Origin of the sequence: Streptomyces pseudovenezuelae, assembly GCF_001513955.1 — a bacterium.
Lineage (GTDB): Bacteria > Actinomycetota > Actinomycetes > Streptomycetales > Streptomycetaceae > Streptomyces > Streptomyces pseudovenezuelae.
This window is the reverse complement of record NZ_KQ948150.1, coordinates 230,687-288,357: the sequence shown is the minus strand read 5'-3', so window position 1 is coordinate 288,357 and position 57,671 is coordinate 230,687. Positions and strand designations below refer to the sequence as shown.

Below are 57,671 nucleotides of genomic sequence, written 5' to 3'. Positions count from 1 at the left end.
CACCCTGTTCGGTCAGAAGGCCGGCGCCGCCGCCCATGTGAAGGATGCGCGGTCCGGCCGGGCCAAGGTTGCGGACGGCCGAGGCGGCGGTGGCGACGGCGTCGGTGTAGAGGGCGGCGTCCGGGCCGCCGACGGTCAGCACGAGTACGTCGGCGTCCTTGGCGAGCCGGGCGACGGATTCGAGGTCGGTGGCGTCTGCGGCGACCGCCTGTGCGCCGTCCGGGAGGGCGGTCAGTTTGTCGAGGGTGCGGGCGACAGCGGTGACCTGGTGACCGCGTGCGGCAGCCTCCGCGACGACGCGCGAGCCGGCCTTTCCGGCCGCGCCGAATACGGTGATCCTGCTCATGGTGAGATCCGTTCGCTGGAGGAAGGTGTCAGGCGCTCTCGGCGTTCTCGGAGTTCTCCGCATTCCCGGCACCGAAGAGGTACTGGTTGCCGATGTCGATCAGGAACGGACCGCCGAAGCCGGGGTAGCGCGCGGTGATCGCCTGCTTGTACGCCTCGCCGTCGTCGCCGAGCAGTTCGCCCGCGTCGGCCAGATAGGCGCGCAGTTGGTCGAAGACCTCCGGGGAGGCGGGCAGGCCGTGCCCGGCCAGGACGGTGTCGTAGCCGGGAGCGGCGGCGAGTTCGTCGACGGCCTTGACCCAGCCGGGGACATCGTTGTTGCCGAGGAACAGGTGCGTGGCGTGGTAGACGAGGTCCTGCGCGACCAGGACGCCCTGCTCGGGGAGCTTGATCACCAGTTCGTCGGCCGCCTCGCCTCCCCGGTGGGCCTCGAAGACGAACCGGACGCCGTCGACGACCTCGGTGCCCGGCGTGATCTCCACGGTCGGTGTCACGTCGGCGACCGGGATGACCGTCCCCGACGGGTCCTGGCCGTCGCCCTGGGCGGTGATCTGGTCGCGCACCGCGGCCAGCGCGTGCACGGGGACGCCGAAGCGGGCGGCGCCGTGGAAGTGGTCCGGGTGGGCGTGGGTGATGATCACCCGGTCCAGCGGCTTGCCCAGGGCGCGCGCGTAGGCGACGACCTCGTCGGCGTAGGCCAGGGCGTACTGGGCGTCCACGGCGATCACCCGGGCCGGGGTCTCGATCAGCTGAGTGGTGACGTTCAGGCTGTCGTCGGGTGCCATGTAGCTGTGGATGCGCACCGCGCTCTTGTCGATGACGGTGACCGTGCCGTTCATGATGCCTGCCTCCTGCTGGTGGGTCGAGGCGCTGGTCCGGCCTCACCTCCCACTGTCCGGGAAACAGCGCTGGCCAGCGAGGTACGGTGGAGACGTGTCATGGTCAAAAACGGACAGCCGCAGCCGCGTCGGCAGCCATGCCCCTGACGGAGCCGATGGCGAAGCCATCCCGGGATTCGGGTTCAACCCCCCGCACGCCCCGGTCCCCGGCATCGAGATCACCGATCTGGCCGCGCTGCAGGGCCGGGTCGCCGATGGCACCCTGCAACGGGTCCACCGGGCCGACTTCCACTCGCTCACCCTGATCACCCAGGGAAGCGGCGAGCACACCTGCGACTTCGTCACCTACCCCTGCCGCCCCGGCACCCTGCTGTGGGTCCGCCCCGGCCAGGTCCAGCGCTTCACCGCTCCCGGCCGGATGAACGGCACCCACCTGCTGTTCACGGCCGCCTTTCCCGAGACGGCCGCCGCGAGCGGCCTCGCCGACGACTGGTCCGCACCCAGCTGCTGGCAACTGGGCACCAGCGGCGACTACGCGGCCACGTCCGCCCTGCTCGCCCGCCTCCGGGCCGAGTACGACCGGGCCGGCGACCCGTCCCGCGGGATCCTGCGCCTGCTGCTGGCGGCCCTCCTGCTGCACATCGACCGCATCCCCCGGCACCGCGCACACCCCGACCAGCACGCGGGCGGTGAGGTCTACGCCCGGTTCCGCGCCGAGCTGGAGCGCTCCTTCGCCTCCACCCGGCGCGCCGAGGACTACGCCGACCGCCTCGGCTACACGGTCAAGACCCTCACCCGCGCCTGCCAGGCCGCCACCGGACAGTCCGTCAAACAGGTCATCGACGCCCGGGTCGCCCTCCAGGCCAGACGGCTCCTCGCCCATACCGAGGAACCGGTCGCCCTCGTCGCCCGCCGGCTCGGCTTCTCGGAACCCACCAACTTCGGCAAATTCTTCACTCGCCACACCGGTACCACTCCCGGTGACTTCCGCCGAGCCGAGCAGAGCACGGCCACCGCCACGCCTGCCGAGGGCAGTTGACCACATGTCAGGAGGCATCACTGGTCCTGCCCGCCACTGACACCCGCAGACGCTGACCTCAGCGGAAGGTCAGCGTCACCAGTGCCGCCCTGGGCCTCCGCGACCCGATCAGTCGGCCCCGGCATCCCAAAACCGTGGCCAGCAGGGGACGTTATGGGGAAAATGATCGTCATGACGTACGAAGGCTCTTCCATCGACCCGTCCAAGCCCAGCATTGCGCGCGTCTACGACTATCTCCTGGGCGGCAAGGACAACTACGCCGTGGACCGAGAGATCGGCGACGTGTTCAAGCGCGACCTGCCCGGCTCGGTGGCCATCGCCTTCGCCAACCGCGCGGCGCTGACCCGCGCGGTCGGGGAGATCGTGCGGACCACCGGCATTCGGCAGTTCATCGACCTGGGCAGCGGCCTGCCGACCGCGGACAACGTCCACCAGGTCGCGCAACGGCACGCCCCCGAGTCCCGGGTCATCTACGTCGACATCGACCCCCAAGTCCTGGTCCACGGACGTGCGCTGCTGGAGAAGGACGAGCGGACCCGGGTCGTCGCGGTGGATGTGCGCAACCCCGAGGGCGTCCGTACCCACCCCGACACCGCGCGCATGATCGACTTCACTCAGCCCGTCGCCGTCATGTTCAGCGCCATCCTTCACCACGTCAACGACGACGAGGACCCGGCCGGGATCGTCCGTTACTGGCGCGAGAACGTCCCCTCCGGAAGCTACTTCTTCGTCAGCCACTTCCGCTCCGGCGACAACCCGGAGACGCAGGAGGCCGAGAAGGTCCTCCAGCAGACGTTCGGGCGCGGCCGGTGGCGCACCGACGCGGAGATCGCCTCTCTCCTCGACGGCCTGGAGATCCTCGACCCCGGGATCGTCCCAGCGCCCCTGTGGCGCCCGGACCAGACCGCGACCCCATGGAACGACAGCGGCGAACGGCAACTCACGGTCTGGGAACACCTCATCGCGGCCGCCCTCGCCCGCAAGCCCTGACCGACCGCGGCCGAGGGGGTCCGGGCGGCGGGCTTCCGGCGTCGAAGCTCACCCCCAGCGGGGGATCGATCCCGTCACGCTGCGGCGCACCTTCACCGTCCATGCCGCCGACGTGGTCGGCGCGGCGCTGGCGCCGGGGCTGTGGGAGGCCGGCTCCGCACTGCGCGAAGGGCGGATCGACCTGGAGGCCTGCCGGGCCGGCTGCGGCGGTGCACGTGACGGTCAGCCGCCGGGGACGCCTCTCCGGCCCGTTTGACGCCGTGCTGCCCGACGAGCCCCCGTCACCGCTCACCCCACGCGGCGCACACGGCTGGGACTGCGCCTGCTGGACATCCCGCTGCCGCTGCCACCACTGACGATCGGCATGGCCCGGCACCCGCGCCACACCGCCGACGAGTCTTCGGGGCCGTACGGAGCTCCCGCCGTCAGGCCCCGGCAGACCGGCGTGTCGGACCGATGAGTTCGCCGGTTGCCCGAAGTCTTCCTTGTGACCGGACCAGCCCACGTCGTCGGCGGCTCCAGAAACCCCGAGAGGGAGAGGCCACAATGAACCATCCGATTCGGCTGTACATGTCGATGTCGCTCGACGGCTATGTCGCCGGCCCGGACGACCGGCCGGGGCAGGAGCTCGGGCGCGACGGTGGACGACTCTTCAACTGGCTCGACGACCGGAACTCCGACGGTCCCAGCGGTCAGGTCTACCGCGAAGCGCTGGCGACCGGCGCGTTGATCTCCGGCCGTCGCACCTTCGAACTCGCGGGGCGCTGGCAGGGCGATCACCACGACGGCGTGCCGATCTTCGTCCTCACCCACGAGGTCGACGACGGGGACGTGCCACCCGGCCACGCGCGTTTCGTCACCGATGTCGAGGACTGCGCCCGTCAGGCGCGCGCAGCCTCGGGTGACCGGCCGGTCATGGTCCACGGGGCGGGGGCGGCCCAAGCACTGCTCCGAGCCGGGCAGTTGGACGAGATGGAGATCCACCTGGTCCCGGTCCTCCTCGGAGAGGGGCGTCGGCTGTTCGATCACCTCGGTGGCGATCACATCGAACTCGACCTCGTCCGACGGCTTGAGGACCGGGACGTCACGCATCTCCGCTACCAGGTGCGTCGGCCCGGGGAGGCCGTGTGAAGACGCTCTTCGTCTCCTATCGCGTCACCGATCTGGCCCGCTCTCTCGGGTTCTACACCGCCTTGGGCTACACCGAGTTGGGCCGGGTCGAGGTCGGCGACGGGGCCGGCCTCGTGATCCTCAAGTTCCCCGACGAACCGGCGGCCTCTCTCGAACTGGTCCACCGCCCCGGCGCCCCGGCGGTCGACGTGGGCAGCGGTTTCGACCACCTCGCGATCCAGGTGGAGAGGCTCGCCGCCACCCTGGAGACGCTGACCGAAGCCGGCCTGCGGCCCGAACCTCTCCAGTACCCGGGGGGACCCGACGGCCCGAAGACGTCGTGGCTCACGGACCCTGACGGTTATCGGATCGAGTTGGTGGAGTGGCCGTCCGGACATCCCGGCGGCATCACCGAGGCCGACTTCGCCTGAGACCAGGTCAGCGGATGGGCTATCCCGTCGGGGGTACGGCGTTTCACCGGCAGCTGAGGCTGTTCACCACAGGGGGGCGTGCGCACTGCTGACCGCGGGCATGGCCGCCTGCCGGGGCCGGCGCCCCACTCGCACCCGCATCAGCATCCGGCGTGTCGCAGCCGGAACAGTGGGGGCCACGGTTGACGCTTCGGCTGTGCGGCGTGGGCCGTACGACCGATATCAGGAGGTTGAGACGCATGCTCGTTCTGGGCCGCTCGCAGGTCGAAGCCCTGCTCGACGTGGACTCCCTGATCGATGCCCTGGCCCTCGCGATGGCGGACCTCAGCGCGGGCCGCGCCTCGGTACCCGACCGCGTCGCCGCCCTGGTGCCCGAACACGATGGGTTCCTGGCGGCCATGCCGGGCTTCCTGCCGTCGGCGGGGGTGCTCATGACCAAGCTGGTGTCACTCTTCCCGCACAACGACGCGGCACGGCTGCCCACGCATCAGGCGCTGATCGTGGCGTTCGATCCGGACACCGGTGAGCCCACCGCCCTGTTGGACGGTACGGCCATCACCGCAGCGCGAACCGGCGCCTGCTCCGCGTTGTCGGCGCGGCTGCTGGCCCGCGAGGACGCGACGGTGCTGGCCGTGCTGGGCACCGGCGTGCAGGCCCGGTCCCACGCCCTCGCGATCTGCCGGGTCCGGCCCATCCGGCGGATCCGCGTCGCGGGCCGGGATCCCGCGAGAGCCGCAGCCCTGGCCGCCGAGCTCTCCGCCGTACTGGAGGCCGAAGTCCAGGCCGTGAACACGTACGCCGAGGCGCTGGACGGCGCGGACATCGCCGCCGCGACGACACACACGGCCGAACCCGTGATCCGCCGTTCCTGGCTGACACCCGGAGTGCACATCACGTCCGTGGGGTACAACCCGGCCGGCCGCGAGATCGACGACGCCACCGTGGCCGAGGCGCTGGTGTGCGTCGAATCGCGTCAGGCGGTGCTCGCCCCTCTTCCGGCCGGCAGCAACGACCTGCTCCTACCGATCCGCGACGGCGTCATCACCGCTGATCACGTGCACGCCGAACTGGGCGAGCTCATCGCCGGCAGCAGGCCGGGGCGTACCGCACCGGACCAGATCACCCTCTACAAGTCGGTCGGCGTGGCCGTGCAGGACGCCGCGGCCACGGCCCTGGTCGTCGCCGCCGCCCGCGCGCAGGCGATCGGCGAGGAGACCACGCTGCGGTGAGGCCGCGAACCTCGCCCGATGCCGGCACCGGCCGGGGAGAGCCGGAGCGTGGGCCTTCCGGCCCCCGCTCCGGCTCTCCTCTCAGTTGCCGCTCCAGGGATCCGCCCTGCGCGCCAGCCTCTTCGCCCGGCGCCGGACGTCCGGAGGGAGGCGGTGGAGCACCGTACGGGCTGCCCGGCGGATGGGCGGAACCGACGTGGTGCGCAGGTAGAGGCGGTGCGGGAGCGTGGCCTGGCCCGGTGGGCGTACGGAGAGGCGGAGTTGGCCGCTCGGTCCGCTCCAGGCCGGGATCACCAGATGGGGTGGGTTTCCCACCTTGACGGAGCCGAAGCCGAGACCGAGGCCCGCGCCGAGACCGAGGTCCGGAGCGGCACCGCGCGTCTCGCCGTCGCTGCGGGTCACCCTCGCCCTGCGGCCCACGCCGAGGAGTTGGGCGCTCGCCCACACCACGTGGCTGCCGGGTTCCATCGCCCGGCCGCCGGCCAGGGTGAGGGGGTCGATGGCCGTTTCGCCGGTGAGCACGACGCGGTGGCGGTGCCCGCCGAGCGGCTGGGTGCGGGGGGTCAGGTCGGCGTCCGGGTACCACCACAGGTCCCGGGCCGTGTCGTGGACCAGGAGTTCGCCGTAGGCATGGCCGAGCGGGTGCGGGGCCTCCCAGCCCTCGGCACCCTTGATGCCGGCCAGCAGCTCGGGGTCGAGGAGCATACGGCCGTAGCGTTCGACGAGGGTGAGGGGTTCACCGTCGGCGCGGCGCATGCCGATCGTCGTGGTGACGTGGAGCTTTCCGTCGCGCCAGCGGATGTCGTCGACGGTGACCTCGGGCCTGATGCGCTGGGTGCGGCGGGCGAGTTCGACGAGGGAGTCCAGATGGCCCTCCTCCAGCAGGTGTGCCCGGAGCCGGGTCAGGGCGGGCAGGCCGTCGCGGACACCGGCCGGGTAGGCCTCCAGGGCCATGCGGCGTACGACGTCGAAGTGGCGCTCCAGGTTCTTGCCGGTGCGCTGGAGGGCGCGGGGTTCGTTCACCGGGCGCAGGAGTTCGACGCGGTAGGAGCGGCGGAGCAAGTGGTTCTGCAGCGGGCCGGGGCGGGTGTCCTGCTTGATGGCCTCGACGACCGTGCGGAGATGACCGTAGTAGTCCTCCGGGGTGGTGCCGCGGCTGCTGGTGTTGCCGCCGTCGTCGCGGCGCTTCCATACGTAGCAGGGGTGGTCGGCGAGGATCGAGACCGTCTTGGCGCGCAAGTAGGCACGGACCATGAAGAGTTGGTCCTCCAGGCGCACGGGGCCCTCGGGGAACTCGATGTCGTGGGCTAGCAGGAAGTCGCGGCGGAACATCTTGTGCGGGGTGAGGCTCTCCATGAGGGGCGCGTCCTCGACCGTGCAGCGCTCCACGGTGCGTTTGAACACGTTGCTGGGTCCCTGCATGGTGCCGATGACCTTGCCCATGACGATGTCGGACCCGTTGCGGGCGGCCAGCCGGTGCAGGTGTTCCAGGGCCGCCGGGGTCAACTCGTCGTCCTGGTCGACGAATTGGATGTACTCGCCGCGCGCTTCCCGGATGCCGACGTTGCGTGGTTTGCCTGGCCAGCCGGAGTTCTCCTGGTGGATCACTCGTACATGTGCGTGCATGTCGGCCAACTCGTCGAGCCGCTGTGCGGAGTCGTCGGTCGAGCCGTCGTCGACGTAGATGATCTCGTACGCGTCCTCCCCCAAGGTCTGACGTAAGAGTGATGGCGCACATATGTCGATGTAGCGGCCCGCGTTGTAAACGGGCACCACGATGCTCACCTTGAGCATGAACGCTCCCCCTAAACGGAGACTGTGCGTCTCCTGTTGTTCCTTGGACGTTCAGACTCTGGCAAAGGTTGTCTAACCCGAAGCAATCAAACGAATGTCTCCAGAAAGCACCCTCCGGCCCAACTCGTGGGAAAGACCACGGTCGTGACCGGCGGCAACCGCGGCACAGGCGCGGCGATCGAGGCCGCCGACGGCCGGGCACTCGTGATCAGGGCCGACCGCAACGACCCTGACGCCGCGGTCGCGGCGACCGTCCGCACGCTCGGCGGCCTCGACATCCTGGTCAACAACGCGGGGATCTTCGCCGCCGATGTACGGGCGGTGTTCCTCCGGACGACACCGCCCCCGCCGTCTCGTGCGGCCGGCGGAGGCGGATCGCGGGTGGGAGTGGGATGCCGGCGCGTTCTCCGCCCGAGGGCGGGAGGCCGGTGGGAGATCGGCGTCGAGGCGCCGGCATCCCTGGTGGTGCGGGTCAGCTGGTCACGCGGAACGTGGCGTCGCCGCGTCCCGTCGCGTCGGTGATCGGGTCGAGCCGCAACTCGTAGGCGTAGTGGCGGATGTAGCGGTCGGGGTGGTTGACCGACTGGAACGACGACCAGGTCGGGTCGGCGAGTCCGGCCACCTGGCGGAAGCTCGCGTCCTGGGCGAACTGGCCGGTACCGTCGTTGTGGACCAGCTGGAAGTCGTAGTTGGAGTGCCGCAGGAAGTACCCGGGGAAGTTCACCGACTCGAAGGAGACGGTGCCCGATCCCGCGAGGCCGGTCCTGATCCGGAACTGGGAGTCCTGGAGGGGGCTGACGTTGGGGTCGATGCGCACGTCGAAGTTGGTGTGCCGCACGTACCGGTCCTGGTAGTTGAACGACTGCAGCCGGTTGACCGCGGTGTTGGGCCAGCGGGCGAGCACGCGGCTCTCCTCGGCGGCCGTCAGGTTCATGATCCAGCCGTGGCGCTTCTTGGTGCCGCCCATGTTGTAAGTGCTCGACGCCGGCTTCTGGTAGGCGGTGGGATCGGACGGGTCGGTCGTCACGACCGGCATGTAACCGCCACCGGAGGCGTACTGGTCGAGGTAGAGCGCCCACCTGTTGGTGCCGTTGAACTTCATCCACATCGGGCCCTCGACCTGCGCGCCGGTCAGCCCGATACCGGAGAGGTTGCCGAGGTCGGTCCATGTCCCCAGGATCGAGTTGCTGCCTTCGAGGGTGATCTGCCCGTCGCCGGAGGCCCGCACGTAACGGTAGTTCCCGACCCCTGACGGCACCTCGATGATCTGCGTGTCGATGATTTCCTGGGCGCCGGGGCGGTCGATGTAGATCCGCGGGGTGGTGATGGTGCGGAAGTCGCTGGTGCGGGCGTAGAAGATGCGGTGCTTCGTCGCGCCGTTGAGGGGCACGTTCGTCGCCCAGTACAGGACGAAGTCGTTCGTCGCGGGGTCCCAGATCGCCTCCGGCGCCCACGCGTTGCGCCCGTCGGGGATCGCGCCGGCGACGTTCAGCAGCCACGGCTTCGACCAGGTGACCAGGTCCGTCGACTCCCACACCACCAGGTTGCGGCTGCCGTCATTGATGGACTGACTCCATGACTGCCCGCAGCCGATGCACAGGTCCGTCGCGATGATCCAGTACTTGCTGCCGTCGGGTGACCTCACGAACGCGGGGTCACGCACCCCCTGCGTACCGATCGTCGAGCGCAGGACCATCCCTCCGCCGTTGAGGTCGTTCCAGTGCAGCCCGTCCGTGCTGTGAGAGAGGTACATCTGCTGACCGGTCGCGCCTTCCCCGGTGAAGTGCACCATCAGGTAACCGGGATCGGCTGCGGCGGCCAGCTGGGGTGTCGTCAGGGCTGGGGCAGTGAAGAGCAGGCATGCGGCGATCAGTACCGTCGCGAGCCGGGAGAAAATCGCGGACATACGCGTTTCCTGTCTTTCTACGGGTGCAAGCAGATACAGCCGGGACCGACGAACACACGACATATTCCTGAAGTGCCCATGACAGCAACATCCTTGGTCTTGTCGTCGAGCAAAAGGAGCGTGGAACGGGAAGGCATCGCCCCGGAGTGAAGGCAGTGGTCACGCCTCTCGTCCGATCGGGGTGGCGGACGACGAGGCCGTACATGGCGGCTTACGCAGGTCGGGTGCGCGCGTGGTGCGAGGACTGGCGGCTCTTTTGTTCGACATTTGGAACACTGTCCGGAAATTCGGCCAGACGCTATTAGCGCGTGCAAGAGGGTGTCAAGAGGTTCGTCAGGACCGAGCCGACACCTGTGTCGGCGGGGCCGACTGGGAGCCGTCGCGGAGACCTTCAAGAGGGTCCGTCCGAACTCGCTCCCGTCACGAAAATTTCGGTGCGGGCCGTTGACAGCCCCTCCGGGTTACTCCTAACTTCACTGCACGCGAACCGGTTCGACATGGGGGGCATGGCTCCCTCGCCCCCAAAGTCGAACCGATTCGATCCCTTACGGCAAGGAGCGCCCGTGAACATCGGTGAGACCGCCCGGCGCGCTGATGTCTCGCGGAACACGGTCTCGTACGCGCCCAGCGGTAGGCGCCCCATTGCGGAGGGCACCCGCCCGAGCAGCCTCCCCCGTGTTCGCGGAGGGGAATCGCGCCGAGGACCTCCACCTCGTCTCGCACCAGAACGGCATGCACGCCGCTCCACCCCTCCTCCCCGTCGCCCCCGCGACCGAACGGCGAGCCAAGGCACTCGTCAAGGCGGCATCTTGCCCGCTGAGTCGGGCCAGCGCGACCACCCTGCCGTCGGGCACGGTCACCGAGGTGTCCGGAGCGCAGACCCTGGCCGCCGCTGACCGCAGTACTCCTGTCCAAGCACTGGATGGACAAGGGGTGGTGCTGGGACCAGTGCGCCCTGGCCCCCGGACCCCGCAACCGACCGGGGACCAGTTCTCCCAGACCCACTACCGGCACGGCAACGACAGCGGCTCCGACAACGCCACCACCTTCGCCTTCGCCATCGCCTTCGCCCCCCCCGAACGCATCGTCGCCACCGCCGACCTGGCCGCCTTCCTCACCCGTCGACTGCGCCAACTCGCCGCCCCGGCAGGCGAGTCGGGGCAACCGGACGAGGCCGGCCGGTGGACGCGCACGGCCGACGCGACACAGGCCGCGCTGCCCGCCGCCCTGTGAACCGGCGACCGCCTCGTCGCAAGTCCGGCCCGAGGACATCAGCGCCGGCCTTGCCGACCGGACCGAAGCCCAGCTGACCCCCGCACCGACCGGCCACCGAACAGCCCACCTCAGCGCGTTACCTCGCCGACGGCGACAGGCGCGCCCCCAACCGGGGCCCCCACGATCCTCGTCGAGGACGGACTGCGCCACGCAGACCACCGGCGTCTCACCGACGACATCAGCCCCCCTCCGCGCCCTGCACGGGACCGCCGTGTGCGCCGAGAGCTCCGGCGCTCGCACCGGCACCCCCTGCGCGACCGCGCCTCCACCTGGACCGCCAGCAGCCACCTCCTCGCCGAGGCACACGCACACCGTCACTCATCCAGGAGCCGCACATGAACTCGCCCGAGACCCCCCAGACACCCCGGCCCCTTCCCGGAACCCGCTCCCGTACGGGACGCCGAGCGGCGTCCTGTCTCGCCGCCCTCGCGGCCGCGGTGGCCACCACCATGCTGCCCGCCACCCCGTCGCAGGCCGCCGACACCAGCGTCACCGTCGACTTCGCGACCGCCGGCGGCGCCCCCACGTACCACGCCTCCGGGATGATCTACGGGATGACGCCGAACGGCTCGCTCCCGCAGGACCACTTCTTCAAGGACATCAAGTGGCACTTCATGCGGGCCGGTGGCGCCCAGCTCAACAGCGGTGGCTACGCCACGAGCCTCGCCGACTACCAGACCCGCTGGAACTCCACGCTGGCCCAGTACAAGCGGACCGTCGCCCTCGGCGGCACCTTCGAGCTGCTCCCGCACGACCTGTGGGGCGCGGACGGAACCACCTCCCAGGGCTGGCCCGGCGACAACGGTGACTGGACGCAGTTCGACAACTTCGTCACCCAGCTCATCAGTGACGTCAAGGCCAACAACATGACGGTCCAGTGGGACCTGTGGAACGAACCCGACGGCTCGGGCTTCTGGCATCCGTCGCAGGCCCAGTACCTCCAGATGTGGTCGCGCTTCTACGCCCGGGTCCGGGCCGCTTTCCCCGGCCAGTTGATCGTCGGCCCCAGCATCGCGGGTCAGCCGAACTCCTCCAACACCTGGTGGACGACGTACCTGAACTACGTCAAGGCCAACAACGTCGCCCCGGACATCTACAGTTGGCACGACGAGCCCGGTGACCCGGTCCCCGATGTGAGCCGTGCCAACGCGACGCTCAGCGCGGCCGGCCTGACGAACACCCGGCCGTACGAGATCAACGAGTACGCCACGGCATCCATGCAGTCCCCTGGCGGCGGCGCCTGGTTCATCGGCCGCCTGGAGCGCGCCGGCGCAGACGGCCTGCGCGGCAACTGGGCGTCGGGGACGAACCTGCACGACTACGAGGCGGCCCTGCTCACCAAGAACGGCACCGGCCAGTACCTGCCGCTGGGCGAGTGGTTCATGTACCGCTACTACGGCTCGCAGACCGGCAACATCGTCAACCTGGTCCCGGGTACCGGCACCGACGGCCTGGCCACCAAGGACAACACCGCCAAGAACGCCAAGGTGCTGCTCGGCAGCAGCGGCAACACCGGCACGGTCACCGTCAACCTGACGGGCCTCAACACGACATCGGTGGTGGAGAGCGGCAAGGTCCGAGCCGTCGTGCAGCGCGTCCCGTACAACAACGGCGCCGCCGTCGCCGGACCGACGACCGTCTCCGACACCACGCTGACGGTCAGCAACAACGCGGCCTCGGTGTCCCTGCCGTGGACGAACGCCAAGGACGGCTACACCGTCACCCTGCTGCCGCCGTCCGACACCACCGTCTCCACGGTCGCCGTGAGCGAGAACAGCGGCCAGTGCCTGGACGACACCAACCTCTCCACCGCCAACGGCACGCAGTACCAGCAGTACCACTGCGAGGGCGGCTACCAGCAGATGCTCGATCTCAAGCCGGTGAGCGGCAAGACCAACACGTACACCGTCGTCAACGAGCTCAGCGGCAAGTGCCTGGACGTGTCCCAGGCTTCCACGGCGGACGACGCCCCGGTCATCCAGTACACCTGCAACGGCGGAACCAACCAGCAGTTCGCCCTCAACCCCGTCACCGCGCTCGGCAACAGCCAGGACTACCAGCTGGTCGCCGTGCACAGCGGCAAGTGCGTCGACGTCAGCAACGTCTCGACCGCGCCCGGCGCACTGATCCACCAGTGGACCTGCGACCCGGCGAGCGCGCTGGCCACCAAGAAGAACCAGATCTGGAGGCTCACCGGCAAGGGCTGACCCGACCACCCCCGGCGGACGGGGACCCGCACGACGTCCGCCGGGCAGGTCTGTCTCAGAGCACGGGCCGCTGGAACTGCTGGTTGGTGCCGGTTCCGCAGGGCCACTGGATGAGGCGGGCGCCGTTGACCGTCGAGGCGTTCGCCACGTCCAGGCACTTGCCGCTGTGCCGGGCCACCAGCCGGTAGGAGCCGCCTCCCTGGTCCTGGAACAGCCACTGCTGGTTGGTGCCGGTGGTGCAGCGGTACTGGTTCACGAAGGCACCGTCGGCCGTGGAGCCACCCGAGACGTCGAGGCACTTGCCGCTGTGCTGGGCGACCAGGCGGACGTAGCCGTCGCCCGCGTCCTGCAGCCGCCACTGCTGGTTGAGGCCGCCGTTGCAGGTGTACTGCAGGGCGACGGCGCCGTCGGCGGCGGAGTTGTCGGTGATGTCGAGGCACTTGCCGCTGTGCCGGGCGACCAGGTCGTAGTACGGGCCGCCGCCCACGCCGGTCACCGTGCCGGCCGCCGTGTCGAGCGCCGTCTGCGGGTACCAGGGCAGGTTCATGGTGGTCCGGGTGGGGAAGGTCAGCGGCAGCCAGACGTACTGGGAGTCATTGACCGTGCCGCCCATGGAGTTGCCCCAGCGGTCGCCCAGATAGAGGTAGGAGGTGCCCGAGGTGCCCTGGACCGGCAGCACGAACGCGGTCTGGGAGCCGTAGGCAGTGGCGTCGCCGACCTCCGTCATGGCGGTCCAGGGGCCGGTGATGCTGGTGGCGGTGGCGTACTTCTGCTGGTTGGGGCTCCAGCCGCTGTTGCCGGACGTGAGCATGAAGTACACACCGTCCCGCTTGAACAGGGCGGGTGCCTCGCGGTAGGTGCCGGGCCAGGGGTTGGCGGCCAGGCTGTCATAGGCGGTGTAGTCGGCGCTGAGCCTGAAGATCTGCAGATCGGCGTTGCCGGCGGCGGAGGTGATCTGGTAGGCGGTGCCGTCGTCGTCCTTGAAGAGGGTCATGTCCCGGGACGTGGTGCCGGACGGGGGCCGGAAGCTTCCCCGCCAGGCGTAGTCGCCGTCGACGCTGTCGGAGACGGCGACCGCGGCGCGGGCCTGGTTGTAGTCGCTGCCGTTCTCCTTGTGCATCCACATCACGAACTTGCCGGTCGTGCTGTTGTAGATCACCTTCGGCCGCTCGATGTTGGCGACCGCCAGCTCGGGATCACTGGACCGGGTCAGCACGTCGCGCCTGAACTCCCAGGTCCTCAGGTCGGCGGAGCGGTAGACGGAGACAGCCTTGAAGGTGTTGTCGGCGTTGCGGTTCTCGCCGAACCAGTAGTAGTACGCGCCGACTTCGATGACTCCGCCGCCGTGGGCATGCACCACGGCGCCCGTGGTGTCGGTGAACTGCGTGCCGCTGGTCACCGTGACGGAGGCCGCCTGAGCGGGGGCGCCGGCCACCATCACCGCGAACACGCCCAGGAGTACGGCGAGAAGAGGCACGAAGGCTCGTCTGAACATCGGCACTCGACTCCCAGAGCGAGAAGTTTCTGGATTGTTGGAATCTGTTGATCTGCGGGAGGACAGTAGGTACCAGGCGTGCACTCGTCAAGAGTTACCGCAAGACACATACATCCCATGTCCCTTGCCCGCACTTGAAGGCAATCCGGCGAAACCAGCCGCTATTGAAGGTAGTTCTGCCCCAGCCCTGGACAAGAGCCCCAACGATGCGCGCTAATTCATCCGATGTTGTTCGCCCACGCGGCGCCATGTGCTCCACCACCTCGGCGCGCGTCGGCCTGCTCCGCGTCCATCTGAGCGGCATCCCCCACGTGCTGTTCTGTGCACAGTCAGGAGAGAACCTTGCCCGAACCGATCAGTCGCCGCAGAGTACTGACCGGCATGGCCGCCATGACGGTCGTCGCGGCCGTCTCGCCGACGCTGGCGACACCCGCGTACGCCGCCACCTCCCCCCAGCCGCTGCCCCTTGCCCCGCTCCGGATCCCGAAGACCGACCTGGGCATAGAGCAGCAGTCCGACGAGAAGATCCGGTGGCTGCAGGACGCCAAGCTCGGCATGTTCATCCACTGGGGCGTCTACTCCGGCCCGGCCAAGGGCGAGTGGTACATGGAGAACTCCGCCGTGACGCCGGCGAACTACAGGAAGTACTTCACCGACGCGACCGGCGAGCAGTTCACCGCCGACGCCTACCGTCCGGCCGACTGGGCCCAGTTGGCGAAGGACATGGGTGCGAAATACACGGTCCTGACGACCCGTCATCACGAGGGCTTCGCCCTGTGGCCCTCCACGCACCCCAACGCCTTCCACGCGGGGCAGGCCCCGATGCAGCGGGACCTGGTCGGCGAGTACGTCACCGCCGTACGCGACGCCGGGCTCAAGGTGGGCCTCTACTTCTCCCCGATGAGCTGGCGTTACCCCGGCTACTACGACGTCAGCGGTACGAACTGCCTGCCCAACACCTGGGGCTACACCACCGATCCCGCGCACAAGGAGAACGCGCGGATCATGAAGAACGAGGTGTACCAGCAGGTCAAGGAGCTGATGACGCAGTACGGCAAGATCGACGACATCTACTGGGACGGCGGCTGGCTGGGCCAGCACGGCTCGGACGCGGACGCCGGCTTCTTCTGGGAGCCCGGCAGGCTCCGCGACAGCGCCAACCAGTGGCCGGTGGACGCCGCCTACAGCGAGACCGACTCCGCCACCGGCGGCCCGCTCGGCGTGATGGGCCTGGTGCGCAAGCACCAACCCGACATCGTGGTCAACCCGCGCTCCGGCTGGGTGGGCGACTACACCAGCGAGGAAGGCGGCGCGATCCCCTCCGGTGCCATGCGGACCGGACGCCTGACGGAGAAGAACTTCACCATCTGCGGTTCCTGGGGCTACAAGGCGGGCGCGCCCGTGATGAGCTTCGGCACCATCATGAGCATCCTGGTCAACTCCTGGGTGCGCAACATGGTCTGTCTGCTCAATGTCGGCCCCGACCGCACCGGGGTGGTCCCCGCCGACCAGGCGGCCGTGGTGCGCCGGGTCGGCTCGTTCCTGTCCAGCTGCGGCCAGGCCGTGTACGGCACGCGCGGCGGACCGTGGGAGCCGGTGGACGGCCAGTACGGCTTCACGTACAAGGACAACACCTTCTACGTCCATCTGCTGCCGGGCTACAGCGGTACCGGCCTCACCACCCCGTCCATCGGAGACGCGCAGGTCACCCGCGTGTTCGACGTCGCCGCGGGTACGGACCTCCCGTACACCGTCGGCGCGGACGGCAGGGTGGCGATCAGCGGTGTCGACCGCACCCGCATCCCCGAGGACAGCGTCGTCGGCGTCACGCTCGACCGCTCCGTGCAGCCGACCGACATCGCCGCCGGCAAGACGGCGACAGCCAGCAGCCAAGAGGCATCCAAGGGCAACACCGCGGCCATGGCCGTCGACGGTTCCACCGCGACCCGCTGGTGCGCGGCCGACGGCAGCGCCGGCCACTGGCTCAAGGTCGACCTGGGCTCCACCCGCTCCCTGACCGGCACCCGCCTCGCCTGGGAGAACGACAACGCCACCTACCGGTACAGGATCGAGGGCTCCACGGACAACACCACCTGGACCCTCCTCGCCGACCGCACCGCCACCACCAGCACAAGCCAGGTCCAGGTCAGCCAGTTCCGTACCCAGGCACGGTATGTGCGCGTCACCGTCACCGGCACGCCGACCGGCATGTGGGCGTCCCTCCGCAACCTTGAGGTCTACGACCGGCCCTTCGCGGCGGATCTGGGCACCTTCAAGCTGGTCAACCGCAAGAGCGGCAAGGTGCTGGACGTCAAGGACGCGTCCACCGCCGACGGCGCCGACATCATCCAGTACCTCTGGACCGCCGGCACCAACCAGCAGTGGAAGCTGCTGCCGAACGCCGACGGCTCCTACCGGCTGTCCGGCGTCAAGAGCGGCAAGCTGCTCGAAAGTCCCGGCGGCTCCACCCAGGGTGCTCCCCTGGAGCAGGCGACCGACGCCGGCGGCGACAACCAGTGGTGGAAGCTGGTTCCCTCCGTCACCGGCGGCTACTACCGCCTCGTCAACGTCCGCACCGGCTGGTGCGCCGACGTCAAGGACGCCTCCACGGCGGACAGCGCCCCCGTCATCCAGTGGCCCACGACCGACGGCGCCAACCAGGACTGGCAGCTCCTCGCGCTGTGAGGGCGCACCGTCCCGACGCCTGGAACGAGTCCTCCGGCTCGACCGGAAGAGTTACCACCTTGACTGGTGACGCGACCGTGTGGGAATCTCGCGTCACCACTCAGAACGGTTACTTCTCGGTGAGGACATCCCCATGGCAGTCGTACGCTTCCACCTCGTCTCCCAGCTCGGCCCCAAGGACGTGCTGGGAGTGCTGACCGACTTCGGTCCCTCCCGGGCCGAGGTCTGGCCCTCGATCGACGCCGACCACTTCGAGGTCCACGACCTCGGTGACACCTGGGCCGAGGTCACCGAGGGGACCGCGGCCGCGTGGGAGCGGGCGCACTACGAGTGGGAGCCCGCCGGTGACACGGTCACCATCACGACGCTGGACTCCAAGCTCTTCGGAGCCGGCGGCGGGTGGGTCTTCCGGATGGCCCCCGAGGGCGACGGCACCCGGGTCGACGTCGAGCTGACGCGGGCACCGAGCACGGTCAAGGGCAGGATGCTGGCCTCCCTTCTGCCTCTGGCCGCCGGGTCGTTGCGCAAGTCCTTCGCGGGACCGCTCCAGGCGAAGTGACCTGCTCACATATGGGGGAGGGGCCGACAGCGTGTGCTGTCGGCCCCTCCCCCATGTGCCGCTGTCCCGCGGCCTCGGGAGGTCACTTGTCGAGGTGCGTGGTGAAGTAGTCGGCGAGCTTGTCGACGGCCTGGTCGATGTACTCGCGCTTGTCGTACAGGTCAACGTGGCTGGCGCCGGGGATGCGGTGGAGCTCCTTGGGGCCGGTGGCAGCCTGGTGGGCCTCGATCGCCATCCAGGCGGTCACCGCTCGCTCGCCGATGATCTGCAGCATGGGGCGGGGGCCGATGAGGGGGACGGCGCGGAAGACGTCGCTGGAGGCCATCTTGTCGACGCTGTCCCAGGTGAGGAACTTCGCGGAGCGCTCGTGGTGGCCGCGCGGGCCGCAGTAGTACTCCCAGCCCTCGACGCCGTGCTCGCCGCCCAGGGCGCCCGCCTCCTCCGCGGTGCCGGGGAACATCGTCAGCACGCCGGGGTCCTCCCCCCGGGCGGCGCGGGAGCGGGCCTGCGCGGCGGCGTCGAGGAGGGCCTGGAAGACGGCCGGGTCCTGGGAGCCGTCGGCACCGAAGCGGAACTGGCGGGCGGGCTCGGCGGTGCAGACCGTGGCGACGGCCTTGACGCGATGGTCCCCGCCCGTGGCGGCCAGTGAGTAGCCGCCGGAGGCACAGATGCCGAGCAGACCGATGCGTGCGGGATCCACCTCCTCGCGGGTGGTGAGAAAGGAGACCGCGGCCTTGAAGTCCTCGATGCGCTGCGCGGGGTCCTCCAGGCCGCGCGGCAGACCTCCGGACTCGCCCTGGTGGGCGGCGTCGAAGGCGAGGGTGACGAATCCGCGGTCGGCCATCAGCTCCGCGTAGGTGCCGGAGGTCTGTTCCTTCACCCCGGTCCCGGGGTGGCCGACCACCAGCGCCGGACGGGGGCCGACCGCCGGGCTGTCGGGTGTGTAGAGGTGTGCGGCGATCTCGATGCCGGCGCTGTCGAAGCTGACGCGGGTCATGGCCACGGGAAACACTCCTGAAGGACGTGAGGGACGAAACCGGAAACACCCGGTCTCCGCCGGGCACACATCCACCATCCGCCGTCCGTCGCGTCCGCGGGAGAGGCAGGTCTCTGCCTGGGAAGGAACCTGCCCCCTCACACCTGTGTCGCGCCGGGCCCGGTCGCATGACACTGGAAAGCATGAAACCCACACCCGGCTCCCACCTCGGTGCCTTTCTGCGGGCCCGCCGGGCACAACTGGACCCCCAGGAACGCGGCCTGCCCCCAACAGACACCACACGCCGGGTCACCGCACTGCGCCGCGAGGAAGTCGCCACCTGGACACCCGAGGACCAGACCCTCTTCTCCGAGACCTACTCCCTCGTCCTTACGGCCGGGGACACGGATCATCCCGGGGTGGAGGTCGGCATGGTCGTCGTAGCCGGCGAACTGTATGTCCGCGCCTACCGAGGAGTGGGCTCCCGCTGGTACCGGGCGGCCCGGAAGCACGGCCACGGAACGATCCGGGTCGGGACCGTCCGCCATGACGTCCTCCTCACGACCGACGGCCTCGAGCGTCGCGCCGGGCTCGACGCCGCTTTCCGCACCAAGTACGGCTCGGTCGCCGAAGCCCGCGTCGCGAGCCCGGAGGCACGGGCCGCGACGATCCGTATCGACCCGGCCGCCACACCGGCCCCCTGAGCGACCCGCCGGGCCTCAGCACCTCAACGCCTGAGCCGCCGGTGCGCCCGGAACGACGCTGCGGGCCGCGGGCGGGGGCCGCGGGGCGCCGTCGATGACTTACGTCAGCGCGGTCGCCTGCGACGTCTTCCACGGTCGAACGGCGACCGCCGGGGTGCTGCCACGACCTCGGCGGCGACGGAGCCCGACCGTCAACTGACCGATGTGCGGGTGGCGTTCCCGGCGAAGAGTGGAACACGCAGACTCGTCCTACGGAGGGAACTCCCGCCATGCACCGCGATCAGCCATCCCTGAAGGCACCCTCGACACCCCAGCCCGTACTTCCGCTCCTCCTGGACCTCGATCAGATGCTCGACGAGTTCACCCCGCTGCCGGTACGTGCCGCGTTCCACTTCGACGCGGACATGCCCGCGGTGATCACGGTCGAGTTCCTGGCGGAGCGCGGGCCGAGCCTCGTCCGGCGCTTCGGGCGCGAGCTCCTGCACCGTGGCCTGACGGCGATGAGCGGCTGTGGCGACGTACGGATGTGGCCCGCGCTGCCCAGGGAGCGGCCCTCGTCCTGGCTGCTCCTCGAATCGGAGGAGGTGGAGGCCTTGTTCGAGGTTCCCGCGGCACCGCTGGCGCAGTGGCTGGACGCGACCTACCGGATCACCTCGGCCGAGGCGGAGATGGACGGCCTGAACTGGGACGGATTCCTCAGGCAGCTTCTCGACGGTCCGGTGACGTCGTCCGAATGACCACCGCACGGCCGCGCGCCGATCGCGACCGGGTCTGGGGTCGTCGCCGGTCCGGTCGTCGCCTCCCGCTGCCACACGTATGCCACACCGGGCCGCTCGATGACCACGCTTTGCCACAGGCCGCGACCGTGCGGCGGACGAGGAGGAATGACGTGAAGACCAGCAACCCCGTCTTCTCGCGCTGGGGCGCCGCCCGTGACGCGGGCCCCAACGACGCCCATGCACGGCGCCCGGTGGGTGCGGCGCTCGGAGGCGCGCCGACGGACGACCACACGACCAACCCCTACGCCCCCGGCCCGGACATCGCACCGCGGGCCGGCGGAAGCGCGGTGACCATGGACGACGTCATCGTCCGCACCGCAACGACGCTCGGAATCGTGGTCCTGACGGCCGTACTGTCGTGGCTTCTGCTTCCCGTCGAGGAGGCGAACCTCGGCCGCTCGTACGGCATCGCGATGGGCGCGGCTCTCGTCGCCTTCGTCCTGTCACTGGTCCAGTCGTTCAAGCGGACCCCGTCTCCGGCGCTGATCCTCGGGTACGCGGCACTGGAGGGCGTCTTCCTCGGTGTGCTCTCCAGCACGATCTCGACGTACATCGCGGCAGGTGTGGTGATGCAGGCGGTGCTCGGCACCTTCGCGGTGGCCGCGGGTGTGCTCCTGGCGTACCGGATGCGGTGGATCAGGGTGACCCGGCGGTTCACCGGGTTCGTCGCGGCCGCCGCGACCGGCTTTCTCCTGCTGCTCGTCGCCGACCTGCTCTTCTCCGCCTTCGGCGCGGGCAGCGGCCTCGGCTTCCACAGCGGCGGTCTCGGACTCCTCTTCGGTGTCGTGGGAATCCTGCTCGGTGCGGCCTTCCTCGCGATGGATTTCAAGCAGGTCGAGGACGCCGTCGCCTATGGCGCTCCGCGCGAGGAGGCGTGGCTGGCCGCGTTCGGTCTCACCCTGACGCTGGTGTGGATCTACCTGGAAGTGCTGCGAGTGCTGACCATTTTCAACAGCGACAACTGAGTTCCCCCGCGACTGAAGGGGCACGCGCGGTGCGCGTGCCCCTTCAGTCGTGTCCGCGTCGGCCGATCCGCTCCCTTGAGTCTGCCCGCATGGGCTCCCTCCCTCCGGGCTCGCTGATCTGATGTCCACGAAGCCGCCGGTCGAGGGATACGAGCCGGCGGCCAAGTCCCTGCGCCGACACCCACGTTGTGCGCTGTGCCCAGACGGTCGACGTGCTCCGGTGACATCAACCGCTCCCACACGCTTCCGGTCCGGCGGCGACGGGCGCACACGCAACATCGCCCCGCGGCCTCGAAGGCCGCGGGGCGATGTGCGTGGTGTCAGCGGGTCACGTGGTCCGGGCGCGCAGCTGGCGGGACTTCAAGCCCAGGAGCAGCGCCTGGAGGATGAACCACACGCCGCCGCCCGTGGCGTACACCGACAGCACGTCGAGCGAGGGATCGGCGCCCGCGGCCTGGATGTTGTAGGTGATGCCGACGAGGAAGGACAGTCCGCCCGAGATCAGGGTCGGCCACTGCTTGCCCAGTTCGGGACCGCGCCGCCGCAGTCCGACGAACACCTGGGCGGCTCCGGAGACGACCGCCCAGGCGCCGAACACGTGGAGCACAGGCGCCACACCCCCGGCACCGGCGACGCCGATCGCGAGGGCGGCGAGCGTGCTGAGCGCCCCGTTGAACGCCATGACCCGGCGCTCGGAACCGCTCGGGGTGGCCCGGTGGTCAACCAGCGAGGACACGGCATCGATCAGCGGGTAGACGACCAGGAGTGTGATCGCCACGGCGTCGACGTCCTCGTGGGCTCCGGCGAACGCCAGGGCCCAGGCCAGGGCCAGCACACCGCGGCTCAGGTACAGCCTCAGCAGAGAAGAGCGTTCGTCCGTGGCTGTCGCGGGCGCGGGGGTCGATGTGTGGGTGCTCATGATGGTTCGGCCTTTCTCAGGTCAGTCGGTCGTCGTCCGCCCGGTCAGTGCCGGGACGGGGAGACGCACTTGAAGCTGGAGGCGACAGCCGGGTCGCCGTGTCCCCGGTAGCGGGAGACCTGCGGGTAGCTGCACAGGTCGCGGGAGACGTTCTGGCCCTGGCCGTCGACCAGGGTGGCCGGCAGGGTCCTCGGCGCCTTGCCGTGCTCGACCCAGGCGGTCAGCGCGGCGAGCCCGTCCGTCGAGCCGTCGAGGCCGTTGAGACCGCAGTGGTTGGTGCCCGGGGCGAGGAAGAGACGGTAGAAGTCGTCGACCTTCCTGGTGCCGCCCAGTTCCCGCTCGACCTTCTGGCGGTACTGCACGGTGCCCTGCGTGGGGATGTACTGGTCGGCTTCGCCGTGCCAGGTCAGCAGCTTGCCGCCGGAGTCGCGGAAGCCCGACAGGTCCGGGTCGTCGGTGCCGATGACCTTGTCGTACTCGGCCTGGGACTGCTTGAACAACTGCGTGAACCGGCTGTAGGTGATGTGGGAGAGGTCGAGGGACGGGTCCTTCGCCACCCAGAGCTTGAGCCAGGCGGCCGGTACCGGGAAGGGCGAACCGACGACGTTCCCTTCGGCGTCGGGGTCCGTGTGCGCGGCCAGGGCCCAGATGTCGGCGCCGACCGGGACGCCGTACCAGAGCTTCTTGCCGGAGGTGGTGCGCGGACCGTCCCAGATCTTGCGTACGACGGTGGCGTCGGCCGCTGTGATGGTCAGCTCCTCGCCCTGGCACAGGACCTTGGTGCCGATGAGGCGGCGCGGGTCGAAGTCGCACCGGGAGGCGTCGTTGACCAGGCCGTCCTTGACACCGTCGAGGGAGTCGCAGGCGTTGACGGCGGCATTGGTGAAGGCGGTGAACTCACACTGGGACGGGTAGGTCTTCTCGTTGTTCATGACGACCTGCGGCCACAGGGTGGCGACCTCGAACTCGTCCCAGTTGACGGCGGGGGCGTCGGCGAGGATGCCGTCGTAGTCGTCGGGATGGCGCTGGGCCTCCATGTAGCCCTGGCGTCCACCGGTGGAGCAGCCGGTGAAGTAGGAGTACGCGGGACGCTTGCCGTAGACCGCGTCGACGACCTCCTTGCCGACGACCGCCGCCTCGTGCTGGGAGCGGGAGGCGAAGTTCTCCAACAGGGCCGTGTCGACCCGGCCTTCGCTGTTCAGCGCCCAGCTCGTGTCGAGGGCGTCGCCGACACCGGCGTCGGTGCTGACGGCGGCGTAGCCGCTCTTGACCGCGGTGCCCAGGCCGACGTTGTTGTCGCCGGCGAGGTAGGCGGCGCCGCCGAGACCCTGGAAACGGCCGTTCCAGCCGGTGACGGGCAGCCAGGTCCGCACCTTGGCGTGGTCGTTGTCACCGGGGTGGGTGAGGGTGACCGTGACCTCGCAGTAGGCCGGCACACCGGAGACGGAGCCGCCGAGGATCCCGGTACCGGCGATGGTGCCGCCCTCGTGGGCTGCCGCAGTCACGGACTCCACCTGGGTGCCGGCCGGGGCCTTCACGGACGGCGCCGAGCAGGCGGCCCGGGTGGCGGCGGAGGTGTCCTTGGTCTGCGCCGAGGCGGTCGGCAGATACACCGCCGCGGCCAGCGGCACACCGGCCGCGAGGACAGTCAGAAGTCGTCTCATGGGATTCCCATCGAAGAGGTGGAGGTGTCCGGCCGCAGGCGACACATGTGTGTTGGGCACACGAGGCGGGCCGAGGACTGACCGGACCATATCACCGTCTGAACCGGTGACGAATGGATGTGTGTCGAGATTCGCCGGACGGACAGCTGTGGTGGCTCTCGACCTGGCCCCAGGCTGGCACGCAGCGCGCGTGCCGACGACAGTCAGTTGACGGTGCACGCCCAGGACTGCCGGCCGCGCCCCGCCAGGAACGCGTTAGGTCATCCGACGGTCAGCCGGGTCCCCGGCACCGTCGTCCGCGCGCTCCTCGCGCAGCCACCGCGAGTGATACCGCTGCGCCCAGGAGCGGCTGACGTATCCGGTGCGCATCCCCAGCCGCGCCTCGGGGTCCTCGAACGCCATGCGCAGGTGCCCCAGGAGGACGAAGGTGATCGCCCAGGCCAGGATGTCGTGGACGAAGATCGCGCTGGTGCGGGAGACGAAGGACAGCAGGCCCATGAACCACATCAGCAGGCCGGTGAACATCATCACCAGCACGGCACCGGCGATCCAGCCCGCGTAGAGCTTCTGCCCCGCGTTGAACTTGCCGGCCGGGCGCGCCTCGGGCGAGGTACGGCGCCTGCGGACGGCGCGCAGCCACTGGCGGTCGTACACCGCGAATCGGTTGAGGCGCCGCAGGTCCGCGCGGAAGGCGGGAGAGAGGAGTCCGAGCAGGAAGGGCACGGGCAGCGTGATGCCCGACCACTCGTGGACCGTGACCATCAGGTGCCGCCGTCCGACGAGTTGGGCCAGCGGTCCGAGGTAGAGGCAGGCGGCGGTGACCAGGCAGAGGAGCATCAGCCAGCCGGTGGCCCGGTGGACCATCCGCTCGGCGGCGCTGAAACGGCGTACCCGGTCCTCGTGTTCAGACCGCGTCGCTGCGCCGGTCGGCTCCGTCGAGCCAGCCGTCGACCGCATAACCGCGCTCCTCCCAGTAGCCGGGAACGACCTTGTCGGTGACCGAGATGCCGGACAGCCACTTGGCCGACTTGTAGAAGTACATGGGCGCCACGTAGAGGCGGACCGGGCCGCCGTGCGCGTGGGTGATGGGCTTGTCCTGCATGGTGAGCGCCACCAGGACGTCCGGGCGGCGCGCCTGTTCCAGGGTGAGGCTCTCGCTGTAGGCGCCGTCGAAGCAGGTGAACCGGACCGCGGCCCCCGAGGAGCGCACGCCGGCGTCGTCGAGGATGTCCGCGAGCTTCACCCCGTCGAACGGCGTCTTCTCCACCCGCCATCCGTCGGTGCACTCGACATCGTGGACGACCCGGGTCCGCGGCAGCGCGCGCAACTGGTCGAGCGTGTAGGTCTTCGGCCGCTCCACCAGTCCGCCGACCGTGAGCGCGTAGTTCGTCTCGTCCTTGTGCGGGACCGAGCCGACGACGCTGTAGTAGCGGAAGCCGCCCGGGTTGGGCAGCAGACCGGTCAGGCCCGTCGCGTCGACCTCAGAGGCGGCGGCCAGGAAGTCCTCCCAGCCGCGCTGCAGACCGGGCGCGGCGGCGAGGCCCGCCGCACCCGCGCCGAGCATGCCCAGCATCGCCCGCCGCCCCACCGGTGCGCCCCCGGTCCTCGGTTTCGGCCTCTCTGCCATGTGTGCGCCCCTTCCGGCACATGTGACCCCTGCCCAAGCGCAGCATCGTCACCTGTTCAAGTGGTGACGATGCTGCCATGCGCCCCTGAGGCTGTCAAACAACAGAGGCGATCGCGCACACGTATGAGGTCCCCCGGGGCGGAAAGCCGTCGACCGAACGAGACGACGGCTGTTAAGCTCGACGTGACGTTGACCGTTGATCGAGGAGTCACAGACGTGGTGGGTGAAGACGACATTTCCGGATGAGATCCGGATCTGACGGCCACGGGCCGGCGCTCGGGAGCGCTGCCCAGGTGGTCCGTTTCGTCGTCCCTTTTCCCACGTCTGCCCAGGGCAGAGGTAAAAGCTCTGCCCTCCGTCCTTTCGAGGTCGCCTCCATGTCCGACACCGCGATCGTCTGCTCGAACCTCTCCTTCGCCTGGCCCGACGACACCCCGGTCTTCCAGGACCTGTCCTTCACCGTGACCGGCGGCCGCACCGGCCTGGTCGCCCCCAACGGCTCCGGCAAGAGCACCCTGCTCAGGCTGCTCGCCGGCGAACTCCGTCCCCTCACGGGGTCGTTGACCGTGGGCGGCACCCTCGGTTACCTCCCGCAGAGCCTTCCCCTGACCGGCAACCTCACCGTTGCCGAGGTCCTGGGGATCGCCGACGTGGTCCGCGCCCTGGACGCCGTGGAGTCCGGGGATGTCGACGAGAAGCACTTCGCCACCATCGGCGACGACTGGGACATCGAGGAACGCACCCGCGCCCAGCTCGACCGCCTGGGCCTGGTCGGCCTCACCCTGGACCGCAGCCTGAGCACGCTCAGCGGCGGCCAGGTCGTCTCCCTCGGCCTCGCCGCCCAGTTGCTCCGGCGCCCCGACGTCCTGCTGCTCGACGAGCCCACCAACAACCTCGATGTCGAGGCCCGGCGCAAGCTCTACGACGTGCTCTCCGATTTCACCGGCTGCCTGCTGCTGGTCAGCCACGACCGCGCGCTGCTCGACCGCATGGAACGCATCGCCGAGCTGGGCAGTGACGAACTCCGCTTCTACGGCGGCAACTTCACCGAGTACGAGGAAGCCGTACGGGCCGAGCGGGAGGTCGCCGAGAAGAACGTCCGCACTGCCGAACAGGAGCTGAAGCGGGAGAAGCGGGAGCTGCAGCAGGCTCGCGAACGCGCCGAGCGCCGCGCCGGCAACGCCTCCAGGAACCTCAAGAACGCGGGTCTGCCGAAGATCTTCGCCGGCACCATGAAGCGCGGCGCGCAGGAGGCCGCGGGCCGGGCGGGCACCATGCACGCCTCCCGCGTCAGTGAGGCCAAGGCACGCCTCGACGAGGCCGGACGCGCCCTGCGCGACGAGCAGCGCCTCACCCTGGAACTGCCCGACACCCAGGTGCCCGCCGGACGCAACCTCTTCATCGGCGAGGGCATGCGGGTCCGGCTCGGCGACCAGGACGTGTTCGCCACGGGCGGGATCGACCTGACCGTCCGCGGCCCCGAGCGCATCGCGCTGACCGGGCCCAACGGCGCCGGAAAGACCACCCTGATGCGCCTGATCACCGGCGACCTCGCCCCGGACGGCGGAGACGTCAAACGCGGGGACGGCCGGATCGCCTACCTCTCGCAGCGCCTGGACCTGCTGGACCTGGGCCGCACGGTCGCGGAGAACTTCGCCGCGTTCGCACCCGAACGACCCGAGGCGGAGCGCATGAACCTGCTCGCCCGCTTCCTCTTCCGGGGCGCCCGCGCCCACCTGCCGGTCGGCGTGCTCTCCGGTGGCGAACGCCTGCGCGCCACCCTCGCCTGCGTGCTGTGCGCCGAACCGGCTCCGCACCTGCTGCTGCTCGACGAGCCGACCAACAACCTCGACCTGGTCAGCGCCGGCCAGTTGGAGGGCGCGCTCAACTCCTACCAGGGCGCCTTCATGGTGGTCAGCCACGACGAGCGCTTCCTCGCCGAGATCGGCGTGAACCGCTGGCTGCGGCTGGCCGACGGCAACCTCACGGAGACGGGGGCCCCCGAGGTGTGAACCGCCGACGTGTGACGTGGCCCGCGTCCGAGGCGACCTGCCCGGCGGGCCGAACACCGAACACGTTGGACGGTTCCCCATGCCCCAGCACCCTGCGCGGCCCGCGCTGCTCGCCCACGACCTCGTCCGCACCCTCGGCGACCGACGCGTCCTCGACGGCATCTCCCTGACCGCCGCCCCCGGCCGGCGCATCGGACTGATCGGGGAGAACGGCGCCGGCAAGTCCACCCTGCTGCGCGTCCTCGCCGGCGTCGACGCCCCGGACGCGGGCACCGTCACCCGCCCCGCCGACCTGGGGTTCCTCCACCAGGAGATGCCCTACGACGCCGACGCCACCATCGCCGTAGTCCTGGACGAGGCGCTGCGCGAGGCCCGCGAGGACCTTGCCGAGCTGGACCGGCTCGGCGCGGAGCTCGCCCGCGTCCCCGAGGACGACCCCGCCCATCAGGAGCTCCTCGACGCCTACGGCCGGCGCCTGGAACAGGCCCAGGTCCGCGAGTCCTGGGACGCCGACCGCCGCGCGGCCCTGGTCCTGGACGGTCTGGGCCTCGGCGCGTTCGGGCACGAGCGCACCCTCGGTTCGCTCTCCGGCGGCCAGCGCGGCCGTCTCGCCCTGGCCGCCCTGCTCGTACGCCGTCCGTCGGCGCTGCTGCTGGACGAGCCCACCAACCACCTCGACGACGGTGCCGCCGCCTTCCTGGAGGAACAGCTCCGCAACCTGCCCGGAACGGTGGTCGCCGCCAGCCACGACCGGGCCTTCCTCGACGCCGTCTGCACCGACCTGATCGACCTCGACCCGGCGGTGGACGGCCCGGTCCGCTACGGCGGCGACTACAGCGCCTACCTCGCGCACAAGCGTGCCGAACGGGAACGCTGGGAACGGCGGCACGCCGAAGAGCAGGAGGAGTTGGAGCAGCTGCGGCAGACGGCGGGCGTGACCGCGCACCGGGTCGCGCCGGACCGGGGCCGCACCGACAACGAGAAGATGGGCTACGGCCACCGGGCGGGCCGGGTGCAGCACCAGATCTCCCGCCGGGTCCGCAACGCCACCCGGCGCCTGGAGGAGCTGGAGCGCACCGGGGTCGGCGAGCCTCCGCGCCCGCTGCGGTTCGCCGCCGGTGAACTGACCGCGCGCGGCGAGGAGGACTCCGGCCCCCTGGTCTCGCTGTTCGCCACACGCATCCCCGGGCGGCTCTCGGTCGACGACCTGGAGATCTCACCGGGCGACCGGCTGCTGATCACGGGCGGCAACGGCGCGGGCAAGTCGACCCTCCTCGCCGTACTCGCCGGACGTCTCCCGGCCGAGGGCGAGGTGCGCCGGCGGGGCGGGCTGACAGTGGGGCTGCTCACGCAGGACACCGCGTTCGACCGTCCCGACCGCACCGTCCGCGAGACCTACGAGCGGACGCTGGGCGCCCGACGGGCCGAGAAGGTGCCGTTGAGCTCGCTCGGCCTGCTGCGCGACAGGGATCTGGACAAGCCGGTCGGACAGCTGTCGGTGGGCCAGCGCCGGCGACTCGCGCTGGCCCTCCTGGTGGCCCGTCCGCCGCGACTCCTGCTCCTCGACGAGCCCACCAACCACCTCTCCCCCGCCCTGTGCGACGAACTGGAGGCCGCCTTCGGACCCGGTCCCGGCGCCATCGTCGTCGCCAGCCATGATCGCTGGCTGCGCCGCCGCTGGCGGGGCCGCGAACTACGCCTGACACCGGGACCCGGGCAGGGAGGGGACGCCGGACCGTCCCTCGTCCGTGATCCCGCTCAACGCCGCTGACCAGCGCGGTCACATCCGGCACCGCACGGCTCACGGACACGCTCTCGTCAACAAGAACCGGTTGGAGGGGTGACGGTTCTTGCGTCAACATAAGTCACCTGTCAAGATGGTGATGTGAATCTTGACCATGTCTTCGTATGCGGGCACCCGGCTCTCGACTTCGCGGCCACGCTCCGGGCCCGACGCTCGACCCGGTTCGAGATGTTCGTGACGCCGGAGCGCCTGAACGCCTGGTACCTGGAGTCCGGTCTGGTGGACACGATCACTCCCGGGAAGGAGGACGACGTCCAGCAGGCCACGACCGTACGCGAGGCCGTCTACCGGCTCGTCACCGACCGCCGACTCGGCGAGGAGTTCGACCGGGAGGCGCTCGGCGTGCTCAACGCCGCCGCGCGCAAGGCACCCGCGACTCCGCAGCTCACCCTGTCGGGCCGGCACACCGACGCGACGCCCGAGCAGGCCCTCGCCACCGTCGCCCGGCAGGCCGTCGAGCTGCTCAGCGGTCCCGACGTGCCGCTGATGAAGGAGTGCGGCAACCCCGAGTGCACCCGGGTGTACATCGACCGCTCCCGGGGCATGCGACGCCAGTGGTGCGGCATGGAGTCCTGCGGCAACAAGATCAAGGCCGCCGCGTACCGCGCCCGGAAGAAGTCCGCCCCCGCGGCCGCTCACTGACACGCGCCTTCAACGGAATTCCCTGAGCCCAGCGCACCGGTCGTGCGCTGGGCTCAAGGCGCTCCAGGAGCAAAACACGTTTCATCGTCGTGAGCCGTCAAAGAGGCCACCTCTCCTGCCGAGCGCGTATGCACGGCACGCTCAGCCACTTCGACGCCACTCGCGAGTCCTACGGCATCTGCGGGCGCGCCGGAACCCCGTTCACACGTTTCCCTCTCCGGCGCGACCGCGACCGCACATGTCGGCACGGGTCTTGACAGCGAGGTGTCCCGCGCCACAGCCTATGGCAACGTTGTCAGAGCGGAGGACGACCCCGCTGCCGACGACCCGCACCATCCTCGCTCACCTGCCGTGAATGGATGACTACACATGGTCGAACAGGCGTGTCCGCGACACCCCTCCCGACGCACTCTCGTCGCGACCGGCTCGACGCTGCTGGCCGGATTCGGCCTCGGCACGGTCCTCGCACCGGCCGCCGAAGCCGCCCCCCGAACCGCCGGCGCCACCGCTCCCACCGCCTCCGCCGCGCCGGGCACGCTCGCCGCCTACCGCCCGGTCCGGGTCTCCTCCCAGGCCTACGCACCCACGCCCGCCGCGTTCGTGGTGGACGCGCTCCCCACGCCCGGGGTGCGCGGCACCGGCTGGCGCGCCGAGGCGGGCGACCCGCAGTGGATCGAGGTCGACCTGCAGGCGGAGTGCCGAGTCGACCGCGTCCGGCTGACCTTCGAAGCCGACGCGAGCGACCCGGTGTTCACCCCGCCGACCGACGGCAACCCACGCCAGGGCACCACCGGCAAGGAGATCCTCTCCAGCTACGCCACGGAGTTCGTCGTGGAGACGTCCCGTGACCGCGGCTCCTGGAGCAGCGTCTACCGCACCACGGCCGGCACCGGCGGCGTGGTGGACATCCCGCTGCCGGTCCCCGTCACGGCCCGCTGGGTACGGATGACGGCCCGCCGGCGCTCCGGCCCCAACCCCCTCGGCCTCAACGGCTTCGAGGTGTACGGCACCGCCCCGGGCCACCGCCCCAAGGCCACCGGGTGGACCGACTGGGGCACCCACCACGGCGAGGCGCCCCGACTCGCGGTCGCCGCCGACGGGACCGTGCCGCTGGAGTCGGGCTGGACCCTCACCCTGGACGACTGGGCGGGCGGCGACGGCGCGGCCCTCTCGCGCACCGGCCTGGACACCAGCCGCTGGCTGCCCGCGACCGTGCCAGGAACCGTCCTCGGCTCGCTCGTCGACCAGGGCAGACTGCCCGACCCGATCACGGGGCTGAACAACCTGCGCGTCCCGGAGGCGCTGTCCCGTCACTCCTGGTGGTACCGGCGGGACTTCGACCTGCCCCGCGGGCTGCGCACCGGCAACGGGCGGCACATCTGGCTGGAGTTCGACGGCGTCAACCACAAGGCGGAGATCTGGCTCAACGGCCACGCAGCGGGTGAGGTGACGTTCCCCTTCGCCCGCTCCGCCCACGACATCACCGACCTCCTGAGCACCGGGGGCGGCAACGCGCTCGCGGTGCGGATCTCGCCCATGCCCGTGCCCGGCAGCCCCGGCGACAAGGGCCCGGCGGGCGAAGCCTGGGTGGACGCCGGAGCCAACACCATGAACCTCAACTCGCCGACCTACCTGGCTTCTTCGGGGTGGGACTGGATGCCGGCGGTCCGCGACCGGGCGGCCGGCATCTGGAACCACGTACGGCTGAGATCGACCGGCCACCTCGTCATCGGCGACCCGCGTGTGGACACCGTGCTGCCCGCGCTGCCGGACCTGTCGGTCGCCGAACTCACCCTGACCGTCCCGGTGCGCAACGCCGACTCAGCCGACCACGAGGCCACCGTCTCCGCAGCCTTCGGCGACGTCCGCGTGTCGCGCACGGTCACCGTCCCGGCGGGCGATGACATCGATGTCATCTTCACCCCCGACGCGTTCGGCGCCCTGCGCGTGAAGAACCCCGACCTGTGGTGGCCCAACGGCCTGGGCGAGCCCACCCTGCACGAGCTCACCCTGGTCGCCCGCACCGGCGGCAGCGAGAGCGACCGGCGCACCACCCGTTTCGGGATACGGCAGTTCGGCTACGAGTACGACACACCGCTGAAGTTCACCCCGTCCTCCGACGCCTGCACACAGACCGTCCAGCTCGGTGACCGGCGCGCCCGGCACCTCCGCGTGCGCTGCCTCACCAGGGCCACGGACTGGGGCAGTTCCCTGTGGACGCTGTCGGTGTTCGACAGCGCCCGTCCCGGCACCGACCTCGCCCTGCACGCCCCGGCACAGGCGTCCACCACCGACGAGGACGGCCACGCCGCCGCCCACGTCACCGACGGCGACCCGGGCACCCGCTGGTCCTCCGCCTACGAGGACGACCAGTGGATCCGCGTCGACCTCGGCTCGGTGCAGTCCTTCGACCGGGTCGACCTGGTCTGGGAGCAGGCCTACGCGCGGACCTTCGTCGTGCAGGTCTCCGCGGACGGCGAGCAGTGGACGGACGCCGCGTCCGTGGACAACACGGCCGTGCCGCTGCCCTTCAACAGCGGTGACGCCGGCCTGCGGGTGACCGACTTCGAGGCCCGTACGGCCCGTTACGTCCGGCTGTCCTGCGGACTGCGCAACACCAGTTGGGGCAACTCCCTCTGGTCCCTCGCCGTCATCGACAGCACGGAGCCGGGCACCGACCTGGCGCTTCACCGGGAGACGACCGCTTCCACCCAGGAAGACGGCCACCCGGCCGCCCACGCCACGGACGGCGACCCCGGTACCCGCTGGTCCTCCGCCTACGAGGACCACCAGTGGCTCCAGGTCGACCTGGGCGTGTCCCGGCGCGTCGACCGGGTGGCGGTCCTCTGGGAGCAGGCGTATCCGAAGACGTACACCGTCCAGGTCTCCGACGACGGCGACACCTGGACCGATGTCACGACCGTCTCCAACACCCCCGACCCGCTGAAGATCAGCGTCAACGGCGTCCGGGTGCTGGTGCGCGGCGGCAACTGGGGCTGGGACGAACTGCTGCGCCGCATGCCCGCCGAGCGGATGGACGCGGCGGTGCGGATGCACCGGGCCATGAACTTCACGATGATCCGCAACTGGGTCGGCAGCAGCAACCGCGAGGAGTTCTACGCCGCCTGCGACGCCCACGGCATCCTGGTGTGGAACGACTTCCCGAACGCCTGGGGCATGGACCCGCCGGACCACGAGGCGTTCGTGTCCGTGGCCCGCGACACCGTGCTGCGTTACCGCATCCACCCGAGCGTGGCCGTGTGGTGCGGCGCCAACGAGGGCAATCCGCCGGCCGCGGTGGACGCGGGCATGCGCAAGGCGGTCGAGAGCCAGGTGCCGGGTGTCCTGTACCAGAACAACTCCGCCGGCGGCATCGTGACCGGCGGCGGCCCCTACGGCTGGGTCGAGCCGGAGCGCTACTTCGACCCGTCGACGTACGGCAGCAAGGACTTCGGCTTCCACACCGAGATCGGTATGCCCGTCGTGTCCACCGCCGCCAGCACGCGCGCCATGGTGGGCGAGGACGGGCCGGAGTGGCCGATCGGGGGTGCCTGGTACCTCCACGACTGGAGCGAGCGCGGCAACCAGGCGCCGCAGAACTACAAGGCGGCCGTCGAGACCCGGCTCGGCACCGCCCGCGACCTGGACGACTTCACGCGCAAGGCGCAGTTCGTGAACTACGAGAACTTCCGCGCCATGTTCGAGGCCTGGAACGCCAACCTGTGGGACAACGCCAGCGGCTTGATGCTGTGGATGTCCCACCCGGCCTGGCACAGCACGGTCTGGCAGACCTACGACTACGACTTCGACGTCAACGGCGCCTACTTCGGCTGCCGGACCGCCTGCGAGCCCCTGCACGTCCAGGCCGACCCGGTGAAGTGGCGGGTCATCGCGGTCAACCACACCCGTAGGGCGCTCAAGGGGGCGACGGTCAGGGCGGAGACGTACGACCTGTCAGGCCGCCGGATCGCCGGCACGCGGACCGCCCGGGTGGACGTGGAGCCCGCCGCCTCGGCGCCGGCGTTCGACGCCGCGCCTGCCGGGGACCTGCCGGAGCTGCACCTGCTGCGGCTGACGCTCACGGACGTGGCCGGCAAGGTCCTGTCACGCAACACCTATTGGCGCTGCCGCACCCCCGAGGCGCTGCGCGCCCTCAACCAGGTCCGGCAGGCGAAGCTGTCGGCCTCCCTCACGGTGTCCCGTGACGGGGACCGGCGTACGGCGACCGCGACGGTCCGCAACCGCGGATCGGTGGTCGCGGCGATGGTCCGGCTGTCCCTGCTGGACGAGGACGGCACACGGGTCCTGCCGACGCTGTACGACGACAACTACCTGTGGCTGCTGCCCGGCGAGAGCCGGAAGGTCACGCTGTCGTGGCCCGCGTCCGCGCTTCCCTCGAACCGGCCGATGCTGCGGGCGGAGGGGTACAACACTCCCCCGGCCACGGTGCGCGGCTGAGCCGTCGGGAGGGCGCCCGGTGCTTACGGGCGCCCTCTCTCTACCGCACATGTGTCATCACATGTGCGGTATTTTCGTGTCCATTGCGTGCGGGAAGGTCCTGGGCTCAGGGCGGGCAGGGCCCCACACACATACGCCGGTCACCAGGGATCGCCAGGACGGCGGTTCTACGACACACTTCCCCCAGGGGCCCACCTTGCGACACCTGTCCGCGCGGGCCCCCGGAGCGTGGGTAGCATGCGCAACGTCATTCATATCGAGGGAGTGAACGGTTGTGACCAGCCAGTCAGCCGCCACGCTCCGATCGCGGTACGTAGCACAAGCCGCATCGGACCTGGAGGAGAACCGCCGGCGACAGAAGGAGCTGGAGGAGAGGCTCTCCGTGTTGAGGCAGGAGGAGGCCCTCCTCGCGGACATCCTCACCCTGGCCGAGCGGTACGAGGGTTTCGCGGACGCGTCCCGTCTGCCCGAGCAGGTGCAGGACGAGCCGGCCGTCGCAAAGGCGAAGGCGCCGACCCGGGCCGCCGCGCGACGTTCCGCGCCGGCCAAGTCCGCCACGACCACCACTGCGCCGAAGGCCGGTGCGAAGGGGAAGTCGCACCAGCCTCTGCTCGGTGACCTGTTGGCGGAGTTGCTCGGCCAGTACGAGGAGTCGCGTCCGGCAAAGGAGTTGCGGGACGAGCTCCTGAAGAAGCACCCGGACCGCAACCCCACCCCGCAAGTGGTGCGCAACACCCTTGAGTCCCTGGTCGCCAAGGGCCGTATCCGGCGTCACAAGGAGCAGCGGTCCGTCATGTACACCCTGGTCGAGCGGGACTCCGACTGACAGGGACTTCGACAGGCACCAGCGACGGCCGCGCGCCCCTGAAGGGCTTCTACGCGCGCCAGACGTTGTCGAACGCGGCGTGCTCCACGTCCCGCCGCAGCCGTACGGCCTCGAGCTGCGTCACCGAGTCAGCGACCGCGGCCAGCACGGTGGTGACCGCGTCCCCGGTGAGGCTCTCCGCGGCCTCGTCCGGCTGCCCTTCGATGCCCGCGGCCGCCAGCAGTGCGGTGTGGACCGGCTCACCTGCCGCCTTGCGTTCCTCCGCATCGCGGCGGGCGGGTGAGTCGACCAGGACGGTGCGGGCGGACCGGAACCCGAAGTGGCCCCGTGGGTGGCTGACGAGCCCGTCCCGTTGCAGCTCACGGGCATAGGCCGCGGCGAGTTCGCCGCCGCGCCGCCACAGCCACTCGGCGACCGTGTCGTACGGCTCACGCCGGGTGAGCGAGACGGCCGCCTCGTCCAGCAGACGGTCGCCGCTCACCGCCGCGGGGCCCGGCACCATGCGGTCGCCGTCCAGGGTCAGCGCCCCGCTCTCCAGGAGGTCGATCGCCTCGGCACCGGCGAGCGCGAGGGACAGGTCGCCCTGGGCCACGGGCCGCTCTGCGGGCAGACCGAGCACGACCAGGGTGAGGTCGCGTGCGGTGGTCATGAGTCCCTCCTCGTCTCCAGCAGGCGCAGCCACACCTCGCTGATGGTGGGAAAGGCGGGTACGGCGTGCCACAGACGCTCGACCGGCACCTCCCCGGTGATGGCGACGGTGGCCGAGTACAGCAGCTCGGCGACGCCCGGCCCGGCGAAGGTGGCGCCGACGACGACCTGGCGCTCCCGGTCGACGAGTACGCGCGCCCGGCCCCGGTAGTCGGGGCGGTACTGGACGGCACCCGCGAGGTGGCCGATGTCGTAGTCGACGACCTCGACGTCCCGCCCGGCGCGCTCGGCCTCGCGGACGGTGAGCCCCACGGAGGCGATCTCGGGGTCGGTGAAGACGACGCCGGGGACGGCCTCGACATCGGCCGTGCTGCTGTGGGGTGACCAGCGGCCGGTGTCCAGCCGCTCGCCCCGCGCCCTTGCGGCGATCACGGATCCGGCGACACGGGCCTGGTACTTGCCCTGATGGGTGAACAGGGCCCGCCGGTTGACATCGCCCACGGCGTACAGCCAGGTCCCGGGGACGGCGGTGACGGTGAGGCTGTCGTCGGTGGCGAGCCAGTCCCCCGGCTGCAGTCCGACGGTGTCGAGTCCGATGTCCTGCGAGCGGGGGAAGCGGCCGGTGGCGAAGAGGATCTCGTCCGCGGTGACCACCTCACCGTCCGACAGGGTCACCCGGACCTCGTCCCCGCCGTCGCCCGTCCGTTGCGCGGTGACGACCGAGACGTCGAACCGTACGTCCGTACCGGCCTCCCGGAGCCGTTCGGTGACCAGTTCGCCGGCGAAGGGCTCGTGCCGCGGCAGCAGTCCGTGCTCCCGGGCGAGCAGGGTCACCCGGCTGCCCAGGGCCTGCCAGGCGGTGGCCATCTCGACGCCGACCACCCCGGCGCCCACGATGATCAGGCGTTGGGGTGGCCGCTTCGCGCTGGTGGCCTCCCGGCTTGTCCAGGGCCGCAGTTCCGTCATCCCGGGGAGCGGGGGCAGGGCCGCGCCGCTGCCGGTGCACACAGCGACCGCGTGCCGGGCCCGCAGTCGCACGGTCTCGCCCTCGGGGGTCGACACGGACACCTCCCGCTCCCCGGCCAGTCGGCCGTGACCGCGTACCAGGTCGATGCCTGCCGACTTGATCCACTCGACCTGGCCGTCGTCGTTCCAGTCCGCGGACATGCGGTTGCGGTGCGCCAACACGGCCTCGACGTCCAGAGGTTGCCCGACGGCGGCCTCCAGACCAGGGACGTGCGCGGCGTCGGCGCGCAGCAGGACGGGGCGAAGGAGGGCCTTGCTGGGTTCGCAGGCCCAGTAGGAGCACTCACCGCCGGCCAGTTCGCTCTCTACGAGGACGGTGCTCAGTCCCGCGGCGGTGGTGCGGTCCGCGACGTTCTCGCCGACCGGGCCCGCGCCGATCACTATGACGTCGTACGTGTGGGTGTTCTCGGTCGGCACGTGTCCTCCGGTGGTCGGTTGCCGCTGGGTGGGGATCGGACGGGGTTCAGCGGCCGGGGGCGCGCTCGGTGACCTCCTGCAGGAACCACTCGTTGCCGTCGGGGTCCTTGAAGGCGGCGAAGGTGCCGTAGCTGGCCCGCTCGGGGTGCACGCCGGGCACCCGGTGGGTGTCACCGGCGTGGTGGAAGGCGCCGGTCTCGTCGCGGAAGGGGCCGGTCACCTCCACTCCGCAGGAGGCCAGCTCCTCCTGGGCCTTGAGGATGTCGGTGACGGTCAGCTGGAGACCGTGGAGCGTGCCCGCCTGCTGCCGGGTGAGGCCCTCGCCGAAGATGACGGAGCACTCGGAGCCGGGCGGGGTCACCTGCACGATCCGGTACCCGTCGTCGATCGGGAAGTCGGCGTCGAGGCGCCAGCCGAGCTGCTCCACGTAGAAGCCCTTGGCCCGGTCCACGTCGGAGACGGGCAGGATGACGACTTCGAGCTTCATGTCCATGACTGTGCTCTCGCTTTCGATGGTGGGTGTCCCGCACGCCGGTGGGTGCCGTGCGCTCAGTGTCGGCCGCGAGCGACATGTGCGGCCTCAGTCACCTGACGGTGTGTTTGTCCGGACCCGTGTCGCGGGTCCCTGAGTCATTTCACCGCCCGTGCCGAAGCACACCTGACGGCTCACGAGTACGTGTGGAGCCGGGCGCCGCGCCGGTCACAGGAAGCTGAAGGCGGACGGGCCGTACCCCGAGAGGGTCACGCTCTCCGCCCAGTTCCACACCCGCGGGTCGGTCGGCCGGTCCCGCTCCCCGGGCCTCACCGTGTCTCGGGGCGACCGCTCACCGGTGACGCCGTCGCGATCCGAGCGGGGTCGTGCGGCGATCCGTACGTGGGTGTGCGTCGTCGCGGCCATGTCGTGCCTCGCTTTTCGCTCGCGGTGTGGGGGTTGCGGGTCCCGTGCAGGGGACACGGGACCCGCGGTCGGGGGGGTCAGGCAGCGACGCCGGCGTTGATGGTGACCGGGATGTTGTCGCGCGTGGCCTTGGAGTACGGGCAGATCCGGTGGGCGGCCTCGGCGAGTTCCCGGGCGGTGGCCTGGTCTACGCCGCCGAGGACGGGGCTGAGGACCGCGGAGAGGGAGAACTCACCGTCGTCGCCGTGGGTGAGCGTGATCTCGGCGGTGATGGTCGTGCTGGTGAGTCGGATCTTGCGGGTGGTGGCCGCACGGCGGAGGGCGCCGAGGAAGCATGCGGCCCAGCCGGCGGCCAGGAGCTGTTCGGGATTGGTGGCGGTGCCGGCGCCGCCGAGTTCTTTCGGGAGAGCGAGGCCGGTCTCCAGCAGACCGTCGGAGGAGCGGACGTGACCGCCGTTCCGGCCTTCTCCGTCGACGTCGACGACGGCGGTGTAGCTGACTGCCATGGCTGATGCTCCCCATCTGGGTCGAAAGCTCCTTGGATGCCCACTGACCTGCACACGTTCCGTGTCACTGGTTGAGGCGGTGACGCAATGATGGCAGTCCATGCGTCACCCGTCAAGGCGGTGACGGGTGAGCAGGGGGCGACTCTGACGGAGCGGTTGCGGACCGACGACTTCGACCGGCCCGGACGTTTCCCTACACGGGCCGGCACACGCCGAATGTCAGAAACTTGTTGGGTTTCTGTCGTCGTCCGATGCCCCCTGGCCGGGACGACGATCCGAAGCAGGCCGATCTCATCCGGCGCTGTCTGGAGCGCGAAGGCCATGCGACCGGTGTCGTCCACGACGGGCGGGCCGCTCTGGAGGAGGTCCGGCGGCGGATGCCCGGCCTCCTGGTGCTGGACTGGATGATGCCGCGCACGGACGGACTGGATGTGTGCCGGGTGCTGCGGCGGGAGTCGGTGGTACCGATCCTGATGCTCACCGCGCGTGCGGAGGAGGACGATCTGCTGCTCGCCCTCGACCTCTGCGCCGACGACTACATGACCAAGCCGTTCGGTCCCGCGAACTGGTCGCCTGTATCCGCACGTTGCTGAGGCGCACCGGCCAGAACACCGGTGCCGGAGCGGGGCGGGGGCAGGGGCAGGGGCACGCGACGAGCCCGTGTTCGCCGTGGGTTCGCTCGTGGTCGATCCGGGCCGGTTCGAGGTCCGGGTGGACGGGCGGCTGACCGAGTGCACTCCCGGCGAGTTCCGGGTGCCCGAGATACTGGCGTCGGCTCCGGGGCGGGTGTTCACCAGAAAGCAGATTCTGGAGCGACTGCACGGCATCAACCGGTACGTGACGACCAGCACGGTCGACGGACACGTCATGAACCTGCGCCGCAAGATCGAGCGCGATCCCACCCGCCCGGGGCTCCTGCTCACGGTCTACGGGGTCGGCTACAAGGTGGCCGAGGTCCGCTCCGCGGATGAAGTGTGCGGCGGCGGAGGTGTTTCGCGTGCGCGGTGACCTGTCGCTGCGCGGGAGTCTGCGGTCTCGGCTGCTCGGGATGTCCGCGCTGGTGTCGTTGTGCGCGATCGTCGCGACGGTCTGGCTGGTCGTCAGTCTCACCGCCGTGGCCATCGGACGGGAACGGGGCCAGGTCCTCTCGGACGACGCACGGCTCTACGACTCGCGGGTCGGGTTCGCGGCCACGCATCCGGACTGGAACGGGGTCGCGCCGACGGTGCGGGCCCTGGGACGGCAGACGGGCCGACAGATCACACTGACCGACGAGGGCCGACATCTGCTGGCGAACTCCGCAAGCAGGGACGGGAGTTCGGGGAGGTCGTTGCCCGCCGGCGTCGGCAACGGTCGACGCGCTGGCGGTCGACGCCGCCGTCACCCGCCGCCCCGACGACACCTTCTCCGACCGTATCGACCCGCGCGCGGTCGGACCGTTCCGGCTGACCAGCAGGGAAAGGGCTGATCTGGAAGCGGCGGCGTCCCGGGTCGCGCGGTGCATGCGGGGACCCGGTCCGTCGCAGGACGTCGAGGTGACACGGGCGCCGAACGGGCGGCCGGAGGTCGAGGTCGACGGCCGTGTCCTGGACACGGGAGACCGCCGCGGGGCCGACGCGCTGCTGCGGCGCACCGGGACCGAGATCCGCGCGATCGCCCGACTGGGCGCACTCGTCAACGACTGCCTGGCCGGCCGCCATGCCCCGCCGGTGGAGCCGGCCGACGATCTGAGCTGGATTCCCTCCAGCGTGCGCGGCGCCCCCGACCTCCGCGCGGTGACCGCGTGTCGTTCCACCGGCCGCCGTGTGCAGCTCGACCCCTATGCGGCACCGCCCGCTCTGCTCTTCGCCACCGCGCCCGACCGGGAGACCGCCACGTTCTTCGACCTGTCGGGCGGCAACCGTGTGCGGGGCGCCGGAGTGACCGTCGCGGTACTGCTGACCACCATGGCGGTCACGTTCGTCGCGGGCACGCGCATGGTCTGCCCGCTGCGCGCCGCGGACCTCGAACCGCACTACGGCGACTACCGCGCCTACGTGAAGTGCCTGAACCGGAACGGGCTCAAGGGCAGCGCGCTGCCCGACAACTCGGGCTGGACATACGACGGGAACTCCACGATGAGCCAGGCGCGGCAGAACGAGGCCGACATCGGCGGGTGCCTACAGCCCCAGGTCGAGGGCGAGGCAGGAGTAGAACTTCCACGAGCCTTCGGGATCGTACGATCCGTTCGACCCGCCGGCCGGAGCGGCCTCGACCGCTTCGGTCATGTCCTCAAGACGTATGCGCTCGGGAAGCTTGCCGAATCGCGCGTTCCGTACTGCCGCCTCGGCGGCTTCCGCACTCAGCCCCTTGTTCATGACCGTGCTCCACTTCGTCGATCGTGGACGGCTTCCTGCTCGTCGCCCCGGAGGCATCTCAGCATGCCGTCGCCTGTGTCACCTGTCAAGCCGGTGACGCCGTCGGGTGCGCCGCGTGGGCTCCGGCCGACCGGCGGCCCGTACGCACGCGCCGCCGGGCGCATCCACCACAGGCACGCCTGGGTCAACCTCCGCCCACCGATCACGCCGAGCCCTCGCCTCGATCCGGAGGAGTGAGAGACCTGTGCACATCAGTTACGCCGTCACCGCTCTGGCATGTAACGCGAAACCATGCGGGTATCCCTGTCAAGGACAGTGACGACTAGGCGGTTTCGTTTGGATCAGTCGGTCGTTGGTGCGGGTGTGCCGTTGACTGATGCGCAGTGGGCGCGGTCCACCGGGTGATCCGCTAGCTCAAGTGGTGCTGTGCCCACTCGGAGACGCCGCTCAGCCGGGCGGCGGCTTTGACCGGGTCACCGGATCGGGTCGGCTGGTTTACCTCGAAGTCGTGGCCGGTCAAGCCGCTCTCGTCCTCGACGACGCGAGCGATGCGATAAGCCAGCGCCATCACTTCCACTGCCGCCGGACCCGAGTGGCGGTAAGCGACCTCGATATGGGCTGTGTCGCCGCAGTAGTCGAGTTGCACGCGTCCTGTCGGACCAACGGTCTCAAGGGTGAGGCCGTACAGGTACTCCTCAGACTCGACGGGGCCAATGTCCCGCGAGACTCGTCTCAGGATTCGGTCCCACTCGTTCCGTTGCGCCTGAGTAAGTCGGAGCGGTGGCAGGTCGACATCGGGATCAAAGTCGGCGTTGAGGCGGTCAAGCGTCTCCTGAAGCGTCAGGCCCGGCCGCACCCGCACGAGCATGATGTCGTAGGTCACCGGGTGAATCTATGCAACCTTCCGCGACTCGACTACAGCGTTGATCCTGCCTCCAGAACTGACTCGCTCGTGGTGATCCAAACGAGACGGCCCAGCGCCGGAGATGTTCCGTGCGGCCCGGAGCGATCCGCCGAGGCGATCTACGAGAGCCGGCGCTCAGCGCGGACTTCCCAGGGCCGCCGACAACGGAGTGCTCTGAGCGGTCGCGACGGCGTCGCCGCGCGCTGGCGGTGCCTACGGTTCGGCGTCAGACGGTGATGGTCTTGTACTCGGTGTAGGTGCCGAGGCCCACCGCGCCGTACTCGCGGCCGATGCCGCTGGCCTTGAAGCCGCCGAACGGGCCGTCGAAGGCGATGGACGCCCCGTTGACCGTGACGGTGCCGGTGCGGACACGACGGGCCACCTCCAGGGCGTGGGCCTCGTCGGCGGACCAGACGCCGCCGGACAGGCCGTACTCGGAGTCGTTGGCGATGCGGACGGCCTCGTCCTCGTCGTCGTAGGCGATGACCACCAGAACCGGGCCGAAGATCTCCTCCTGCGCGATGCGCATGGAGTTGTCGACGTCGGCGAAGACGGTCGGGGTGACGTAGTTGCCCTTCTCCAGGCCTTCGGGGACGTGCGGGCCGCCGGTCACCAGGCGGGCACCCTCGTCGATGCCGATCTGGATGTAGTCGCGCACCCGCTCCTGCTGGTCGGGGCGGATCATCGGGCCGATGAACGTGTCGGGGTCGTTCGGGTCGCCGACCTTCAGGGACTCGACCAGTTCCTTCAGTCCCGCCACGACCTCCTCGTACCTGCTGCGCGGGGCCAGGATGCGGGTCTGGGCGATGCACGACTCGCCATTGTTGAGCAGGGAGCCGAACTTCACGCCCGCGACGGCCCTGTCCATGTCGGCGTCGGGCAGGATGATCGCGGCGGACTTGCCGCCCAGCTCCAGGCTGACCCGCTTGAGCTGCTCTCCGGCGATCGCGGCGATGCGACGGCCGGCCCGAGTGGAACCGGTGAAGGCGATCTTGTCGACGTCCGGGTGCGAGACCAGGTATTCGCTGGTCTCCCGGTCCGCGGGCAGCACGCTGACCACGCCGTCGGGCAGACCCACCTGTTCCAGCAGCTCGGCCAGGAAACCCATGCTCAGGGAGTTCTCCGGAGACACCTTCAGAATCACGGAGTTACCGGCCAGCAAGGCAGGGATGATCTTCGAAGTGGCCGAGGAGAAGGGTGAGTTCCAGGGGATGACGGCGGCCACCACGCCGACCGCCTCGCGACGCACCACGCTGCGCACCGGGGACGCCGGGTCGGAGGGCACGAGTGTCTCCTCCCAGGGGAACTCCTCCGCCGCCTTCAGGTAGGCGTTCGCCTGACGGGTCAGACCCGGCTGGCCTGCACGCGTGAACCAGCCCGCAGAGCCGTTCTCCAGCGAGATCAGGTGGGCGATCTTCTCGGCGTTCTCCTCGCGCAGCGCGTTGAACCGCCGCAGGGTGGCGATGCGCCCGGCGGGCGGGGTGAGACGCCACTCGCCCGCCTCGAAGGAGGCCCGTGCCGCGGCGACGGCGCGGTCGATGTCCGCCGGCTGCGCCTGGGCGGCGCGGCCGGTCACCGACCGGTCGTGCGGGGAGGAGATGTCGAGCAGCTCCGGGTTGTTCGGCTCGACCCAGGTGCCTCCGATGAACAGCCGGCCGTAGGTGATCATGTGGGTTCTCTCTTCCGGTGCAGTGCGTGGACCGTCTTCCTAATTGCCACTTCACTGTAGCACTTCTGTTCATTAGCTCCCCATAAATGGGACCTAGGAGTCTTCGTTCTCTACACACACGGGAACCGTCGGGGATGGGGGCGGGTTCCGCGCCTCCTGAGGCCGCGACGCGTTCTCCTCAGTCTTATGACTGACCGGACGGTGCCTCGCACACCCCAGACCGACCCTTCGGACCCGACCGTCACATGACTGATGTGTCCGGCTCCGGCACGAGCGAGAGTAGGCACGTCGACCCCATTCGTCACCTGTTTGACAGGTGATGCACCCTGTGCGAGGGTCGTCGCGCCGCGGGCTCGGCACGCACGAGCCGGTCATCTCGAACGCACGACGGAGGACTTCACATGATCAACAGGCGTACCTTCAGCAAGGCTGTCGGTCTGGGTACCGGCGCGGCCGCGGTCTCGCTGACCGGCCTGCAGGCCCAGGCATCCGCCGCGACCGCCTCGCAGCAGCCGAGCGGCGCCGCCGTTCCCACGGTGCCGACCATCGCGCCCGGCACCCACACCGAGTTCAGCACGCTGAAGCACGTCAAGGCCGGTGTCCTGGACATCGGTTACGCCGAGGCCGGTCCCGCACACGGCCCGGTCGTCGTCCTCCTGCACGGGTGGCCGTACGACATCCACAGCTTCGTCGACGCCGCCCCGCTCCTGGCCGACCTGGGCTACCGCGTTCTCGTCCCGTACCTGCGCGGCCACGGCAGCACGCGTTTCCTGTCGCGCCACACCCCCCGCACCGCCGAGCAGTCCGCGATCGCTCTGGACATCATCGCGTTCATGGACGCCCTGAAGATCGACAAGGCGGTCCTCGCCGGCTTCGACTGGGGATCACGGACCGCCGACATCATCGCCGCCCTGTGGCCCGAACGCGTCAAGTCCCTGGTGTCGACCAGCGGTTACCTCATCACCGACCGCAAGGCACAGTTGGAGCCCGCACTCCCGGCCGTGGAACACAACTGGTGGTACCAGTGGTACTTCGCCACCGACCGGGGCGTGCAGGCCATGGAGAACGTCGACAAGCGCATCGCGCTGTGCCGCTATGTGTGGACCCTCGTCTCCCCCAACTGGAACTTCTCCGACGCCACCTTCGCGCGCACGGCCGAGGCCTTCAAGAACCCCGACTACGCCGCGATCGTCCTCTACAACTACCGCTGGCGCATCAGCCTGATCGAGGGCGACCGACGCTACGACCACTACGAGCGCAAGCTGGCCGCCCAGCCCTCCATCGGCGTCCCCACCGTCACCCTCGACGCCGCCCTGGACCCGTTCACCACACCGGGCGACGGCAGCGCGTACCGCAGCCACTTCACCGGCCCCTACCTGCACCGGACGATCACCGACATCGGTCACGACCTGCCGCAGGAAGCACCCACGGCCTTCGCGCAGGCCGTGGTGGACGCCGACCACCTCTGAGTGCCGCACGCCGCCGCGCAGGATCGACCGCGTCCGCCCCGGCGCCGACGACGCCGGGGCGGCGGTACTGGCCGATCCGATCCGATCCGCGACGGCCATCTCGAAGAGGCAGCTGCCCATAACACCGAGCCATCAATACGTCACCGTCTTGACAGGTGATGACATACGTGAAAGTTTCATCACCAGCTTGAACGGTGACGCGTTCCGGTCAGACCGGAACCCCGTGAACACCGTGAACACCGATACCGAGAAGAAGTTCCTGAGAGGGGTTTTGTCGTGGTGAGCATCAAGGGTGGGCGCAAGCGGCTGATGACGGGCGCGATCGCGACGGCCACGGCGGGGCTCGCGCTCGGCGCGTTCGCCCTCAGCGGCACCGCAAACGGCGCGACCGGGACCGCCGAGGCAGCCGGCGTCACCAAGCACGCCAAGCCCACCGTCATCCTGGAGCACGGCGCCTTCGCCGACGGTTCGAGCTGGAACGGCGTCATCGCCGACCTGCGGGCGGACGGCTACCCGGTCGTCGCCGCCGCCGACCCGCTGCGCGGCCCGGCCTCCGACGCCGCCGCCCTGCGTACCGTCCTCGACCACGTCAAGGGCCCGAAGATCGTCGTCGGCCACTCCTACGGCGGCAACGTCATCAGCGAGGCGACCACCGGCGATCCCGAGGTCAAGGCCCTGGTCTACGTGGCCGCTTTCCTGCCCGCCCCCGGTGAGAGCGCCCTGGAGCTCACGAACAAGTACCCGGGCTCCACCCTCCCCGGCGCCCTGGACCCGGTCACCTACCAGCAGGCCGACGGCTCCACCGCCACCGACCTGTACATCCGGCAGGACAAGTTCCACCACCAGTTCGCCGCCGACGTACCGGTACGGCAGGCCGCCCTCATGGCCGCCGAACAGCGTCCCATCGCCCAGGCCGCCCTGGAGGAGAAGGCCACCACCGCGGCCTGGAAGACCAAGCCGAGCTGGGACATCATCACCACCGAGGACCTCAACATCCCCCCGGCCGTGCAGCGCTTCATGGCCGAACGCGCCCACGCGCACACCACCGAGGTCGCCGCCTCCCACTCGGTCGCCGTCTCGCACCCGCACCTGGTGGCCGACGTGATCGAGCGCGCGGCCCGCACGACCGTCCGCTGACACCTCGGAGGGCGGCGGGACCGATCAAAGGTCCCGCCGCCCCCGGGCAGTTCCCGACCGCACAGGCACATCACACACTGCGCCTCTCGCATCGCACATCACACATCGCATATACGTGTGATCCGCAGGAGAATCGACGACATGAGCTCACCTCCCGACCCGCATGCCCTCGGTGCCTTTCTGCGGGCCCGCCGGGCACAACTGGACCCCCAGGAATGCGGCCTGCCCCCAACGGACACCCCACGCCGGGTCACCGGACTGCGCCGCGAGGAAGTCGCCGCACTCGCCGCCATCAGCGTCGACTACTACACCCGCCTCGAACAGGGCCGCGTCCGCGCCTCCACCCCCGTCCTCGCCACCCTCGCCCGCGCCCTCCGCCTCGACCACGACCAACAGCACTACCTCTACCAACTCGCCGGCCGCACCGACGACCAACCCCGCCGTCACCGCCGAGCACAACCCCAGCGCGTACGCCCCGCCATGCGCCGCCTCCTCCACCAGCTCACCCACACCCCCGCCCTCGTCCTCGGCAAACGCCTCGACATCCTCGCCTGGAACGCCACCGCCACCGCCCTCTACACCGACTTCTCCGCCGTTCCGGCCCATCACCGCAACTACCTGCGCCTCATGTTCACCGACCCCGCGATCCGGGGGCTGCACAAGGAGTGGGCCCACGACGCCCGGGACGCGGTGGCCGCCCTGCGGATGGAGGCGGGCGCCGATTCCGACGACCCGGACCTCGCCCGCCTGGTCGGGGACCTGACCCTCGAGGACGCCGACTTCCGCACCTGGTGGGCCCAACAACGCGTCAACAGCGCCACGTACGGCACCAAGCACTACCGCCATCCCCTGGTCGGCGACCTCACACTCGACTGCGACACCTGGGCCGCCAACGACGGCTCAGGACAACGCCTGATGGTCCTCACCGCCGAACCCGGCAGCCCCTCCCACGACGCCTTGCGCATCCTGACCTCCTGGACCGCGCAGCAGGCGGACTCGGCACGGCACACGACCCGATAGCGTCCGGCCGGCTCACCCACGGACCGTGGACCTTCGCATGTACGACATCCGACGCGTCGGAACCTGTGTCGAGCACACGGTCGCGGCGGTCGGCCGACCCCGACCTGGCGGTGGCGGCCACCGCGCGCGAGGCCTCGCTGTCGTTCTCCCGGACGTACCTCGCCAGGCAACGGCGAGGCGTACCGCCTCCTGGACGTCGAACGCACCGCTCGCACCGACAACGACGCTCCCTCGGGCGTGAGTCGACCATGGTCGGACTGGACGCTGCGTGCGGCACTGGCGGTCTCGGCGCCGAAGTCACCGTCCACGTCTACCGGGTAGCCCGTGCGGCGAGGTGAGTCAGTGGTGAATGGCACGATATGGACGTCCTTTACACTCCGGTGACTGCAAGGGCCGCATGGCGCCGGGTGCAGGCGCGGCCAGGTCGGCGGACCCCACCAGGCCTCCGGAAGTCAGCCGTGGGAGGCAGCTCGATGAATGACCTGGACCCACCCGTCCGCCCGGCCTCGACACGGCTGGTCGGACGCGACGGGGACCTGGGCTTCATCCACTCCTTCTTCAACAACCCCGAGGTCCACGGAGCCGCCCTGCTGCTCTCGGGCGAGGCGGGGGTCGGGAAGACCGCGGTGCTCGACGCGGTGGCGGCCGGTGCCGTGAACAGGGGTGTCCGGGTGCTGCGCGCGGCCGGCGTGCAGTTCGAGGCGGACATCGGCTACGCCGGGCTCAACCAGCTCCTGGTGCCGCTCTTCGACGAATTCGACGTCCTGGACCCCGTGCACCGCGACGCCCTGCGGGTCGCGATCGGCATCGGCGGCGGGCCCGCGCCCGACCGGCTCCTGACCTCCACCGCGGTCCTGCTTCTGCTGCGGCTGATATCGGCCCGGACACCGCTCCTGCTCGTCGTGGACGACCTTCCGTGGCTGGACCGGGCGACCAACGCCGTGCTCGGCTTCGTGGCCCGCCGGCTCGTCGGCAGCCGGATCGGGTTTCTCGCCGCCTCCCGCACGGACTCCGAGAGCTTCTTCGAGTCCGGTGGCCTGACCGAGCGCCGGCTGGAGCCGCTGGACGCCGCCTCGTCGGCCGAACTGCTCGCCCTCGCGCACCCCGATGTGTCCCCCGCCGTGCGGCGCCGTATCTCGGCCGAGGCACGCGGCAACCCGCTGGCGCTGGTGGAGCTGCCGTTGGCGCTGACCGCCGAGCAGCGCACGACCCTGGCGGCGGTGCCGGGTGTGCTGCCCCTGAGTGAACGCCTCCAGGCCATGTTCGCCTCCCGCGTGGCCGGGCTGCCCGATCGCACCCGGCGGCTGTTGCTGCTCGCGGCCCTCGACGGGACCGGTGACCTGGCCGCCGTAGTGGCTGCCGCCTCCGGCCGGGCCGGTGTCGACGACCTCGCCCCCGCGGAGCAGAACCGGCTGGTGACGATCTCCACCGGCAACCGGCGGCTGTCCTTCCGGCATCCGCTCATCGGCTCCGCGGTGGTGGAACTGGCGACCGCCGCGGAACGCAGACGAGCCCACCGGGCGCTCGCCGAGGTGCTCGGCGAGCAGTTGGAGCGCCGCGCCTGGCATCTGGGCGAGGCAGCGGTGGAGCCCGACGAGGTGGTCGCCGCGCTGCTGGAGGAGGCCGGGCGACGCCGGCTGCGGCGCGGGGACGCGCTCGGCGCGGTGGCGGCGCTGACCCGTTCCGCGGGCCTCAGTCCCGCGGCGTCCGACGAGAGCCGCCGGCTCGCCGAGGCGGCGTACGTCGGCGTGGACTCCAGCGGCGACCTGGACGATGCCTCGCGGCTGCTGGCCGGAGCCCAGGCCCACCCCACCGGACAGCAGTCCCTGCACGCGGCTGCCGCGGCGGCGTTCCTGCTGATCAACCGGGACGGCGACATGGACACCGCGTACCAGCTCCTGGTCGGGGCGATCGAGTCCGGGGAGCACGGTTACGACGCCTCGGACGAGGGCCTCGTAGAAGCCCTGCACGTGCTGGTGCTGCTGTGCTGGTACGGCGGTGACCCGAAGCTGTGGCAGCCGCTGCTGACGTACGTGGAAAGGCTGACTCCCGAGCCGCCCGAACTGCTCTGGGTGATCATCCAGACCTTCGGCGACCCGTCCCGCACCGGTGCCGCGGCGCTGCCCCGGCTGTCGACGCTGATCAGCACCGTGGGCGATGACCCCACCCGGGTGATCCGCGTCGGTACCGCTTCGGTGTTCGCGGACCGGCTCGGGGACTTCCGGTGGGCCACGCGCCGGCTGGTGGAGCAGGGGCGTGCCGGTGCCGCGCCCGTCCGCCGCCATCTGGGCGCGCTGATGCATCTGGGCCTGGACTACTTTCATCTGGGCCGGTGGGACGACGCCGCCGAGCTGGCGGCCGAGGGGCTCGGCCTGTGCGAGAACCACGACTACCGGTTCTTCGCCTGGTACTTCCAGTACATCCAGGCGGCCGTGGCCGCGGCACAGGGCAACGCCGCCACCAGTGCCGAGCTGACCGAGGAGATCGTGCGCTGGGCGACTCCCCGCGGCACCCACGGCGCCCGGTACTTCGCCTGCCACGCCCGAGCGCTGGCCGCCTTGGGGAGCAACGACTTCGAGACCGCGTACCAGCACGCCCGCGCCCTGAGTCCGGCGGGGACCGTGGCCCCCTACGTACCGATCGCGATGTGGGGCGCGATGGACCTGGTGGAGGCCGCCGTGCGGACCGGCCGGGAGAAGGAGGCGGCGGCGCACGCGGCGGCGATGCGTGCCTCCTCGATGGCCGCGCTGTCGCCCCGGCTGGAGCTGCTGGTGCTGGCCTGTGAGGCGCTGACCACGCCGGGAAAGGCGTCGCTCGCGCTGTTCGAGCAGGCGTTGTCCCTGCCCGATCCGGAACACCGGCCCTTCGACGTCGCCCGGGTCCGCCTCTTCTACGGCGAACGGCTGCGGCGGCTGCGGGCCGCGCCGGAGGCCAGAGAGCAGCTCGCCCGGGCGCTGGAGGACTTCCGGCGGCTGGGCGCCGAGCCCTGGGCGGCGCGCGCCGCTGCGGAACTGCGGGCCGGGGGCCACTCCGCGTCGGTGGCCGCCAGGCCCGGACCGGGGGCACTGACCGCCCAGGAACTGCAGATCGCGAGGCTCGCGGCGACCGGGCTGACCAACAAGCAGATCGCCGAGCGGCTGTTGCTGTCCCATCGGACCATCGGCACGCACCTGTACCAGATCTATCCCAAACTGGGCATCACTTCGCGGGCCGCGCTGCGGGACGCGCTCTCGGGGCTGGAGACGAACAGCGGCGGCTGACCTCTGCGGGCGCGGTACGACGGACCGCGCTGGGGCCTCAGTCATTTGACCTATGCCGGGTTTGCGGCCCCCGCGCAGAGTGGACCGGGGACCTCCCCTGCCGGGGTGCCCTGTCCACGGTGGTCGCCTCTGACGCCGCCTCGCACCGCGTACGAGAGGGGAGCCGGAATGTCCGGTGCCTCGGACCGCCATCCGGACATCCACTGGCCTTCGGGCTTCTCCCCCGACCAGGCACACAGCTTCTGCCAGACGCAGGCCGTCGTGCACGCCCCGCCGGCTCTGGCGTTCGCGCTGCTCACCGATGTGCCGCGGTGGCCGGAGTGGGTGCCGGGCCTCACCGAGGTCCGGGCCGGGCCGCTCGCGCGGAGCTTCGAAGTGCGGTTCCACGGCCACCGGTTCGAGATGTACACGGGAGAGCACGTGCCGTACACGCGGCTCGGCTGGTCGGGTGTCGGCGCCGGTGTGCAGCTCTACCAGGCGTGGTTGCTCACTCCGGTGGCGGACGGCACCCATGTGGTGACCGAGAACGTGGTCCGCGGCCCCTCCGCCAGGTCCCTGAAGATGTCGTCCCCGCTGTGGGCGCGGCGTCTGAACTCGTTGTGGGTCACCCAGCTGAAGCGGCTTTCCGAGGCGGCTCCGCGGGACGGCGGCGCGTAGCGCGCGGCCGGAGCACGCCGCCGGCCGGCACCCGGTGGGGCGTCGGCCGGTCGAGGGCGTCGTGGGGTCAGGCGGCCCGGACGGAATCCTTGGCGGGCGCGAGGTCGGAGTGGTCGGCGGCAGCGGTCTCACCGGTCCCGCGTGCCGGCTTCAGGAACAGGGCGAGGACGATCCCGACGGCGAGGGCGGGCGCGATCCAGAGGTAGCCGCCCGCCGTGGCGTGGGCGAAGGCGTCCAGTGCGGTGTCGCGCAGGGCACCGGGGAGCCGGCCGATGGTGTCGGGGCGGGTGGCGTCGAAGCCGCCGCCGGTCGGCAGACCGCTCGTACGGTCGGCGAAGCCGGAGTTGAGGAGGCTGCCGAAGACGGCGACTCCGAAGGCCGCGCCGATCGAGCGGGCGAAGGTGACGACGGCACTGGCGGCACCGAGGTCGGTGGCGGGCACGCTGTTCTGGACGGTGGTGAGCACGACCATGGGCACCATGCCGACGCCGACACCGGTGATCAGGAAGTAGACGCTCAGGACGAGGGTGTCGGTGGCCGCTCCGATCGTGCCGAGCAGGAGCAGCCCCGCGAGGTTGGCGACCAGGCCCGCGAGCAGGATCGCCCGCAGCCGCTCGACGTGTGCGGCCCAGCGTCCGGCCAGGGACTGGCTGACGACCAGCCCGGCGACCAGCGGCAGCATGTGGATGCCGGAGAGGGTGGCCGAGACTCCGTGGACGATCTGGAGGTAGGTCGGCAGGTAGACCAGCACGGAGAACATCGCGGCGTTGGCGAAGAAGGCGATCAGCGAGGAGAACACCACCGTCCGGGAGGCGAACATGGCCGGTGGCAGGACCGGGGCGGCGGCGTGACGCTCGACCGGCACCAGCAGTACGGCCAGCGCGACGGTGGCGGCGATCAGAACGACGATGGCCGGGGAGCCCCAGCCCCAGCGTTCCCCGAAGGACGTGACGAGGACGAGACCGGTGGCGATGGCGGCCAGCACGGTGGCGCCGAGGTAGTCGATACGGGCCCGGGTGCCCCGGGTGGCGGCGGGCAGGGCGCGCGCCGCGACGGTCAGGGCGACGATGCCGAACGGCAGGTTGACCAGGAACGCCCAGCGCCAGGAGAGCTGGTCGGTGAAGACTCCGCCCAGCAGGGGGCCGACGATGCTGGCGACGCCGTAGACCGAGCCGAACATGCCCTGGTAGCGGCCGCGTTCGCTCGGGGCGACGATGTCGCCGACGAGGGCGAAGGTCAGCACGATCATGCCGCCGCCGCCCACACCCTGCAGCACACGGGCGCCGATCAGTTCGGGCAGGTTCTGCGCCAGGCCGCAGGCCACGGAGGCGATCAGGAAGACCGAGGTCGACGCCAGGTACAGCCTCTTGCGGCCGAACATGTCGCCGAGCTTGCCCCACAGAGGTGTGACCGCGGTCGACGCGAGCAGGTAGGCGGCGCTGACCCACGCGATGTCGTCGAAGCCGTTCAGGTCCTCGGCTATCCGGGGCAACGCGGTCGAGACGATCGTCTGGTCCAGGGCGGCGAGGAGAACCGCCAGGACCAGCGCGCTCATCGCGGCGGCGACACCACCCGCCTTGGGTGAGGAGGAGTTGTCTGCCTTCGACATCAGAAGGCGCCTTTCTAGAGGACTCAACAATATGGCACTACCAGATCTATCTGCCACTAGAATGTAGCACTTACTGCTTAGGCTTCTACTCCCGAGAGGCGCTAGATGTCTCAGGCATCACATTCCGCCACTAGAATCAGTGCGGTGAGAGCTGACGCAGCGCGCAATCTCGAAGCCGTCCTGACCACCGGCGCACGCATGCTCGCCGCCGACCCCGGCACGAGCATCGCCAGCATCGCCGCCCAGGCAGGAGTGGACCGCCGCACGGTCTACCGCCGCTTCGCCTCCCGCGAAGACCTCCTCGCGGCCATCTACGAAGCCCGCCTCACCGCCATCGAACACGCCATCCAGGACGCCCGCCTGCGTGAAGCACCCGTCACCGTCGCCCTGCACCGCTACGTCGAGAACATCATCAACGTCAACCGCACCTGGCCCGTCGACCTCACCCGCATGCTCACCGAGGACAGCGTCCACGCCCGGCGCGACGCGGCCATCGAGGAGGTCGACGCCTTCCTCCGGCGTGCCACCGACGAAGGCCTGCTGCGGCCGGACCTTCCGCACGGCTGGGCCGGCGCGCTGCTGCCCCAGCTCATGCACTTGGTCTCGCGGCAGTTGCCGGAACTGAGCGCGGGGCAGGCGGCGGACGTCGTCGTCAACACCCTCCTCAACGGCCTCGGAACGACCTGACACACCGACGGACGCCGGGGAGCCGCATGGGAGGGCAGTACCCGGGCGGGCAGCCCTCGACGAAGCGGCCGGCCACCCGCACCCTGGACATGTTTCTCTTATGGCGATCACATGTGTCGGCGGCGCCGAGAGTGTTGGAGGAGTTCGGGATCCGCGGCATGGTCCGCGAGGTCGCCGAGCGCGCGGAGGTGGGCAAGGCCACGGCGTACGGCGGCCACCCGGCCAAGGAGGGCCCGGTGGCGACGGGCCCCTCGATCTGCGGAACGTCAGTAGATACGTGTGAGACGGGCACACAAGAGCTTCTTTCAGCCATACCGGGTGACGTGAACCCATCGAGGCATCTAGTCTTCTGCGACAGGTGTGAGTGACCGGCCGGCGACTGGACCTGCTGTGTGCAGGCAGCCGCTCGGCATGTGGCTGCCCGGGACGACGACGTACCCTCGCCCGTGCGCCTGGCGTGATCCACGCGCACGGACGCGAGACCGTCGGGCCGGACCGGTTCAGCGGTGGTGAAGGGAGTGGGGGGCGTGGAGTCGATCGTCACAACCATGGTCGGTCGTGAACGCGAACGGGAGGCGCTGTCGGCGTTCGTGGCAGCCGCCGGGGGGCGCGCGCTCGTGCTGCGCGGTGACGCGGGGGTGGGCAAGAGCGCTCTGCTGGACCACGTCGTCGCTCGCGCGGCGGCCGAAAGCCACCGGGTGATCAGGGCGGCCGGTGTGGAGGCCGAGTCGGAGCTGCCGTTCGCCGGGCTGCATCAGTTCCTGTATCCGCTGCTCAGCCACCTCGACCGGCTGGACGAAGCACACCGGGGGGTCTTCGACGTCGTCTTCGGCAGGGCCGCGGACACTCCGCCCTCGGTCATGACGCTCGGGATCGCCGTCCTCGACCTGCTCTCCCTCGCGGCCTCTCAGCAGCCCCTTCTGCTGGTGCTCGACGACGGCCAGTGGCTGGACGCCGCCAGCATCGAGGTCTGCGGTTTCGTGGGGCGCCGGCTGACGGGCAGTTCGGTCAAGCTCGTCGTCGGCCTGCGCTCGGGTGTCCCCTCCGGCTTCGACACGGCCGCGCTGCCGGAACTGCCGGTCACCCCACTGTCGGAGAAGACCGCCGAGCAGCTGCTCGACCTGCGTCACCCCGGGCTCGATCCGCGGATCCGCCGGCTGGTGCTGGACGAGGCGCAGGGCAACCCGCTGGCCCTGCTCGAACTGCCGCCCCATGCGCGCGCCGGGCGGGCGGGACGCAACGCCGAGGAACTGTTCGGCTACACCGGCGTCCCCCTGCCGCTGCGGCTGCAGCAGGTGTACGGCGCGCGTATCGAGTCTCTCGGTGAGCCGGTGCGTGCCGAGCTGCTGCGCGGTGCCCTGGACGGGGTCGGATCGGGCACGGCGGCCGATCACACCCGGGGCACCCGCTACCGTATGCGCGACGCCGACGAGGCCGTGGCCTGCGGGCTGCTGGACATCGACCCGCTCGGCGGCGACTTCGTCTTCCGGCACCCCCTGGTGCGCTCGACGGTCGTCCAGACCGCCACACCCAACGAGCGCCGCGCGGCACACGCGGCCCTCGCCCAGCTGCACCGGGACGACATCGAACGACGGGCCTCACACCTGGCCGCCTCGACCGTCGACCCGGACGAACAGGTGGCGGCTGTACTGGAGGCCGCCGCGGACTCCGCGACCCGGCGGGGCGGCGCGGTGACCGCCGTCGCCTGGCTGACCCGCGCGGCGGAGCTCAGCGAGACCCGCGAGGAACGGTCCAGGCGACTGGGCAGCGCGGCATACGTCGCCGGGCACTCCGGACGCCTGGACCACGCCCGGCAGTTGGTCCTCTCGGACACCGGGTCCGGCACCGACGACTCTCCCTCGTCGGTCGTCGCGTCGGGCTATGTCGCGTTCTTCGAGGACGGGGACGTGCGCTCCTCACAGCGGCAGGTCTTCGCGGCGATCGAGAGCATGCGCGACAGCGGGGTGCAGGAGTCGGACGAGGTGCTCACACGCCTGGTCGACCTGCTGCTGGCGATCAACCAGTACGCGGGTGACGAGGACGCGTGGGAACGGTCTCACGAGCTGCTGGACTCGCTGGGGGACCTGGTCCCGTCACACTCGCGCGTCTACCAGGACGCGTGGGGCGATGTGGTGCGGCGCGGTGCCGGGGTGGCGGAGCGGGTGGACCGCGCCTTCGCCACTCCCGCCGACCTGGAGCCGTGGGACGTGACCCGGCTCGCGGTGGCCGCGTATCACGTGGACACCCTCAGCCGGTACCGGCCACAGCTCCAGCGCACCGTGGACCGCGAGGTGGAGACGGGTGCCCTGGCCGATGCCATGACCATGCTGCACCTGATCATGCTGGACCAGATCGCGGTGGGTGAGTGGGACGATGCCGAAGACACCGGCCGGCGCTGCCTGCACCTGACGACGACACACCGGCACACCCTGTTCGTCCGTCACACGCAGGCCTATCTGGGGTTGCTGGCCGCCCTGCGCGGCCAGGTCGACCAGGCACGCGAACTCCAGGCCACCGTCGACACCTGGGCCCGCCCCCGAGGCATCGGCTTCCTCACCCAGATCACCGACACCATCGGTACCACCGCCGCTCTCGCCGAAGGCGACTACGAAGCCGCCTACCTGCACGCCATCGGCATCACACCTCCCGGCACCTTCACCCCCTACGCCCACCAAGCCCCCCGCACCCTCCTCGACCTCACCGAGGCAGCTCTCCACACCGGCCGCACCGAACAAGCGCACCAGCACGCCCGGGCCGCCCACGCCGCCGGCCTACCCGAGCTCTCCCCTCGCCTCCACCTCATCACCCACGGGGCCCTCGCCCTCACCACCCCTGACCCCACCGACGCCCACTCCCACTACCAGCACGCCGAGAACCACCCCGCCGCCACCACCTTCCCCTTCGAACTCGCCCGCATCCGCCTCGCCCACGGCACCCGCCAACGACACACCCACGGCCCCAAAGCGGCACGCCAGCCCCTCACCCGGGCCCTGGCGACCTTCGAACGCCTGGGCGCAGCCACCTGGGCCGAGCGCGCCCGCGCCGAACTGCGCGCCACCGGCCTGCCCACCGGCACCACAACCACCCATCTCACCACCCTCACCTGGCAGGAACGCCGCATCGCCGACCTCGCCGCAGGCGGCCTCACCAACAAGGAGATCGGCGAACGCATGCACCTGTCCCCCCGCACCGTCAGCTCACACCTCTACCGCGTCTTCCCGAAACTCGGCATCACCTCTCGCGCCGCCCTCCGCGACGCACTCGCCAAGATGCCCGGCGACCAGAAGGTGTGACCCCGCGCTAGCCGTGCTCGGGACGCAGGCCGTGCTCGTCCAGCCAGCCGAGCACGTAGTCGGCGACGAAGCGCCATCCGCTGTCGATGACCAGGGAGTGGGCGCGGTCCGCGAACTGCTTGAGGTCGGTGACGGCCGTGGAGTCGCCGTACTGCTTGTACGCCGCGCGTGTGACGGAGTCGGGCACCATCAGGTCCTCCTGGCCGGAGATCAGCAGGAGGGGGCCGCGGCCGGCATTGCCCACGTCCACCACGGCCCGCCCGCTGCGTGCCGCGCTCGCGGGTCCGAGGTCGGCCAGCAGGCGGCTGGGCGCCGGCACCACATAGCGCTCGAAGAGCCGGTCGGAGTCCTCCTCCGTGGCGGTGTTCGCGAAGACCTCGCGGAACTGCTTCGGGGACAGTGACACCAACCCTTCCGCGGCATCGCTCTGCTCAGGGGTCCACAACCGGGCCGGGGCATCGGGCAGGGTGATGTCGTTGATGGGGGCCGGTGCGATGGCCACCGCCGCGCGGCCGATGTCGGCGGCGATGAGATGCTGCGCGATGAGCCCGCCGACCGAGTGGCCGATGATCACCGGAGCGGTGTCGAAGGAGCGAACGATCCCGGCGTAGTGGTCCGTCAGCACGTCCAGGCCGATGCCCGCGATGGCCCCGGCCGACTTGCGCAGCTCCCCGACGGCGGCCGCCTCCCCCGGCCAGCCGGGCGTGAACGCGAGGAACCCCCGGCTGGCGAAGCGCTCCGCCCATGACTCCCAGGACAGCGCGTGCAGCCAGGTGCCGTGGATGAAGACGACGGGAGTGTGGTTCACAGCGGGCTCCTCCGAGCATGACGATC

45 protein-coding genes and 3 pseudogenes (1 of these 48 cut by a window edge) are annotated in these 57,671 nt (G+C 70.4%); 28 read left to right on the top strand and 20 right to left on the bottom strand.

The features are described 5' to 3' along the window. Positions 1-346: the 5' portion of an NAD(P)-dependent oxidoreductase gene (locus tag AQI94_RS29330; protein ID WP_031037497.1), read on the bottom strand. It extends 299 nt beyond the left edge of the window; the window shows 346 of its 645 coding nt (coding positions 1-346); its start codon is at positions 344-346; its stop codon lies beyond the left edge, outside the window. A 28-nt stretch (positions 347-374) separates the two neighbouring features. Beyond that, entirely contained in the window at positions 375-1,184 is an 810-nt protein-coding gene (locus tag AQI94_RS29325; RefSeq protein WP_031037495.1) for an MBL fold metallo-hydrolase, read from the bottom strand. A 94-nt stretch (positions 1,185-1,278) separates the two neighbouring features. Here AQI94_RS29325 and AQI94_RS29320 point away from each other — a divergent pair, with 94 nt between their 5' ends. The 6 genes and pseudogenes from AQI94_RS29320 (at position 1,279) to AQI94_RS29300 (ending at position 5,983) form a co-directional block, all read left to right on the top strand. Further along, on the top strand, positions 1,279-2,223 hold the full coding sequence (locus tag AQI94_RS29320) for an AraC family transcriptional regulator (RefSeq protein WP_225890285.1): 945 nt from the start codon (positions 1,279-1,281) through the stop codon (positions 2,221-2,223). 171 nt (positions 2,224-2,394) lie between these two features. Then, complete coding sequence (locus tag AQI94_RS29315) at positions 2,395-3,213, top strand: SAM-dependent methyltransferase (protein WP_037941063.1); 819 nt, start codon at positions 2,395-2,397, stop codon at positions 3,211-3,213. Between the two features lie 28 nt (positions 3,214-3,241). Next, a pseudogene (locus tag AQI94_RS45815) lies at positions 3,242-3,673 on the top strand (hypothetical protein); the annotation flags it as partial. An 86-nt stretch (positions 3,674-3,759) separates the two neighbouring features. After that, positions 3,760-4,344 (top strand): dihydrofolate reductase family protein, encoded by a 585-nt coding sequence (locus AQI94_RS29310; protein ID WP_031037487.1) that lies wholly within the window; start codon positions 3,760-3,762, stop codon positions 4,342-4,344. Continuing rightward, positions 4,341-4,754 (top strand): VOC family protein, encoded by a 414-nt coding sequence (locus AQI94_RS29305; protein ID WP_031037484.1) that lies wholly within the window; start codon positions 4,341-4,343, stop codon positions 4,752-4,754. Before AQI94_RS29310 ends, AQI94_RS29305 begins: the two co-directional genes overlap by 4 nt. A gap of 239 nt (positions 4,755-4,993) precedes the next feature. Next, positions 4,994-5,983: an ornithine cyclodeaminase family protein gene (locus tag AQI94_RS29300; protein WP_031037481.1), complete on the top strand. Its 990-nt coding sequence runs from the start codon at positions 4,994-4,996 to the stop codon at positions 5,981-5,983. An 81-nt stretch (positions 5,984-6,064) separates the two neighbouring features. Here the strand turns inward: AQI94_RS29300 and AQI94_RS29295 are convergent, their stop codons facing one another. After that, entirely contained in the window at positions 6,065-7,777 is a 1,713-nt protein-coding gene (locus AQI94_RS29295; protein WP_031037479.1) for a glycosyltransferase family 2 protein, read from the bottom strand. A gap of 126 nt (positions 7,778-7,903) precedes the next feature. On the opposite strand from AQI94_RS29295, the gene AQI94_RS45340 reads away from it, so the two are divergent. Next, positions 7,904-8,299, top strand: coding sequence for a Rossmann-fold NAD(P)-binding domain-containing protein (locus AQI94_RS45340; RefSeq protein ID WP_031037475.1), 396 nt, complete (start codon positions 7,904-7,906; stop codon positions 8,297-8,299). Here the strand turns inward: AQI94_RS45340 and AQI94_RS29285 are convergent. Further along, positions 8,250-9,683, bottom strand: a complete 1,434-nt coding sequence (locus AQI94_RS29285) for a glycoside hydrolase family 43 protein (protein WP_031037471.1) — start codon at positions 9,681-9,683, stop codon at positions 8,250-8,252. The two genes, AQI94_RS45340 and AQI94_RS29285, sit on opposite strands and share 50 nt — an antisense overlap. 948 nt (positions 9,684-10,631) lie before the next feature. Here AQI94_RS29285 and AQI94_RS44705 point away from each other — a divergent pair. Both AQI94_RS44705 and AQI94_RS29275 read left to right on the top strand, forming a co-directional pair. Further along, positions 10,632-10,916, top strand: coding sequence for a hypothetical protein (locus AQI94_RS44705; RefSeq protein WP_031037468.1), 285 nt, complete (start codon positions 10,632-10,634; stop codon positions 10,914-10,916). Positions 10,917-11,293: 377 nt separating this feature from the next. After that, positions 11,294-13,165, top strand: a complete 1,872-nt coding sequence (locus tag AQI94_RS29275) for an RICIN domain-containing protein (RefSeq protein ID WP_078902590.1) — start codon at positions 11,294-11,296, stop codon at positions 13,163-13,165. 55 nt (positions 13,166-13,220) lie between these two features. On the opposite strand, the gene AQI94_RS29270 is transcribed toward AQI94_RS29275, so the two are convergent. Beyond that, positions 13,221-14,660, bottom strand: a complete 1,440-nt coding sequence (locus tag AQI94_RS29270) for an RICIN domain-containing protein (RefSeq protein WP_031037462.1) — start codon at positions 14,658-14,660, stop codon at positions 13,221-13,223. A 342-nt stretch (positions 14,661-15,002) separates the two neighbouring features. Between AQI94_RS29270 and AQI94_RS29265 the strand changes: the two genes are divergently transcribed. After that, positions 15,003-17,345, top strand: a complete 2,343-nt coding sequence (locus AQI94_RS29265; RefSeq protein WP_037941056.1) for an alpha-L-fucosidase — start codon at positions 15,003-15,005, stop codon at positions 17,343-17,345. A gap of 133 nt (positions 17,346-17,478) precedes the next feature. After that, complete coding sequence (locus tag AQI94_RS29260; protein WP_031037454.1) at positions 17,479-17,904, top strand: SRPBCC family protein; 426 nt, start codon at positions 17,479-17,481, stop codon at positions 17,902-17,904. A gap of 82 nt (positions 17,905-17,986) precedes the next feature. On the opposite strand, the gene AQI94_RS29255 is transcribed toward AQI94_RS29260, so the two are convergent. Beyond that, a complete protein-coding gene (locus tag AQI94_RS29255; protein ID WP_031037452.1) occupies positions 17,987-18,907 on the bottom strand; it encodes an alpha/beta hydrolase in 921 nt (306 codons plus the stop codon). A 176-nt stretch (positions 18,908-19,083) separates the two neighbouring features. Here AQI94_RS29255 and AQI94_RS45810 point away from each other — a divergent pair. From AQI94_RS45810 to AQI94_RS29240, 4 genes and pseudogenes are all read left to right on the top strand, one after another. Then, a pseudogene (locus AQI94_RS45810) lies at positions 19,084-19,218 on the top strand (transcriptional regulator); the annotation flags it as partial. Between the two features lie 81 nt (positions 19,219-19,299). Beyond that, entirely contained in the window at positions 19,300-19,584 is a 285-nt protein-coding gene (locus AQI94_RS45805; protein WP_225890317.1) for a DUF2255 family protein, read from the top strand. Positions 19,585-19,853: 269 nt separating this feature from the next. Continuing rightward, positions 19,854-20,321 (top strand): SsgA family sporulation/cell division regulator, encoded by a 468-nt coding sequence (locus AQI94_RS29245; protein ID WP_031037445.1) that lies wholly within the window; start codon positions 19,854-19,856, stop codon positions 20,319-20,321. A gap of 152 nt (positions 20,322-20,473) precedes the next feature. Beyond that, the gene (locus tag AQI94_RS29240; RefSeq protein WP_031037430.1) at positions 20,474-21,328 is read left to right on the top strand and encodes a Bax inhibitor-1/YccA family protein; all 855 of its coding nucleotides are present in this window, start codon (positions 20,474-20,476) and stop codon (positions 21,326-21,328) included. Between the two features lie 328 nt (positions 21,329-21,656). Here AQI94_RS29240 and AQI94_RS29235 read toward each other — a convergent pair whose 3' ends face one another. The 4 genes from AQI94_RS29235 to AQI94_RS29220 form a co-directional block, all read right to left on the bottom strand. Next, the gene (locus AQI94_RS29235) at positions 21,657-22,247 is read right to left on the bottom strand and encodes a DUF308 domain-containing protein (protein WP_031037428.1); all 591 of its coding nucleotides are present in this window, start codon (positions 22,245-22,247) and stop codon (positions 21,657-21,659) included. Positions 22,248-22,291: 44 nt separating this feature from the next. Then, complete coding sequence (locus AQI94_RS29230; RefSeq protein ID WP_031037425.1) at positions 22,292-23,911, bottom strand: tannase/feruloyl esterase family alpha/beta hydrolase; 1,620 nt, start codon at positions 23,909-23,911, stop codon at positions 22,292-22,294. A gap of 255 nt (positions 23,912-24,166) precedes the next feature. After that, a complete protein-coding gene (locus AQI94_RS29225) occupies positions 24,167-24,868 on the bottom strand; it encodes a cytochrome b/b6 domain-containing protein (RefSeq protein ID WP_031037422.1) in 702 nt (233 codons plus the stop codon). After that, a complete protein-coding gene (locus AQI94_RS29220) occupies positions 24,816-25,538 on the bottom strand; it encodes a molybdopterin-dependent oxidoreductase (RefSeq protein WP_031037420.1) in 723 nt (240 codons plus the stop codon). Before AQI94_RS29220 ends, AQI94_RS29225 begins: the two co-directional genes overlap by 53 nt. Before the next feature lie 377 nt (positions 25,539-25,915). Here AQI94_RS29220 and abc-f point away from each other — a divergent pair, with 377 nt between their 5' ends. The 5 genes from abc-f (at position 25,916) to AQI94_RS29195 (ending at position 35,280) form a co-directional block, all read left to right on the top strand. Continuing rightward, positions 25,916-27,550 carry a ribosomal protection-like ABC-F family protein gene (abc-f, locus tag AQI94_RS29215; protein WP_031037417.1) on the top strand — a complete coding sequence of 545 codons (1,635 nt, stop codon included), beginning with the start codon at positions 25,916-25,918 and terminating at the stop codon, positions 27,548-27,550. A 79-nt stretch (positions 27,551-27,629) separates the two neighbouring features. Beyond that, entirely contained in the window at positions 27,630-29,321 is a 1,692-nt protein-coding gene (locus AQI94_RS29210) for an ABC-F family ATP-binding cassette domain-containing protein (protein ID WP_031037414.1), read from the top strand. 114 nt (positions 29,322-29,435) lie between these two features. Continuing rightward, positions 29,436-29,996 carry a CGNR zinc finger domain-containing protein gene (locus tag AQI94_RS29205; RefSeq protein WP_031037411.1) on the top strand — a complete coding sequence of 187 codons (561 nt, stop codon included), beginning with the start codon at positions 29,436-29,438 and terminating at the stop codon, positions 29,994-29,996. Between the two features lie 369 nt (positions 29,997-30,365). Beyond that, entirely contained in the window at positions 30,366-34,454 is a 4,089-nt protein-coding gene (locus AQI94_RS29200) for a discoidin domain-containing protein (RefSeq protein WP_062230023.1), read from the top strand. Between the two features lie 274 nt (positions 34,455-34,728). Then, positions 34,729-35,280 (top strand): hypothetical protein, encoded by a 552-nt coding sequence (locus tag AQI94_RS29195; RefSeq protein WP_031047405.1) that lies wholly within the window; start codon positions 34,729-34,731, stop codon positions 35,278-35,280. Between the two features lie 49 nt (positions 35,281-35,329). Here AQI94_RS29195 and AQI94_RS29190 read toward each other — a convergent pair whose 3' ends face one another. The 5 genes from AQI94_RS29190 to AQI94_RS29170 all read right to left on the bottom strand — a co-directional run bounded on the left by AQI94_RS29190 (position 35,330) and on the right by AQI94_RS29170 (position 38,775). Beyond that, the gene (locus AQI94_RS29190; RefSeq protein ID WP_031047403.1) at positions 35,330-35,929 is read right to left on the bottom strand and encodes a GPP34 family phosphoprotein; all 600 of its coding nucleotides are present in this window, start codon (positions 35,927-35,929) and stop codon (positions 35,330-35,332) included. Beyond that, the gene (locus AQI94_RS29185) at positions 35,926-37,371 is read right to left on the bottom strand and encodes a dihydrolipoyl dehydrogenase family protein (protein ID WP_031047401.1); all 1,446 of its coding nucleotides are present in this window, start codon (positions 37,369-37,371) and stop codon (positions 35,926-35,928) included. The genes AQI94_RS29190 and AQI94_RS29185 overlap by 4 nt, the downstream gene beginning before the upstream one ends. Before the next feature lie 46 nt (positions 37,372-37,417). Beyond that, positions 37,418-37,864 carry a VOC family protein gene (locus AQI94_RS29180; RefSeq protein WP_031047399.1) on the bottom strand — a complete coding sequence of 149 codons (447 nt, stop codon included), beginning with the start codon at positions 37,862-37,864 and terminating at the stop codon, positions 37,418-37,420. A gap of 207 nt (positions 37,865-38,071) precedes the next feature. Continuing rightward, positions 38,072-38,269 (bottom strand): hypothetical protein, encoded by a 198-nt coding sequence (locus AQI94_RS29175; RefSeq protein WP_031047397.1) that lies wholly within the window; start codon positions 38,267-38,269, stop codon positions 38,072-38,074. Positions 38,270-38,346: 77 nt separating this feature from the next. Then, entirely contained in the window at positions 38,347-38,775 is a 429-nt protein-coding gene (locus AQI94_RS29170) for an organic hydroperoxide resistance protein (protein ID WP_031047395.1), read from the bottom strand. A gap of 251 nt (positions 38,776-39,026) precedes the next feature. On the opposite strand from AQI94_RS29170, the pseudogene AQI94_RS29165 reads away from it, so the two are divergent. Then, positions 39,027-39,783: pseudogene (locus AQI94_RS29165) on the top strand (response regulator transcription factor). A 1,151-nt stretch (positions 39,784-40,934) separates the two neighbouring features. On the opposite strand, the gene AQI94_RS45800 reads toward AQI94_RS29165, so the two are convergent. From AQI94_RS45800 to AQI94_RS29145, 3 genes are all read right to left on the bottom strand, one after another. Further along, positions 40,935-41,132, bottom strand: a complete 198-nt coding sequence (locus AQI94_RS45800) for a hypothetical protein (protein ID WP_078902776.1) — start codon at positions 41,130-41,132, stop codon at positions 40,935-40,937. 409 nt (positions 41,133-41,541) lie between these two features. After that, positions 41,542-42,015, bottom strand: coding sequence for a hypothetical protein (locus AQI94_RS29150; protein WP_031047392.1), 474 nt, complete (start codon positions 42,013-42,015; stop codon positions 41,542-41,544). 247 nt (positions 42,016-42,262) lie between these two features. Then, the gene (locus tag AQI94_RS29145) at positions 42,263-43,705 is read right to left on the bottom strand and encodes an aldehyde dehydrogenase (RefSeq protein WP_031047390.1); all 1,443 of its coding nucleotides are present in this window, start codon (positions 43,703-43,705) and stop codon (positions 42,263-42,265) included. Positions 43,706-44,106: 401 nt separating this feature from the next. Between AQI94_RS29145 and AQI94_RS29140 the strand changes: the two genes are divergently transcribed. The 5 genes from AQI94_RS29140 (at position 44,107) to AQI94_RS29120 (ending at position 51,248) form a co-directional block, all read left to right on the top strand. Beyond that, entirely contained in the window at positions 44,107-45,174 is a 1,068-nt protein-coding gene (locus AQI94_RS29140) for an alpha/beta fold hydrolase (protein ID WP_031047386.1), read from the top strand. A 276-nt stretch (positions 45,175-45,450) separates the two neighbouring features. Then, positions 45,451-46,311 (top strand): alpha/beta fold hydrolase, encoded by an 861-nt coding sequence (locus tag AQI94_RS29135; protein ID WP_208611867.1) that lies wholly within the window; start codon positions 45,451-45,453, stop codon positions 46,309-46,311. A 141-nt stretch (positions 46,312-46,452) separates the two neighbouring features. Continuing rightward, a complete protein-coding gene (locus tag AQI94_RS29130; RefSeq protein ID WP_031052460.1) occupies positions 46,453-47,331 on the top strand; it encodes a helix-turn-helix domain-containing protein in 879 nt (292 codons plus the stop codon). Positions 47,332-47,804: 473 nt separating this feature from the next. Next, the gene (locus AQI94_RS29125; protein ID WP_062230021.1) at positions 47,805-50,591 is read left to right on the top strand and encodes an ATP-binding protein; all 2,787 of its coding nucleotides are present in this window, start codon (positions 47,805-47,807) and stop codon (positions 50,589-50,591) included. 168 nt (positions 50,592-50,759) lie between these two features. After that, a complete protein-coding gene (locus tag AQI94_RS29120; protein WP_031058383.1) occupies positions 50,760-51,248 on the top strand; it encodes an SRPBCC family protein in 489 nt (162 codons plus the stop codon). Positions 51,249-51,315: 67 nt separating this feature from the next. Here the strand turns inward: AQI94_RS29120 and AQI94_RS29115 are convergent, their stop codons facing one another. Beyond that, a complete protein-coding gene (locus AQI94_RS29115; protein WP_051832886.1) occupies positions 51,316-52,857 on the bottom strand; it encodes an MDR family MFS transporter in 1,542 nt (513 codons plus the stop codon). Between the two features lie 198 nt (positions 52,858-53,055). On the opposite strand from AQI94_RS29115, the gene AQI94_RS29110 reads away from it, so the two are divergent. Both AQI94_RS29110 and AQI94_RS29100 read left to right on the top strand, forming a co-directional pair. Continuing rightward, a complete protein-coding gene (locus AQI94_RS29110) occupies positions 53,056-53,544 on the top strand; it encodes a TetR/AcrR family transcriptional regulator (RefSeq protein WP_031058377.1) in 489 nt (162 codons plus the stop codon). Between the two features lie 548 nt (positions 53,545-54,092). After that, entirely contained in the window at positions 54,093-56,837 is a 2,745-nt protein-coding gene (locus AQI94_RS29100; RefSeq protein WP_031058375.1) for a helix-turn-helix transcriptional regulator, read from the top strand. 7 nt (positions 56,838-56,844) lie between these two features. Here AQI94_RS29100 and AQI94_RS29095 read toward each other — a convergent pair whose 3' ends face one another. Then, on the bottom strand, positions 56,845-57,645 hold the full coding sequence (locus tag AQI94_RS29095) for an alpha/beta hydrolase (protein WP_031058374.1): 801 nt from the start codon (positions 57,643-57,645) through the stop codon (positions 56,845-56,847). Positions 57,646-57,671: the final 26 nt, after the last annotated feature.

What these genes read in the sequence shown, in the direction of transcription:
- AQI94_RS29275 (WP_078902590.1), top strand. Translation starts at nt 11,294, where the DNA reads ATGAACTCGCCCGAGACCCCCCAGACACCCCGGCCCCTTCCCGGAACC.
- AQI94_RS29130 (WP_031052460.1), top strand. Translation starts at nt 46,453, where the DNA reads ATGAGCTCACCTCCCGACCCGCATGCCCTCGGTGCCTTTCTGCGGGCC.
- AQI94_RS45800 (WP_078902776.1), bottom strand. Translation starts at nt 41,132, where the DNA reads ATGAACAAGGGGCTGAGTGCGGAAGCCGCCGAGGCGGCAGTACGGAAC.
- AQI94_RS29190 (WP_031047403.1), bottom strand. Translation starts at nt 35,929, where the DNA reads ATGACCACCGCACGCGACCTCACCCTGGTCGTGCTCGGTCTGCCCGCA.
- AQI94_RS29270 (WP_031037462.1), bottom strand. Translation starts at nt 14,660, where the DNA reads ATGTTCAGACGAGCCTTCGTGCCTCTTCTCGCCGTACTCCTGGGCGTG.
- AQI94_RS29230 (WP_031037425.1), bottom strand. Translation starts at nt 23,911, where the DNA reads ATGAGACGACTTCTGACTGTCCTCGCGGCCGGTGTGCCGCTGGCCGCG.
- abc-f (WP_031037417.1), top strand. Translation starts at nt 25,916, where the DNA reads ATGTCCGACACCGCGATCGTCTGCTCGAACCTCTCCTTCGCCTGGCCC.
- AQI94_RS29125 (WP_062230021.1), top strand. Translation starts at nt 47,805, where the DNA reads ATGAATGACCTGGACCCACCCGTCCGCCCGGCCTCGACACGGCTGGTC.
- AQI94_RS29110 (WP_031058377.1), top strand. Translation starts at nt 53,056, where the DNA reads ATGCTCGCCGCCGACCCCGGCACGAGCATCGCCAGCATCGCCGCCCAG.
- AQI94_RS29120 (WP_031058383.1), top strand. Translation starts at nt 50,760, where the DNA reads ATGTCCGGTGCCTCGGACCGCCATCCGGACATCCACTGGCCTTCGGGC.
- AQI94_RS29220 (WP_031037420.1), bottom strand. Translation starts at nt 25,538, where the DNA reads ATGGCAGAGAGGCCGAAACCGAGGACCGGGGGCGCACCGGTGGGGCGG.
- AQI94_RS29180 (WP_031047399.1), bottom strand. Translation starts at nt 37,864, where the DNA reads ATGGACATGAAGCTCGAAGTCGTCATCCTGCCCGTCTCCGACGTGGAC.
- AQI94_RS29200 (WP_062230023.1), top strand. Translation starts at nt 30,366, where the DNA reads ATGGTCGAACAGGCGTGTCCGCGACACCCCTCCCGACGCACTCTCGTC.
- AQI94_RS29260 (WP_031037454.1), top strand. Translation starts at nt 17,479, where the DNA reads ATGGCAGTCGTACGCTTCCACCTCGTCTCCCAGCTCGGCCCCAAGGAC.
- AQI94_RS29140 (WP_031047386.1), top strand. Translation starts at nt 44,107, where the DNA reads ATGATCAACAGGCGTACCTTCAGCAAGGCTGTCGGTCTGGGTACCGGC.
- AQI94_RS29100 (WP_031058375.1), top strand. Translation starts at nt 54,093, where the DNA reads ATGGTCGGTCGTGAACGCGAACGGGAGGCGCTGTCGGCGTTCGTGGCA.
- AQI94_RS29235 (WP_031037428.1), bottom strand. Translation starts at nt 22,247, where the DNA reads ATGAGCACCCACACATCGACCCCCGCGCCCGCGACAGCCACGGACGAA.
- AQI94_RS29210 (WP_031037414.1), top strand. Translation starts at nt 27,630, where the DNA reads ATGCCCCAGCACCCTGCGCGGCCCGCGCTGCTCGCCCACGACCTCGTC.
- AQI94_RS29285 (WP_031037471.1), bottom strand. Translation starts at nt 9,683, where the DNA reads ATGTCCGCGATTTTCTCCCGGCTCGCGACGGTACTGATCGCCGCATGC.
- AQI94_RS29225 (WP_031037422.1), bottom strand. Translation starts at nt 24,868, where the DNA reads ATGCGGTCGACGGCTGGCTCGACGGAGCCGACCGGCGCAGCGACGCGG.
- AQI94_RS29170 (WP_031047395.1), bottom strand. Translation starts at nt 38,775, where the DNA reads ATGGCAGTCAGCTACACCGCCGTCGTCGACGTCGACGGAGAAGGCCGG.
- AQI94_RS29325 (WP_031037495.1), bottom strand. Translation starts at nt 1,184, where the DNA reads ATGAACGGCACGGTCACCGTCATCGACAAGAGCGCGGTGCGCATCCAC.
- AQI94_RS29175 (WP_031047397.1), bottom strand. Translation starts at nt 38,269, where the DNA reads ATGGCCGCGACGACGCACACCCACGTACGGATCGCCGCACGACCCCGC.
- AQI94_RS29145 (WP_031047390.1), bottom strand. Translation starts at nt 43,705, where the DNA reads ATGATCACCTACGGCCGGCTGTTCATCGGAGGCACCTGGGTCGAGCCG.
- AQI94_RS29310 (WP_031037487.1), top strand. Translation starts at nt 3,760, where the DNA reads ATGAACCATCCGATTCGGCTGTACATGTCGATGTCGCTCGACGGCTAT.
- AQI94_RS29300 (WP_031037481.1), top strand. Translation starts at nt 4,994, where the DNA reads ATGCTCGTTCTGGGCCGCTCGCAGGTCGAAGCCCTGCTCGACGTGGAC.
- AQI94_RS29245 (WP_031037445.1), top strand. Translation starts at nt 19,854, where the DNA reads ATGCACCGCGATCAGCCATCCCTGAAGGCACCCTCGACACCCCAGCCC.
- AQI94_RS29115 (WP_051832886.1), bottom strand. Translation starts at nt 52,857, where the DNA reads ATGTCGAAGGCAGACAACTCCTCCTCACCCAAGGCGGGTGGTGTCGCC.
- AQI94_RS29295 (WP_031037479.1), bottom strand. Translation starts at nt 7,777, where the DNA reads ATGCTCAAGGTGAGCATCGTGGTGCCCGTTTACAACGCGGGCCGCTAC.
- AQI94_RS29315 (WP_037941063.1), top strand. Translation starts at nt 2,395, where the DNA reads ATGACGTACGAAGGCTCTTCCATCGACCCGTCCAAGCCCAGCATTGCG.